The sequence below is a fragment of the Pseudomonas sp. AIG genome (genome assembly GCF_977020205.1).
Genome location: NZ_CDROCK010000038.1, coordinates 1 through 57418, shown reverse-complemented (window position 1 = coordinate 57418; position 57418 = coordinate 1). Strand labels below are relative to the sequence as shown.

Annotated in this window: 52 protein-coding genes; 25 read left to right on the top strand and 27 right to left on the bottom strand. The window is 59.4% G+C overall.

The window, feature by feature from the left end; all coding sequences use genetic code 11:
- Positions 1-40: 40 nt before the first annotated feature.
- The 12 genes from ACWR1S_RS20780 to yaaA form a co-directional block, all read right to left on the bottom strand.
- Entirely contained in the window at positions 41-697 is a 657-nt protein-coding gene (locus ACWR1S_RS20780; protein WP_454564796.1) for an alginate O-acetyltransferase AlgF, read from the bottom strand.
- A gap of 14 nt (positions 698-711) precedes the next feature.
- Positions 712-1887, bottom strand: coding sequence for an alginate O-acetyltransferase (locus tag ACWR1S_RS20775; protein ID WP_454564795.1), 1176 nt, complete (start codon positions 1885-1887; stop codon positions 712-714).
- 10 nt (positions 1888-1897) lie between these two features.
- Entirely contained in the window at positions 1898-3463 is a 1566-nt protein-coding gene (locus tag ACWR1S_RS20770; protein WP_105705580.1) for an MBOAT family O-acyltransferase, read from the bottom strand.
- Positions 3464-3650: 187 nt separating this feature from the next.
- Positions 3651-4775: a mannuronate-specific alginate lyase gene (locus ACWR1S_RS20765; protein ID WP_454564794.1), complete on the bottom strand. Its 1125-nt coding sequence runs from the start codon at positions 4773-4775 to the stop codon at positions 3651-3653.
- An 8-nt stretch (positions 4776-4783) separates the two neighbouring features.
- A complete protein-coding gene (locus ACWR1S_RS20760; protein WP_454564793.1) occupies positions 4784-6244 on the bottom strand; it encodes an alginate O-acetyltransferase in 1461 nt (486 codons plus the stop codon).
- Between the two features lie 10 nt (positions 6245-6254).
- A complete protein-coding gene (gene algG / locus ACWR1S_RS20755; protein WP_454564792.1) occupies positions 6255-7841 on the bottom strand; it encodes a mannuronan 5-epimerase AlgG in 1587 nt (528 codons plus the stop codon).
- A gap of 26 nt (positions 7842-7867) precedes the next feature.
- Positions 7868-9349, bottom strand: a complete 1482-nt coding sequence (locus ACWR1S_RS20750) for an alginate export family protein (protein WP_141128925.1) — start codon at positions 9347-9349, stop codon at positions 7868-7870.
- A complete protein-coding gene (gene algK / locus ACWR1S_RS20745) occupies positions 9346-10857 on the bottom strand; it encodes an alginate biosynthesis TPR repeat lipoprotein AlgK (protein WP_454564791.1) in 1512 nt (503 codons plus the stop codon). Before algK ends, ACWR1S_RS20750 begins: the two co-directional genes overlap by 4 nt.
- A 9-nt stretch (positions 10858-10866) precedes the next feature.
- A complete protein-coding gene (locus ACWR1S_RS20740) occupies positions 10867-12036 on the bottom strand; it encodes a PilZ domain-containing protein (protein ID WP_454564790.1) in 1170 nt (389 codons plus the stop codon).
- Positions 12037-12071: 35 nt separating this feature from the next.
- A complete protein-coding gene (gene alg8 / locus ACWR1S_RS20735; RefSeq protein WP_454564789.1) occupies positions 12072-13553 on the bottom strand; it encodes a mannuronan synthase in 1482 nt (493 codons plus the stop codon).
- Positions 13554-13731: 178 nt separating this feature from the next.
- The gene (locus ACWR1S_RS20730; RefSeq protein ID WP_008087506.1) at positions 13732-15048 is read right to left on the bottom strand and encodes a nucleotide sugar dehydrogenase; all 1317 of its coding nucleotides are present in this window, start codon (positions 15046-15048) and stop codon (positions 13732-13734) included.
- Between the two features lie 810 nt (positions 15049-15858).
- Positions 15859-16638, bottom strand: coding sequence for a peroxide stress protein YaaA (gene yaaA / locus ACWR1S_RS20725; RefSeq protein ID WP_454564788.1), 780 nt, complete (start codon positions 16636-16638; stop codon positions 15859-15861).
- A gap of 321 nt (positions 16639-16959) precedes the next feature.
- Between yaaA and ACWR1S_RS20720 the strand changes: the two genes are divergently transcribed.
- From ACWR1S_RS20720 to ACWR1S_RS20695, 6 genes are all read left to right on the top strand, one after another.
- Positions 16960-18084, top strand: a complete 1125-nt coding sequence (locus ACWR1S_RS20720; RefSeq protein WP_454564787.1) for a polysaccharide deacetylase family protein — start codon at positions 16960-16962, stop codon at positions 18082-18084.
- Between the two features lie 337 nt (positions 18085-18421).
- Positions 18422-19816, top strand: coding sequence for a PhoH family protein (locus ACWR1S_RS20715; RefSeq protein WP_053117311.1), 1395 nt, complete (start codon positions 18422-18424; stop codon positions 19814-19816).
- 242 nt (positions 19817-20058) lie between these two features.
- Positions 20059-20532, top strand: coding sequence for a cyclic pyranopterin monophosphate synthase MoaC (gene moaC, locus ACWR1S_RS20710; RefSeq protein WP_454564786.1), 474 nt, complete (start codon positions 20059-20061; stop codon positions 20530-20532).
- Entirely contained in the window at positions 20529-20783 is a 255-nt protein-coding gene (locus ACWR1S_RS20705; RefSeq protein ID WP_454564785.1) for a MoaD/ThiS family protein, read from the top strand. The genes moaC and ACWR1S_RS20705 overlap by 4 nt, the downstream gene beginning before the upstream one ends.
- Before the next feature lie 3 nt (positions 20784-20786).
- Positions 20787-21239 carry a molybdopterin synthase catalytic subunit MoaE gene (gene moaE / locus ACWR1S_RS20700; protein WP_454564784.1) on the top strand — a complete coding sequence of 151 codons (453 nt, stop codon included), beginning with the start codon at positions 20787-20789 and terminating at the stop codon, positions 21237-21239.
- 284 nt (positions 21240-21523) lie between these two features.
- Entirely contained in the window at positions 21524-22300 is a 777-nt protein-coding gene (locus ACWR1S_RS20695) for an ABC transporter substrate-binding protein (protein ID WP_454564783.1), read from the top strand.
- 101 nt (positions 22301-22401) lie between these two features.
- On the opposite strand, the gene ACWR1S_RS20690 is transcribed toward ACWR1S_RS20695, so the two are convergent.
- The 5 genes from ACWR1S_RS20690 to ACWR1S_RS20670 all read right to left on the bottom strand — a co-directional run bounded on the left by ACWR1S_RS20690 (position 22402) and on the right by ACWR1S_RS20670 (position 27712).
- Positions 22402-23028: a helix-turn-helix transcriptional regulator gene (locus ACWR1S_RS20690; protein WP_454564782.1), complete on the bottom strand. Its 627-nt coding sequence runs from the start codon at positions 23026-23028 to the stop codon at positions 22402-22404.
- Positions 23029-23121: 93 nt separating this feature from the next.
- The gene (locus tag ACWR1S_RS20685) at positions 23122-24249 is read right to left on the bottom strand and encodes an NAD(P)/FAD-dependent oxidoreductase (protein ID WP_454564781.1); all 1128 of its coding nucleotides are present in this window, start codon (positions 24247-24249) and stop codon (positions 23122-23124) included.
- A gap of 150 nt (positions 24250-24399) precedes the next feature.
- Positions 24400-25344 carry an ornithine cyclodeaminase family protein gene (locus tag ACWR1S_RS20680; protein ID WP_454564780.1) on the bottom strand — a complete coding sequence of 315 codons (945 nt, stop codon included), beginning with the start codon at positions 25342-25344 and terminating at the stop codon, positions 24400-24402.
- A 135-nt stretch (positions 25345-25479) separates the two neighbouring features.
- On the bottom strand, positions 25480-26958 hold the full coding sequence (rhlB, locus tag ACWR1S_RS20675; protein ID WP_454564779.1) for an ATP-dependent RNA helicase RhlB: 1479 nt from the start codon (positions 26956-26958) through the stop codon (positions 25480-25482).
- A 97-nt stretch (positions 26959-27055) separates the two neighbouring features.
- Positions 27056-27712, bottom strand: coding sequence for an alpha/beta hydrolase (locus tag ACWR1S_RS20670; RefSeq protein WP_454564778.1), 657 nt, complete (start codon positions 27710-27712; stop codon positions 27056-27058).
- Between the two features lie 468 nt (positions 27713-28180).
- On the opposite strand from ACWR1S_RS20670, the gene ACWR1S_RS20665 reads away from it, so the two are divergent.
- The 4 genes from ACWR1S_RS20665 to ACWR1S_RS20650 all read left to right on the top strand — a co-directional run bounded on the left by ACWR1S_RS20665 (position 28181) and on the right by ACWR1S_RS20650 (position 32341).
- Positions 28181-29212, top strand: a complete 1032-nt coding sequence (locus ACWR1S_RS20665; RefSeq protein ID WP_007914328.1) for an amino acid ABC transporter substrate-binding protein — start codon at positions 28181-28183, stop codon at positions 29210-29212.
- A 66-nt stretch (positions 29213-29278) separates the two neighbouring features.
- The gene (locus ACWR1S_RS20660) at positions 29279-30460 is read left to right on the top strand and encodes an amino acid ABC transporter permease (RefSeq protein ID WP_454564777.1); all 1182 of its coding nucleotides are present in this window, start codon (positions 29279-29281) and stop codon (positions 30458-30460) included.
- Between the two features lie 10 nt (positions 30461-30470).
- A complete protein-coding gene (locus tag ACWR1S_RS20655; protein ID WP_454564776.1) occupies positions 30471-31565 on the top strand; it encodes an amino acid ABC transporter permease in 1095 nt (364 codons plus the stop codon).
- A gap of 11 nt (positions 31566-31576) precedes the next feature.
- Positions 31577-32341: an amino acid ABC transporter ATP-binding protein gene (locus tag ACWR1S_RS20650; RefSeq protein ID WP_008080191.1), complete on the top strand. Its 765-nt coding sequence runs from the start codon at positions 31577-31579 to the stop codon at positions 32339-32341.
- 51 nt (positions 32342-32392) lie between these two features.
- Here the strand turns inward: ACWR1S_RS20650 and ACWR1S_RS20645 are convergent, their stop codons facing one another.
- Complete coding sequence (locus tag ACWR1S_RS20645; RefSeq protein ID WP_454564775.1) at positions 32393-32881, bottom strand: type II toxin-antitoxin system MqsA family antitoxin; 489 nt, start codon at positions 32879-32881, stop codon at positions 32393-32395.
- Positions 32878-33189: a type II toxin-antitoxin system MqsR family toxin gene (locus ACWR1S_RS20640; RefSeq protein WP_454564774.1), complete on the bottom strand. Its 312-nt coding sequence runs from the start codon at positions 33187-33189 to the stop codon at positions 32878-32880. Before ACWR1S_RS20640 ends, ACWR1S_RS20645 begins: the two co-directional genes overlap by 4 nt.
- 166 nt (positions 33190-33355) lie before the next feature.
- Here ACWR1S_RS20640 and ACWR1S_RS20635 point away from each other — a divergent pair, with 166 nt between their 5' ends.
- The 5 genes from ACWR1S_RS20635 to ACWR1S_RS20615 all read left to right on the top strand — a co-directional run bounded on the left by ACWR1S_RS20635 (position 33356) and on the right by ACWR1S_RS20615 (position 37381).
- Complete coding sequence (locus ACWR1S_RS20635) at positions 33356-34015, top strand: FadR/GntR family transcriptional regulator (protein ID WP_454564773.1); 660 nt, start codon at positions 33356-33358, stop codon at positions 34013-34015.
- Positions 34005-35309, top strand: coding sequence for a CynX/NimT family MFS transporter (locus ACWR1S_RS20630; RefSeq protein WP_454564772.1), 1305 nt, complete (start codon positions 34005-34007; stop codon positions 35307-35309). The genes ACWR1S_RS20635 and ACWR1S_RS20630 overlap by 11 nt, the downstream gene beginning before the upstream one ends.
- Positions 35310-35548: 239 nt before the next feature.
- A complete protein-coding gene (locus ACWR1S_RS20625) occupies positions 35549-36019 on the top strand; it encodes a nuclear transport factor 2 family protein (protein ID WP_454564771.1) in 471 nt (156 codons plus the stop codon).
- Positions 36020-36058: 39 nt separating this feature from the next.
- The gene (locus ACWR1S_RS20620) at positions 36059-36361 is read left to right on the top strand and encodes a GIY-YIG nuclease family protein (protein ID WP_123595001.1); all 303 of its coding nucleotides are present in this window, start codon (positions 36059-36061) and stop codon (positions 36359-36361) included.
- A gap of 84 nt (positions 36362-36445) precedes the next feature.
- Positions 36446-37381, top strand: a complete 936-nt coding sequence (locus ACWR1S_RS20615; protein WP_454564770.1) for a glutathione S-transferase family protein — start codon at positions 36446-36448, stop codon at positions 37379-37381.
- A 116-nt stretch (positions 37382-37497) separates the two neighbouring features.
- Here the strand turns inward: ACWR1S_RS20615 and ACWR1S_RS20610 are convergent, their stop codons facing one another.
- Positions 37498-37848 (bottom strand): glutaredoxin family protein, encoded by a 351-nt coding sequence (locus ACWR1S_RS20610; RefSeq protein ID WP_034154584.1) that lies wholly within the window; start codon positions 37846-37848, stop codon positions 37498-37500.
- Positions 37848-38852, bottom strand: coding sequence for a nucleoid-associated protein YejK (gene yejK / locus ACWR1S_RS20605; RefSeq protein ID WP_007909053.1), 1005 nt, complete (start codon positions 38850-38852; stop codon positions 37848-37850). The genes ACWR1S_RS20610 and yejK overlap by 1 nt, the downstream gene beginning before the upstream one ends.
- Before the next feature lie 395 nt (positions 38853-39247).
- Between yejK and ACWR1S_RS20600 the strand changes: the two genes are divergently transcribed.
- Positions 39248-39529, top strand: coding sequence for an HU family DNA-binding protein (locus tag ACWR1S_RS20600; protein ID WP_003221909.1), 282 nt, complete (start codon positions 39248-39250; stop codon positions 39527-39529).
- 182 nt (positions 39530-39711) lie between these two features.
- Here ACWR1S_RS20600 and rlmF read toward each other — a convergent pair whose 3' ends face one another.
- From rlmF to ACWR1S_RS20575, 5 genes are all read right to left on the bottom strand, one after another.
- The gene (gene rlmF / locus ACWR1S_RS20595) at positions 39712-40731 is read right to left on the bottom strand and encodes a 23S rRNA (adenine(1618)-N(6))-methyltransferase RlmF (RefSeq protein WP_454564769.1); all 1020 of its coding nucleotides are present in this window, start codon (positions 40729-40731) and stop codon (positions 39712-39714) included.
- Positions 40732-40997: 266 nt separating this feature from the next.
- Complete coding sequence (locus tag ACWR1S_RS20590) at positions 40998-43844, bottom strand: valine--tRNA ligase (RefSeq protein WP_454564768.1); 2847 nt, start codon at positions 43842-43844, stop codon at positions 40998-41000.
- 194 nt (positions 43845-44038) lie between these two features.
- Positions 44039-44440 carry a DNA polymerase III subunit chi gene (locus ACWR1S_RS20585; protein ID WP_454564767.1) on the bottom strand — a complete coding sequence of 134 codons (402 nt, stop codon included), beginning with the start codon at positions 44438-44440 and terminating at the stop codon, positions 44039-44041.
- Between the two features lie 8 nt (positions 44441-44448).
- The gene (locus ACWR1S_RS20580) at positions 44449-44877 is read right to left on the bottom strand and encodes a DNA polymerase III subunit chi (protein ID WP_454564766.1); all 429 of its coding nucleotides are present in this window, start codon (positions 44875-44877) and stop codon (positions 44449-44451) included.
- A 57-nt stretch (positions 44878-44934) separates the two neighbouring features.
- Positions 44935-46425, bottom strand: a complete 1491-nt coding sequence (locus ACWR1S_RS20575; protein ID WP_454564765.1) for a leucyl aminopeptidase — start codon at positions 46423-46425, stop codon at positions 44935-44937.
- Between the two features lie 576 nt (positions 46426-47001).
- On the opposite strand from ACWR1S_RS20575, the gene lptF reads away from it, so the two are divergent.
- The 8 genes from lptF to pdxJ all read left to right on the top strand — a co-directional run bounded on the left by lptF (position 47002) and on the right by pdxJ (position 55414).
- Positions 47002-48123: an LPS export ABC transporter permease LptF gene (gene lptF, locus ACWR1S_RS20570; protein ID WP_454564764.1), complete on the top strand. Its 1122-nt coding sequence runs from the start codon at positions 47002-47004 to the stop codon at positions 48121-48123.
- Positions 48116-49177: an LPS export ABC transporter permease LptG gene (gene lptG, locus ACWR1S_RS20565; RefSeq protein WP_454564763.1), complete on the top strand. Its 1062-nt coding sequence runs from the start codon at positions 48116-48118 to the stop codon at positions 49175-49177. Before lptF ends, lptG begins: the two co-directional genes overlap by 8 nt.
- Before the next feature lie 173 nt (positions 49178-49350).
- A complete protein-coding gene (gene lepA, locus ACWR1S_RS20560; protein WP_454564762.1) occupies positions 49351-51150 on the top strand; it encodes a translation elongation factor 4 in 1800 nt (599 codons plus the stop codon).
- A gap of 5 nt (positions 51151-51155) precedes the next feature.
- Positions 51156-52010, top strand: a complete 855-nt coding sequence (gene lepB, locus ACWR1S_RS20555; protein WP_007909027.1) for a signal peptidase I — start codon at positions 51156-51158, stop codon at positions 52008-52010.
- 169 nt (positions 52011-52179) lie between these two features.
- Positions 52180-52869 (top strand): ribonuclease III, encoded by a 690-nt coding sequence (gene rnc, locus ACWR1S_RS20550; protein ID WP_016986099.1) that lies wholly within the window; start codon positions 52180-52182, stop codon positions 52867-52869.
- On the top strand, positions 52862-53764 hold the full coding sequence (gene era, locus ACWR1S_RS20545) for a GTPase Era (protein WP_016771562.1): 903 nt from the start codon (positions 52862-52864) through the stop codon (positions 53762-53764). Before rnc ends, era begins: the two co-directional genes overlap by 8 nt.
- 166 nt (positions 53765-53930) lie before the next feature.
- Positions 53931-54620 (top strand): DNA repair protein RecO, encoded by a 690-nt coding sequence (recO, locus tag ACWR1S_RS20540; protein ID WP_454564761.1) that lies wholly within the window; start codon positions 53931-53933, stop codon positions 54618-54620.
- A 47-nt stretch (positions 54621-54667) separates the two neighbouring features.
- The gene (pdxJ, locus tag ACWR1S_RS20535) at positions 54668-55414 is read left to right on the top strand and encodes a pyridoxine 5'-phosphate synthase (RefSeq protein WP_454564760.1); all 747 of its coding nucleotides are present in this window, start codon (positions 54668-54670) and stop codon (positions 55412-55414) included.
- A gap of 83 nt (positions 55415-55497) precedes the next feature.
- Here pdxJ and mltF read toward each other — a convergent pair whose 3' ends face one another.
- The gene (gene mltF / locus ACWR1S_RS20530; RefSeq protein ID WP_127925939.1) at positions 55498-56958 is read right to left on the bottom strand and encodes a membrane-bound lytic murein transglycosylase MltF; all 1461 of its coding nucleotides are present in this window, start codon (positions 56956-56958) and stop codon (positions 55498-55500) included.
- Between the two features lie 285 nt (positions 56959-57243).
- Between mltF and ACWR1S_RS20525 the strand changes: the two genes are divergently transcribed.
- On the top strand, positions 57244-57418 hold a 175-nt coding region (locus tag ACWR1S_RS20525; protein ID WP_454564804.1), incomplete at its 3' end, for a hypothetical protein.

Below are 57418 nucleotides of genomic sequence, written 5' to 3'. Positions count from 1 at the left end.
TCACTCCTACATGGGGAAAAGCGTCAGTTCGGGAAATTTGTTAGCGAGTCGATACCGGACGTTTCACCCAGACTGGCGACAGGCTGCTGCCGCTGCCGGTGACGTACAGCACTGCTGCTTCACCGCGTTCCAGAGCGACCGGCTTCACGTCGCCGACTTTCTTGTCACCTTCGTACAGCGCCAGGCTGACTTTCACCGGGTTGATTTCACGTTCGCCACGGCCCTTGGCGGCCACGTTCGGCACCACGTCGGTCTTGCCGTCGGCGGTCTTCAGGGTCAGCGGTTTGTCGCTGAGGTTCTGCACGCGCACCAGGGATTTCTGCTTGTTCTTGAACGGCGGCTCTTCAATCAGTTGCGGCGCGCCGGAAGCGTTGTTGACTAGGGTGTAGTAGTGGTCACCGGCGAGTTTCACCGGCAGGGTCTGACTGCCGACCTTGGCGCTGTAATCACCGCCCGGCATGAAGCTGAAATCGCTGCTGGCCAGTGGCGCAACGTCGCTCAGGTTGGTGCTGCCGACCGTCGCGCTGATTTCAGCGTTGCTGGCGTTGTAGACACGCACAAAGGTCGAACCTTTCGGTGCGGTCGGGCCGTAGAGCGCGGCGTCGCCACCGGCGAAAGCTTGAACCGACAGCACGCTCAAACCTGCAACCAGTGCAATGCGTTTTGCGAGACGACGAGGAGTAGTTGTGAAAGTCATGGTGTACCTCTCTTTCAGTTTTGCGCCCGATCGGGCGTCTCGGATTTAGTGTTGATTGCTACGTTTTGTTGGCGCGCGCCGGCTTGTTTAAGCTCTGCGACCCACTGCGGGTCGGCGTCGCCGATTTCGTTGTTCACAGGCAGATAACGTTCAGGAAACTCCCAGATCAGCACCTGTGGCGGGCTGTTCTTGAAGTCTTCGCTTTTCAGGTAGCTGAGCATCGGCAGGATCGGGCCGTGGCCGTCTTCGGCGTAGCTCACCACGTCGCTGTGCAGCGCTTGTTTCAGCGCACCGACGAAGTTCCAGTTGGGGTTGGCGCTGTAGCTGGTGCCGACCAGTGCCACCGGCACTTCATTGCTGGCAAACAGTGCGTCGTCACTGGCAGGCTGATCGCCGGCCGCGACGGTGTTGCGCTTTTGCAATGGTTCTTGCGCCGGCATCAGGTTTTCAAACAGCGGATCGAGCGGCAGGAACAAGCGCAGATCGCCCTTGTGCGTGACCTTCTCCGCTGGCGTGGTGACGAAGCGCTGCGGCTCGCCGCTGAGCGGGAACTTGTCGGCGATGGTTTTCGCCAGGGTGTTCGCCGCGATCTCCGCGCCTTCCGGCGTCCAGTGCGTATCGGTGCGCAGGAACACTTGCTGACCGTTCTGCTTGGCCTGTTGGAAAGGCTTGAGCAGGTCAGGGGCGAGGATCTTGTCGGCGGCTACACGAGCATGGAAATCCTGATAGAGATTTTCGTGGATGCTCGCCGGTTTCACTTCACCCAGATGCTCCGGGTACAGACGAACCTTGGCCGGCACGATCGCCATCACCAGTTTCACGCCTTTCGCTTTCAGGGTCTGGCGCACGCCTTCGACCAGCGCGTAGTTGCCTTGCAGGTTCAGCTCTTCGTTGACGATCGGGTTGAATTCCTCATCGCTGTACAACCACTGATCGCGACCGAGCACCACGCCCGGACGACCTTCGTTGAACAGTTTGAAATCCAGCGCGGCCCAGAGGTTGGTGCCCAGACGCTTGATCGGGAATTCATCGTCGTAATGGGTTTCCACAGCCTTGGTCCAGCGGCCGTTGAGTACCGTCGCATCGGCATTGGTGCTGAAGCCGAAGAAGCTGCGAACCGACCACAGACCGAGGACCAACAGCGTCACCAGGAACAGGGCGATGTAGAAGATGCGTAATGAGCGGGTCATGTCAGATCCCTCAGAACTGGAAGTAAAGGAACGGCGAGAAGCTTTGCGCCGAGAGTTTGAGAATCGAAGCGATGAACAGCAGCAGGATCAGGCCGCGCATCACGTAGCGTGACCAGTCCGCGCTCCAGTAGGCCGGTTGCACCTGGGCTTCGACGCCGACGGTGTAGCCAGGCTCGTGGATGCTCGCCGGGTTTTCGCCTGGGGCTGCTTTGATCATCCCCGGGGTCGCGGTGGCAGGGCCGTTGGCCTCGACGTTGACTTCAGGTTTGGTTTTGGCCGGCGGCTGGTTGGTGTACAGATCGCGCAGACCGAAGAACGCCAATGTCACGTATGCCACCACGAGGGTTGCCACTTGCAGGCCGGTGAGGCTGGCCTGATTGAGTTCCGACAGCGACCATTCACCGAAGCTGAACATCGCGCCGTACATGCGCCCGGCAACGTGCAGGTTCTCCGCGCGGAAGATCACCCAGCCCATCACCACGAGCAGGAAGGTCAGCGCCCAGCGGATCGGGTTGAGGCTGCGCGGCGAAGTGTTCAGGCCCAGCGCTTTTTCAATTGCCAGCCACATGCCGTGCCAGGCGCCCCAGACGATGTAGGTGATGTTCGCGCCGTGCCACAGACCACCGAGGAGCATGGTCAGGAACAGGTTGCGATAGGTCATCAGCGTGCCTTTACGGTTACCGCCGAGGGTGATGTACAGATAATCGCGTAGCCAGGTCGACAGGCTGATGTGCCAGCGACGCCAGAACTCGGTGATCGACTGGCTGATGTACGGCTGTTTGAAGTTTTCCATGAAGCGGAAACCCATCATCAAGCCCAGACCAATCGCCATGTCGCTGTAACCGGAGAAGTCGAAATACAGCTGCGCGGTGTACGCCAGCGCGCCGAGCCAAGCATCGCCGGTGGTCGGGTTTTGCAGGGCGAAACAATGGTCAGCGACCACCGCGAGGGTGTCAGCGATGAAGACCTTTTTGATGAAACCCTGCATGAACCGCGTGCAGCCCTCGGAGAACTTGTCGAGGGTGTGCGTGCGGTTGTTGAACTGGTCGGCGAGGTCGCGGAAACGCAGAACCGGGCCGGCAATCAAGTGCGGGAAGATCGCCACGAACGCGGCGAAGTCGATCAGGTTGCGTGTGGCCGGGGTGTCGCCGCGATACACGTCGATGATGTAGCTGATCGATTCGAAAATGTAGAACGAGATCCCGATCGGCAGCAGCACGTGGGTGAGGATGAACGGCTCAAGACCGACTGACGTCATCATCGCGTTGATGCTGTCGACGCCGAAGTTGGCGTACTTGAAGTAGCCGAGAATGCACAGGTCCACCGCGACGCCGAGCAACAGCCAGCGCTGCGCCGGTTTGGTCCGCACGCCGGCGGCACCGACTTTGAGGCCGATCCAGTAGTTCCACAGCGTGACGGCGGCGAACAGCGCGAGGAAGTCCACACGCCACCAGGCATAGAACACGTAGCTGGCGATCAGCAGCAGCAGGTTGCGATAGCGTTGCCCGCTCAAGTAGTACAAGCCGAGAAAGATCGGCAAGAACAGAAACAGGAACACGTTGGATGAAAATACCATCCCGATCTCTCCATGTTTGAACCAACAGTCAAGGGCCAAAGCCCCCCCAAACCCCCCGTGGTAGTGGAGGGGTGTGATCGTTCCCACGCTCTGCGTGGGAATGCCTCTTGTGACGCTCTGCGTCACGCTTTGGGACGCAGAGCGTCCCGTGCTGCATTCCCACGCAGAGCGTGGGAACGATCAGCGACTAACTGCCTTTGTTGCCCTTTTCATGGGACGGGTCGTAGACCTTGGTCAGGTCGCCGCCGAGGCGGAAGGTCTTGAACGGCTGCATGCCGCGCTTCTTCTCGATGACATCCGGCGCACAGGTGTAGAGGGTGCAGAACGGTTCGAGCCAGGCGAATTTCATGTCCTCTTTCAAGTCGGTCATGTCCTGCTCTTTGCCGTTCTTCTTCTCGAATTCATCCGGGTCTTTCACCCCCGACAACACCCGATCACCCAGACGCTTCAGCGCACCGTTGTTTTCCTGACGCAAATCGACTCCGTTGACCTGAGCGAAACTGGCGATCATCGCCAGCGGCGGCAGGGCGTAGTTGTGATAGGCGAGGGCGCGTTGCTGGCGCTTGAGTTCGTTCGGCAGGTAACCGTCGGCATCGACTTGATTGGCGCCGACCTTGTATTCCTTCACCGCCCAGTCAAACAGGTCGCGGCGGTTGGTCGCGACCGACGTCGCCATCACCGACCATGCAGCCCAGTAGGAGTGGTTGTTGGTTTTTTCCAGCGGCAGGTTGTCCCAGTCGCTGACCACCTGATCGGCCATTTTGCTGAACCACGCCTCGATCAACTGCGCTTCCTGCTGATGCTGGGCCAGCGGGTGCGAGTCGGAGAACTTCAGGCGAATGTACGAAGAGGCCATGCTGCCCAGCGCCCATTTGCGCATCGACTTGCCGGTGTGGTTGAAGTCTTTCGACATCAGTGCATCCGCCCGAGCCCAAGTAGCCAGCCAGTTCAGCGTGCAATCGAGCTGCTCCGGGCGACCGTCGCGCATGAACTGCATCACCCGTTTGGCGGTGCCGCGTTCCAGCGTGGTGATGTCTTTGGTGGTGTCGCGAAAGGCTTTTTCCGACTGCACGTTCAGTGTTGCGCGGGCCTTGTCCGAACCTTCGTATTTGCTGCGAAATTGCAGCGGCCCGGTGTACGGCGTCGGCATCGCATCGCAGCCTTCGCTTTTGTCACCGGTCTTGAATTTATCCACAGGCGCAAAATAGCCCTGAGGTGGACGCAGTGGCGCGGCGGCCTGCGCGGTGCCGGCGAAGATTGCCAGCCCGAGCAGCGTCGGCGCTAAAAGAGTTTTCAGTTTCGAGTTTCGCATAGCAGACCTCATTGCCCGACCTGAGCGGTTTGTTGCCCAGCGCCCGGGAATACGTTGCGTTTGCAGATTTTCGCTTCGACTTTCTGTGGCGCGGTGCCCGCTTCCGGGCCCTGGACTTCGACCGCCAGCAGGTTTTGCGAGGCCCAGTCTTCGTCCGTGCGCAGCTCAAAGGCGAAACGACCGTCGGTGTCGGAGGTTTCCGGTTTCTCGATCTTGATGTCCTCGTGGCGACCGTTCATGTACCAGAGGGTGGCTTGCAGGGTTTTCACCGAAGGGTCGGCGAAGCGGATGTCGACCTGATGGTTGCTGTTTTGCAGGTTCAGGTTCTTGCTGTTGACCAGCAGTTCTTGTTTGCCGCCCGGCTTGAGCGTGGTGCTCGCGGACATCTGTGCGTCTTTGCCTTCGCAGCCGTTGTCGAGCAGGGACATCATCTGGCGATAGATGGTCTCCTGATCGAGGCGATACAGCGGCGAGAATTCCCAGATGAGAATTTTCGGCGGGGTCTTCTGGAATTCGTCGCTGCCGAGGTACTGCAGCATCGAACCTTCCAGACCACCGCCGGGGAAGGCGACGTTGAGAATGTCGGCGCCGATGGCCTCTTCGAGGAAACCGGCGAAGTTGTAGTTCTTGCCGCTGTGCGAAGTACCGACCAGAGTGATTTGCGGATTGCCGGAATCGCCGAACAGGTCGCCGTCACCGGCCTCGCCCTTAGGCTCGGTGGTGAACTGATCCATGTACTGGATCGCGTAACTGGTGCCGCAGAGTTGCCCGGCCATGTTGTGCAGGGTGCCGGTCTTGCCCATGCGCCCGGAGCGTTTGGTTTCGAATTCACGCTTGGGTACGTCGGCGAAGGCCGGGATCTGCTTGACCTTCTCGGCGACGATTTTCGCCGTGCGCTGTGCACCGTATGGCGTCCAGTGTTGGTCGCCGCGGAAGTAGAAATCGTGGGCGGGCAGGGTGTCGGGCAGCGATTCGTTGGTCAGCGGCGACAGATCCGGCACGACGTAACCCATCTTGGCGAAACGCCCGAGCATCGTCTTGTAGTTGCCCAGCGCTTTCTCGTAATCGAACGCGGCTTTTTCCTGCGGGTTGAGCTTGTTGCGGTTCACCAGGCCACGGGTTGGCTGGTAAACAATCACCAGCTCGACGCCTTTGGCCTTGAACGCATCGTGCAGTTGTTGCAGGCGTTTGTAGCCAGCCGGGGTGGTGTTGAACTCGGTGCGCAAATCTTCCTGAGTCCGGAACAGCCAGTCGCCTTGTGCCTGCACCAGCGTGGTGAAGTTCTGCTGATAACGCGTGGTGTAGTTCTTCGCGTCATGCGCTGCCGGGCACAGGTTGCAGCACGGTTCGGCGCTGAACTTTGGCGGCGTCGCGGCGGCGCCTTCATCGGCGCGGGCGCCGTTGCTGGCCGCGAGAATGCCCACGGTCAGGGCCGACAGGCTGAGTAATTTGATCAGGTGTGGGTGCATAAAATTATCCTCAGTCCCGCATTTCGGTCTGGCGTTCGACAGGGTCGATCAGCACGGCTTTCTGCTGGCGCACCAGCAGGTCGAGAATTTCATCCTGGCGCTCGCCGAGGATGCCGTTGAAGCTGATGCCGCTGGATTTGGTCGGCGCCAGCATCGACACGCGATACAGCTCGACACTCAACGGTGAATCGATCGACAGCGGGCCGCTGCCATTGGCCGCCAGCTCACCGCCGACGACGATCAGCGACACCTGCGCATCGAACGGGTCGAGCTTGATGTCACGGTCGGTGTCGGTGAGGTCTTTGATGTGGCCGTAGACACCGGTCAGGCCGTTGGCCATGGCGACGTTTTCGTAGAGGCGGATGTTCACGCTGTTACGAATGCGGATGCCGTGACGCTTGTTACTGATGACCTTGTTGCCCCACAGCAGGTTGTCGGCGGACTCGTAGAGGGTGATGCCGTCGGTGTGGTTCTTGTAGATCTCGTTGTAGGCAATGATGTTGTTGACGCTGTTACGGTCGATCACCAGGCCCGAGAGGTGGTTGTCGAAGCTCTTGTTGTTGAAGATGAAGCTGTCGTTGACCTCACGGGAAATAATGATCCCGTGCTTCTTCTTCGTGCCGTACACAGTGTTCTCGGCAATGATCAGGCCGTGGGAACGGTCGTGCGGGTCGATGCCGTAAACGATGTTGTCTTTGTAGGTGTTGCCCTTGACCACGAAGTCGCGGGTCTCGTAGCAGTAGAAGCCGTACCACATGTCGGAGAACTCGGAGCCGACGATCCAGCCGGTCGGTTCAGGACGCTTGAGCACCTTGGCCATGTTCGGCGTGTACTGGGAAATACTCACGCCGTAGGACTTACTGTTGGCGTAACCGAAGCTGGCCATTTTGCTGTTGACGATGTAGGTCTCGGTGCCGCCCCAGGCGAGCAGGAACGGACGGAATTCCTTCGGCGAACGGAAAGTCGCCGGGCCGTTTTCCTTTTCGCGCCATCCGGTGATCTTGGTGTCACGCACGAACAACTGACCGTCGTTGACCAGGAACGAGCCGGCCTCTTGCGACAGGCGCAATTCCTGGGTCTGGCCGTCGATTTCGAGGATGCCTTTACGGCCCACCACGATCGGCAGCTTCGACAGGTACACGCCCGGCGAGGTCTCGCTGAAGTACTGCTTGGGCAGTTTCTGCGCCAGATCCTTGAGGTTCATGTAACCGTCGTCGACGAAGATTGCCTGCGGAATGCCGTGCTGACGCACCACCCATTCGGCCATCTTGTTGTCGCCGCCGATGAAGTCCTTCAGCGCGTCTTCCTGCATCATCCGGCGCACGCTGATCTTGCCCGGTTTGCTGCGGACGATCTTCGCGGCGGCGGCTTCGGCGGTGAAGCCGGAAAGGTCAGGCAGTTTTGGCTTGGCCAGTTGCAGCGCCTCGGTCGGTGCGCTGCTGACGGTGTAGGTCTTGGCTTGTTGCAGCTCTTTGGCGGTGGTCACCGGTTTGCCCTGTTGAGGCACAGCCGGTTCTACCGTGGCGAAGGCGCCAGCGGAGGCCAGCAGCATGGCGCCGGCCAACAGGCTGAGCGAGCCTTTCCTTGCATGGTGCATGTCGGGCACTCCCTTGGCGGTTTGCATCAGAAGCGCCAGATCACGTCGATGAACGCGCGGTGCATGTACGAATCAACCTGCTTGCCGTAGGCATCGCCCGGTTTGAACACACCGCCACGGAAGCGCACGAGGGCCGATGGCTCGTCGATCGACTGGCTCAACGCCGCCGGCAACAGGCCTTGCTTGAAGTACTTGGTGACGACCAGGTCCATCTCCTGACCCAGATCCTTGTTGCCGTCTTCAAGCGGCAGCGAAGTGCTGGAGAGGATCGCGCCGGTGGCGTCGTCGGTGTTGTTTTCCACGGCGTTGATGCCGTTGCTGCCCACCGGCTTGTTGCCGTCGACACGCCAGAACTTGTGGTAGATCAGGCTGGCGTCGTACTCGTCGTTGACCATCCACGAACCGAATAGCGTCGCGGTCTGCATGTTGTTCATTTCGCCACGGAACGCTTCGCCGAAACGGTGCACACGCGAGCGCGTACCGGTGTAGTTGGAGCGGTTACTTTCCAGACCGTTCTGCTCGTAATCGGCGCTGGCACGGGCATAGGCACCGCCGACCTGCCATTGCGGATCGAGGCGCAGGCGCACACCGATGTCGGTGGCCCAACCGTTAACGTCATCGCTGCGCTTGGCTTGCGCCGGGCGCGAACCATCGGCGTTCAGCGCGTTGACCGTGTCGCGGTCACCGCTCATGCCGGTGATGCTGCCCCAGTAGTTGACGGTGTTGGTGTTGCGCCAGTTATAGGCGTCGCTGTCGGCGGTCAGGCCGAGCCAGCTGATGTCGCCGTTCTCGGTCTTGTCCAGCGAGTCGCGCGGCACGCCAGGTTCGGCGTAATCGAGTTTGCCGTCATCGTGGGTGTGATGACCGCGAATGCCGACCCAGTTGCCCGGCGTCCACTGATAGGCCGCATCGGCGTAAGCATGCAGGCGATCCTTGTCTTTCGGCGCCAGCTCTTTCAAGTCGGTGCGGTATTCGCTGAAGCGTTCGGCAACACCGGCGTTGGCGCGCAACAGGGTGGTGTCGAAGGTCCAGTTCAGCGCTTCGATGTTGGTGTCACGCCATTGGCCGTCGTCATTGCGCAGGCGCTGGCGACCGAACTTGAGCATCTCGCCTGGGTACGGGGTGAGGCCGCTGTAGCCGACCCAGAACTCGCGCATCGCCAAGTAGTTTTTCTTGGTTTTGCGATCACCGTTGTCGGTGGCTTGTTCACCGTCGGATTGTTGCAGGGTGTCGGTTTCGATGATGTCGGTCGAGGTCACCGCCTGGCCCATGGCGTAGGCGCTCCACGCGCCGCTTTCGCCATAGATCCAAGGACGCAGGTCGAGGCCGACACCGTTGACGTCGCCGCCCTTGGCGGTGCCGAGGTCACGGTCGTCTTCGGACTGGCCGGTGACTTTCACTTCGAGGCCGAAGTTCTTGGTTTCAGTCATCGCGGCCAGTGTCGGGCAAGACCAGATCAGCGCGAACGAAAGGCCAATACCGGCCTTCACGAATGGATTCAACTTCATAATTTTTCCTCGCCGTCTTCTTCTTGCAGGGCGTGCAGTTGCAGCGTGTTCGGGTTCAGAGCGCCACGGCTGGCTTGCTCTTGTTGCAGCAGACGTTGCGCTTCGGCCAGACGCTCGGGCGGCAGTTGCGCGGCGAGGGTGGTCGCCAGCTCATCGGCTTGCGGAGTGTTTTGTGCCTTGGCCAATTGGCTGAACACGTAGGCGTTGAGCGGGTCGGGTTTGGTGCCCTTGCCTTGGGAGAACAGCTGGGCGATGGCGAAATCGGCGCTGTTCTGGCCGTTGCGCGCAGCGGTCAGCAGGTGGTCGAGGGCTTTCTGCGGATAGACCTTGCCGAGGTAGCCACGGCGATAGATCTGGCCGAGGTAGTAGTCGGCGGCAACTTCGCGGCCAACGGCTTTCTGGAAATGTTCCTCGGCGACTTTCGCGTCGGCCGGAACCATTTTCCCTTCGTAGTAGAGCTTGCCCAGCAACAACTCTGCGCGCGGTTGGTCGGCGGCGCGGCCGTTGTCGAGGTACTTCATCATCTGGTCGACGTCGCCCAGTTCCGGGTAGTCGTAGAGCAGTTGTGCGAGGGTCACCCACGACGCCGGGTAGCCCGGAGCAATCGGTTCGAGCAGCGACTGCGCGGTTTTTTCGTCGGTCTTGCCCAGGGTCGAATCGGCCAATACACGGGCGACAGAATCGACGCGTTGTGCGGTGACGGTGCCACGGCTGTAGCCGGCCTGCATCTGCTTGATCAACTCGGCTTGCTGTTCTGGCTGGGCACGTTTCTGATAAACCGTGGCCAGTTCGACGTAGCAGATGTCGGTGGTGTTGAGCGCGGCTTTGCAGATTTTTTCCACGTCATCCAGGTGCTGGTCGTAGGTGCCCTGAGTGCGATACAGCAGCACCTGCGCCAGACCCGCTTCCGGGTAACCGGATTTGCGCCATTGATCAATCTGCTGCTGCGCGTTGATGTTCGGGAAGCTGTGCGGGTATTGCAGGTACAGCATCGCCAGCGGGATCAACGTGTTGCCTTCGCCATTGGCGGCGGCTTTTTTCAGCAGGGTTTCGGCTTCGTGATGCTCGGCTTCGGTGGAACCCGGTTTGGCCACCAGCAAGCGGCCAAGACGCGCCTGAGCACGCGGCGAAACACTGGCGGCGGCGCGGTAAGTCGCTTCGGCCTGTTTCATTTGCTCAGGGTCGCGGCTGTCGACCTGGATGTCGGCGAGGCCGACTTGCGCTTCGCTGTAACCCAGATCAGCCAGTTGCTGATAATTCTGCGCGGCGGTGGCGGTGTCGCCACGCTTGAGCGCTTCGTTGGCCAGGCGCTGATCGGGCAGGCCGGCGCAACCGGCGAGACTGACTGCCAAAGCCAATGCGCACACTGAACCCATGTGGGAGCGAGCTTGCTCGCGAAAGCGGTGTGTCAGTCGGCACTGAGGCTGAATGTCAGAATGCATTCGCGAGCAAGCTCGCTCCCACAGGGTTTGTGGTGTGCTTGAGATGGGTGGAGTAGTCACAGGCATGTCCTCGACTTAAAGACCGGCAGCCATGGCTTTGTCGATCAGCCAGTTCAGGTTCGGGCCACGGTCGCTGTTCACTTCCACCGGGCGACCGGCGAGGCTGCTGTCGAGCGGCTCGTCAGGCTTGATCTGCACGCGGATGTCGGAGGACAGGTCTTCGCTTTTCAGGCTGGTGCTGCTGACGATCTTGCCGGTGCGGGTCTTGTCTTCGCCGGCGATCTGGAAGCTCACCGGGGTGCCCGGACGCACGTCGCCGAACTGGCGATAGGAGAAGCGTGCATCAACGGTGGCCAGGGTGTTGCGCGGCACCAGTTGGAAGATCACGTCACCCTTGCTCGCGTACTGACCGTCCGCCACCAGTTGCTGGGCCACGGTGCAATCGCACGGCGAAGTCAGGGTGCCGGTCATTTGCTTGCCGAACAGTTCTTCAACCTTGGCCGGGGACAGTTGATCCTCTTCCAGATGGCCCTTGAGCACGTCGAGCATGCTGGTGCTGAAGGTCGCCAGTGGCGCGCCTTTGGCCGCGACGCCGTCGGACTTGACCAGGCTCTGCACGGTGCCGTCACGCGGCATGGTGATGTTCATCCCCGGCACGCTGACCAGACCGGCCTGCGCATGGCTGACGAAGTACATGCCGTACACCGATTTGAAAATGAAACCCGCCGCGACCAGACCGACCGCGAAGATACCGGCGCTGAAGGTCACCGCTTTCAGGCGCCCGAACGGGGTCATGCCGGAGCCGCCGTCCTTGACCTTGCGCGCTTTGGTGAAGTTGTCGCGCTGCAGGGTCGCCAGCACTTCGCCGATGCTGACGATGTCGCCGGCCAGGTGCGAAGTGATCAAGTGGCGCAGGGTGGAAATGTCCTGCTGCTCGAGGTTCTGGAACTGGCAGCCAACGCGGCCGGTCGGGCGGTCGTAGGAACGCACTTGCAGTTCAACGTCCATGGCCAGGCCGAGGTTGTCGATGACGAATTGCAGACGCGCCTTGTACACCTCGCCGATGGTCAGCGGCAGTTGCCCGGCATTGAACGCCAGACCGCCGGCAGACAGGTCGATGACCCGCGCTTCGACCGGCGTCCGGTCGGGACCGAAGAAGCGCAGTTTGGCCGGGATTTTCACGCGGGCGTGTTGGCGCTGGGCTTCGGATTCATGCACTACGTTGGCGTTGACGGCGGTATTCATAGGGGCGATTTCCTTGTTAATTCAATAGGGGCGGGTCAGACCATCATCAGCAGCACGGCGACGAAAATGCTGCCGGCGGAGAAGGTCATGGTCCGAGACGACCAAGTGTTGAACCAACGTTGAAAGCTGGCGAGATCACGGGTCAGGGATGTGGGTTGGCGCGTCCAGGATTGTTGGTCGAGGCGGAAGAACACGTAGATCTTCACCAGCGCGCCAACGATCTGGTTGTAATAAAGAATCGCTGGGTAAGCCGGGCCGATGCGGTGACCGGAGCACGACAGCAGCAGGGTCAGAATCAGGCGCGTGATGCCGATCCACAGCAGGTAAACGAGGATGAACGCGGTGCCGTATTTGAAGCTGGCGATCATCGCCACGGTCAGGCCGAGCAGCGAAGTCCACATCGATACGCGCTGGTCAAACAGCACCACCGAAGTGAAGGCGCCGAGGCGTTTCACACCCAGGCCCAGCGCACGCGAGTTCTGGCGCAGGTTGTTGCCGTACCAGCGGAACATCAGTTTGCGGCTGGCCTTGATGAAGCTCTTCTCCGGCGGGTGTTCAACGGTGTTGATCGCCGCGTCAGGCACGTAGAAGGTGTCGTAGCCCAGACGCATCAGGCTGAACCAGCTCGACTTGTCGTCGCCGGTCAAAAACTTGAATCGGCCCAGACGCCAGTGTTGCAGCGAGTCGCTTTCCACGTCGGCAATGAATTCCGGGTTGGTCACCACTGACGCTTTGAATACCGACATACGCCCGGTCATGGTCAGTACGCGTTTGGACAGGGCCATCGAGCACATGTTGATGTGGCGCTGGGCGAAACGCAGCTTGTGCCATTCGCTCATGATGTAGCCGCCGCGCACTTCGCAGAACTCGTTGGTGGTCAGGCCGCCGACGTTGCCGAACAGCTGGAACCACGGCACGGTCTTGCGCACGGTGCCTTCGCCGAGCACGGTGTCGCCGTCGATCACGGCGACCACGGCGCGGTCGTCCGGCAGGTGACGGGAGATCGCGCGGAAACCATAGGCCAGGCCATCACGTTTGCCGGTGCCGGGAATGCGCACGAAGTCGAGCTTGACGCGGTCGGGCGGATTCATCCGTGCCCACAGTGCCTTGACCAGCAGCTCATCGGACATTTCGACGATCGAGCAGACCACGGTGGTCGGCAGTTCGCAGTCGATGGCTTCGCGGATCACCGAGCTGTAGACCTGCGCGGTGGTGAGCGCGTCGATCCGGAAACTGGTGACCATCAGGAACACATGCGACGGGTCCGCCGCCTTACCCAGCTTGCGCACTTTGCGGCGCAGGTGCGGGTAAACGATGTAGAGAAAAATCATGCCGCGCACAAAGTGCGTTGCACCCATCGAGTAGCGCCAGATACCCACGGCGCCAATCAGGAAAATGAAGTCCTTCGACTCGGAGTCGAATGTGGACGTGGGCAGCATCAAGGCCAGGCCCATCAACAAACTTAGGTAAAACAGCCAACCGGCGGCCTGAAGTAGGCCGTGTTTTAGCCTGTGCATAATCTGCATCCGTCTCTATCTCGGGGCGGGCCCGATGGGGTTAAGGCAGGCTTACAAAAACTTGCAAGGACATGTAGGAGCTGCCGAAGGCTGCGATCTTTTGATCTTTCGCTTGGGATTTTGGTGTTCCCGAAAAGATCGCAGCCTCGTTTCACTCGACAGCTCCTACAGGGCTGCTTTACCAGCAGATGCCTTCGGTACGGGTGCCAGCGTCGGTGGCTTTGGCCATGAAGCCGACCAGGTCGATGACCTGTTTGCCGTGCGGCGCTTGCTGGGCCAGCGCGCGGAATTTCTCGTCGCGGTTGCCGAGGATGATCACGTCGGAGTTGTCGATCACCGAATCGAAGTCCGCGTTGAGCAGGGACGATACGTGGGGGATTTTCGACTCGATGTAGTCCTTGTTCGCGCCGTGAACACGGGCGTACTCGACGTTGCTGTCGTAGATGCTCAGGTCGTAACCCTTGCCGATCAGCATCTCGGCCAGTTCCACCAGCGGGCTCTCGCGCAGGTCGTCGGTACCGGCCTTGAAGCTCAAGCCAAGCAGGGCGACTTTGCGTTTGTCGTGGCTTTCAACGATGTCGAAAGCGTTCTGCACTTGCGATTCGTTGCTGCGCATCAGCGAGTTGAGCAGCGGTGCTTCGACGTCCAGCGAACCGGCGCGGTAGGTCAGGGCGCGCACGTCTTTCGGCAGGCAAGAACCGCCGAAGGCGAAGCCTGGGCGCATGTAGTACTGGGACAGGTTGAGGGTCTTGTCCTGGCAGACCACTTCCATCACTTCACGGCCATCGACGCCGACCGCTTTGGCGATGTTGCCGATCTCGTTGGCGAAGGTCACTTTGGTCGCGTGCCAGACGTTGCAGGTGTACTTGATCATCTCGGCGACGGCGATGTCCTTGCGGATGATCGGTGCGTCGAGTTCTTCGTACAGCGATTGCAGTACGTCGCCCGAGGCCTTGTCGAACTCGCCGATAACGGTCATCGGTGGCAGGTCGTAGTCGGCGATGGCGGTGGATTCACGCAGGAATTCCGGGTTGACCGCAACGCCGAAATCGACGCCAGCCTTTTTGCCGGAGCAGTCTTCGAGAATCGGGATTACCACGTTGGCGACAGTGCCCGGCAGAACGGTGCTGCGCACGACGATGGTGTGGCGGGTGGTTTTTTCACGCAGGACAAAACCGATCTCGCGGCACACGGCTTCGATGTAGTTCAGTTCGAGGTCGCCGTTCTTTTTGCTCGGTGTACCGACGCAGATCATCGACAGGTCAGTGTCACGAATCGCTTCGGCGAAGTTGGTCGTGCCACGCAGACGACCGGTCTGGATACCTTGTTGCAGAAGTTCGCCCAGGCCCGGTTCAACAATCGGCGACTTGCCGGCGTTGATCATGTCGATCTTGTCTTTGGCAACATCGACGCCAACTACGTCATGGCCCCGTGCAGACAGGCAACCGGCACACACTGCGCCAACGTAACCCAAACCAAATATGCTGATGCGCATCGCAATTACCTCTGTATATATCTGGCCTTAGAAGGCCGGAGTTAATGGTGTTCAGCGTTAACTAGTGCACTCGAAAGTGCGGCTTACAGGCGCCACAATGCCGTGTGCAGGCATACAAAGTTTCGAGTGTCTAAATAAGTGCACTCAAGATGTGCGCAACCAGGCCTTGTTGTTATGACGTGCCCTGTTATGCAGCCGATCTTCCTGGTGGAAGACTCTTGTGCAATCGTCTTGCGCGCTCGATGGCAGGATGAAGGTCCCGTAAATCAAGCGGTTGGGTGCTCAGGCGAGCACGTTTATAGGGGCGCGGCCATGGCCTTTGTAGGAAATATTAATGGTGCGTATCTCCTGTCCATCGTCTGTTTTGAGACTAGTTAGTCATCTAGGCAAGTTGCTGTGACAACTTGGTTACATGGCCATCTGCTCCGCGTAAGTTATCTCGTACAAACTCGGCGAGAATCGTTACCGGTGGTATGAGCTACGCATTTGGACATAGTTCCAGTCCACTCATCGCGCCATCTGAAATTTTTTGAAATATTGACAAAGATGGCACTGGTCTCAATTTGATAGCACTTTCCGTTTCGCCCTTTATTGATAGGGGCATCATTGCGCTAGATAGTTTTGTGCCACTACCGTGAAAAAAGTTACGTGCCACTACTGAAAAAAATGATCAGTGTCGAGTGAAACTAAAATTAGAAAAGACAGGGATTGTTTTCTGGCGCCATAAAAATGGCGAAATGAGGCGAGGGATTTTTGACGTCGTGCGAGCTGCACGACTCTTTATAAAAAGAGTCGTGCATTAGGCATGCTTTATTCGGGGGCGTGGTCGCGCAGAAATACCAGGTTGTCGGGTTTCGACTGTTCGGCGCTGTAGCGATAACCCTGCACATCAAACTGCTTGAGCTGGGCGGGATCGTTGATCTTTTCCTGGATCACGAAACGGCTCATCAGGCCTCGGGCTTTCTTCGCGTAGAAGCTGATGATCTTGTACTGGCCGTTTTTCTGGTCCTTGAACTCGGTGTTGATGATCCGCGCGTTCAACGCCGTGCGTTTGACTGCCGAGAAGTATTCGTTGGAAGCGAGGTTGAGCAGCACGTCGTCGCCCTGATCGGCCAGCGCTTCGTTCAGCCATTCGCTGATGCGCGTGCCCCAGAAGGCGTACAAGTCCTTGCCACGGGCGTTGGCCAGTTTGGTGCCCATTTCCAGGCGATACGGTTGCATCAGGTCGAGTGGGCGCAGCAGGCCATACAGGCCGGAAAGCATGCGCAGGTGTTTTTGCGCGTAGTCGAAGTTGGCTTCGCTGAAGGACTGTGCGTCGAGACCGGTGTAAACGTCACCCTTGAACGCGAGCAGCGCTTGCTTGGCGTTTTCTTGGGTGAACGCGGGAGTCCAGCTGCCGAAACGCGCGGCGTTGAGCCCTCCTATCTTGTCGGACACGTGCATCAGCTCGCTGATCTGCGCCGGCGTCAAGTCGCGCAGTTGCTGGATCAGCTCCTGGGAATGATCGAGGTATTGCGGCTGGGTGAAGCGCTGGGTCGCCGGCGGTGTTTCGTAATCGAGGGTCTTGGCGGGGGAAATCACCATCAGCATGAAGTCGTCTCCTTTAATCGTGGGGGCGATTCTAGGGGGTTGTCGGTGTTGACTCCAGCTATCAAGCCCATAGGTGATCGACGGCTTGGCGATGATCGTTCCCACACTCTGCGTGGGAATGCCGCCTGTGACGCTCCGCGTCACAGGCGAGCTGGACGCGGAGCGTCCGGGGAGGCGTTACCACGCAGAGCGTGGGAACGATCATCGCAATGATTCAATGGAGGCACAGGTAGGAGCTGCCGAAGGCTGCGATCTTTTGATCTTTCTTTTGATCCACCCGCGATATAGTGCCGCGCGGGTTTTGTTATGGAGACATCCCTTTTGCGCATTGTTCTTTTATTCACCGCGTGGCTGTTGAGCATCGGTGCCGTCGCGGCGCCGGGTGATGTGGCGACGCTGGATCGCAGCACCTGGCCAGAGCCGCTCAGCAATCCGACGCTGTTTGACGTCGCCTCACGGGCGGAAATCCTCATGTTTGCCCGTGGCCTGCTCGGCACCGAATCGATGGACGAAGCCGCTTTGGCTCAGCGTCTGGGCCTGCGCACGGTCAACATCGATGCGGTCAACAGCCTGCGCCAACGCCTCTGGCAGCGCCTGTTGGCCAACTACAACTACGCCCAGCAAAGCTGCGATCAGGACGCCTCGTTCTGCTTCCTCGTCGAAGACCTGCCGACCCTGCGCGAGCAGGCCGCGAAGTTCGTGGTCAGCGACGACAGCTATTACACCAAGTGGGCCGAGCCGAGCCGGATCTTTCATCTGCAGTATCTCGACGAGCTAATGCGCAAGGCTGCGCTATCGCCGCAGACCAGCAACGAATTCGATCGTTTCGGCGACTACGAGCGCAATGGCGACGAGATGCACGACCGGCTGTTTCTGCTGACCTTCGACAGTGCCGCCAACCTGCAGCCGGACAACACCGGCTGGCTCACCGAATACCTGCGCAAGGCAAACCTGAGCGGCACGTTCTTTGTGTTGGGCAAGGATATTCAGGCGCGGCTGGCTGATCGTTCCGTGAGCAGCCTGCAAGCCGCGTTCTCGAAACAGTGCGTCGGCGTGCAGGGCTGGGAGTTCCGCTCCCACAGCCACTGGCAGGACTGGCAGGATTCGGTGCGGCGCAGTGCTGATCTGGTGAAGAACAAATTGCCGGAAAACTATGTGCCGCTGTTCCGTCCGCCGGAAGGGCAGCGCCGCAGCGATGCGCAAGGTTTCTTCAACACCCAGGGCCTGCAAGTGGCACTGTGGGACATCGATGCCCAGGACGGCGCCGGCAAACTCAAGGGCGCGCCGAGCGCACAGCGGGTGCTGACCCTGATGCTGTTATGGCGCCACGGGGTGATCAATTTCAATACGAAGCAGGATGCGGTGAAGACCTCGTTACCGTGGCTGATCACGCAAACTGCGCAGAGCGGCATCGGTTGGGAGGACTGTCAGGACGCGTTTCGCTGAGAAAGTCTGAAAGCCCGGAAACATTGGGCTTGGGGCGAATTTTATGAAGAATTCGATGCAGGCGGACTTCCGACTTTAGCGGGGTCTGGGCAGTCCGCCAAGGGCTTTTCGTCACTCTGCAAAATAAACTTAAAAAAACCGTCAAAGTACTTTTTTATGTCATCGGTTTTGGAGTATTACGAAGACAGACCGCCGAAACCTGCAACACAGGTGGCGTCTTCCAAGACCCGTTTGTTTGCAGTCACTTGAATCTCCGCAGGTGAGATTTCGGCAGTCACTTCGAGGCGCAGCACCGCCCAGGTATTGCGTCTACTGGCTCTGACAAAGGTGACCGAGTATGGATGATCACGGACGTAGCCCTTCCTCCAACCAGCCAATCCTTTATGTACTCGATACCAACGTATTGATTCACGATCCAAATGCCCTGCTGAATTTCGAAGAACACCACGTCGCGATCCCGATGACCGTGCTTGAAGAGCTGGACAAGCTCAAGAGCGGGCATCACAGCGTTGCCGCCGAATGCCGTCAGGCCATCCGGCTGATCGACAAGACCTTGGGCGATGCTTCTCCGGAAGATGTCGAACTGGGCGTGCCGATCCAGCGCGGTAAAGGCGGGCCGAAGGGCTTGCTGTCAATTCTGATGAGCAAGCAGGCCGAATCGAACCTGATTCTGCCGGAGCATCTGAACGACAACAAAATCATCAACCAACTGATCGACCTGCACACCCGCGACCCGAAAAAGCCTGTGGTGTTGGTCACCAAAGACATCAACATGCGCCTCAAGGCGCGCGCCTGCGGTATCGCCTCCGAGGACTACAGCACCGACCAACTGGTCGATGACGTGTCCCTGTTGCCCAACGGCTACCACAACATGACCGGCTCCTTCTGGGACCGCGTGAGCAAGGTCGAAACCCGTCAGGATCACGGCCGCACCTGGCACCAGGTACAACTGATCGACAACCTGCCGGCCGTGCACATCAACGAGTTCATCATTGATGAACAGGGCTTCGTCGGCTGGATCAAGGAGATTGAAGAAGACCGCCTGTTGATTCTCGATCTGCATCAGGAACCGCTGCTGCACCAGGAAGCGTGGGGGCTGAAACCGCGCGACATCTATCAAAGTCTGGCGCTGTACGCGCTGCTCGATCCGGACATTCATCTGGTCAACCTGTCGGGCGCGGCAGGCTCCGGTAAAACCATTCTGGCGCTGGCCGCTGCGATCGAGCAGACCATGGTCAGCAAACGTTATCGCCGCATCATTGCCACCCGCAGCGTGCAGGGTCTCGACCAAGAGATCGGTTTCCTGCCCGGCACCGAAGCAGAAAAAATGGAGCCTTGGCTGGGCGCCATCACCGACAACCTCGAAGCCTTGCACATGGATGACGAAAACACCCATGGCAGCGTCGACTACATCCTCAGCAAAGTGCCGTTGCAGTTCAAATCGCTCAACTACATTCGTGGTCGCAGCTTCCAGCAGAGCCTGATCCTGATCGACGAATGCCAGAACCTCACGCCGCACCAGATGAAAACCATCATCACCCGTGCCGGCGCCGGTTCGAAAGTGGTGTGCCTGGGCAACCTCGCACAGATCGACACCCCTTACCTGTCCGCGACCAGCTCCGGGCTGACCTACCTGACCGAACGCTTCAAGGATTTCCCCAACGGTGTGCACATCACCCTGCAAGGGGTGCCTCGCTCGATTCTGGCTGAATACGCTGAAACGCATTTGTAACCTTCTCTCACCCAAAACCGGGCGGCCCAACAGCCGCCCGGTTTTTTATGCCTGGACACAAAACCCAATGTGGGAGCGAGCTTGCTCGCGAATGCGGTATGCCAGTCACCATAGATGTAGCCTGATGCACCGCCTTCGCGAGCAAGCTCGCTCCCACAGGGTGCAACGGTGATTTCATAATCAATGATGCGGAAATTTGACCCGCAGGTTTACAATCCCCGCTCCTGATCAGGAGTAATCCCGTGCTGACTCATCTCGATTCCCAAGGTCGCGCCAACATGGTCGACGTCACCGAAAAAGCCGTGACGTTCCGTGAAGCGACGGCCCAGGCGCTGGTGCGCATGCTCCCCGCAACGTTGCAGATGATCGTCAGCGGCGGCCATCCCAAGGGTGACGTGTTCGCCGTGGCGCGCATTGCCGGCATTCAAGCGGCGAAGAAAACCAGCGATCTGATTCCCCTGTGCCACCCGTTGATGCTCACCGGCGTCAAAGTCGAGCTGAGCGCGGATGGCGACGACACCGTGCGCATCGTCGCTCGCTGCAAACTCTCCGGGCAGACCGGTGTGGAAATGGAAGCATTGACCGCCGCCAGCGTTGCCGCCCTGACGATTTATGACATGTGCAAAGCCGTCGACCGCGGCATGATCATCGAAAGCGTGCGCCTGCTGGAGAAAGTCGGCGGCAAGAGCGGGCACTTTCAGGCGGAGCAGCCATGAACCTGACCGTGAAGTTCTTTGCCCGCTACCGTGAAGCGCTGGGCGTGGATTCGATAAAGGTCGAAGGTGATTTCGCCACCGTCGATGATGTGCGTGCACATGTTCTTCAAATGCAGATGCAACGTGACGGCGCCGAGGTGCTGAGCGAGCAGAACCTGATGTGCGCGCGCAATGAAGACCTCTGCCAGCTCGACGAGCCAGTGGTCGATGGCGACGAAGTGGCGTTTTTCCCCACCGTGACCGGGGGCTGAGCCATGGCGATTCGCGTGCAGGTCACGCCGTTTGATCCGGGCGCGGAAGTCAACGCGATGCACGCGGCCAATGTCGGCGTCGGCGCGGTGGTGAGTTTTGTCGGCTACGTGCGCGACTTCAACGACGGCCTCGATGTGGCGGGGATGTTCCTGGAACACTATCCGGGCATGACCGAGAAGGCGCTGGGCAAAATTGCCGTCGAAGCCGAGCAGCGCTGGCCGCTGTTGAAACTGGAAGTGCTGCATCGCATCGGTGCACTGGAACCGGGCGAGCCGATCGTGTTTGTCGGCGCCGCCAGCGCCCATCGCCAGGCCGCGTTCGATGCCTGTGCCTTCGTCATGGACTACCTGAAAACCCGTGCACCGTTCTGGAAGAAAGAAAACACCAGCGATGGGCCGCGTTGGGTTGAAGGGCGGGACAGTGATCATGCAGCGGCGGATCGCTGGAAGAAGTAAATTCTCTAGCGCCCTTCAGTAAGCCTTCGCGAGCAAGCTCGCTCCCACATGGGACCTGTGTCGTGCACAAATCCAATGTGGGAGCGAGCTTGCTCGCGAAGGGGCCATCTGCAACACCAAAAACCTCGCAGACACTCTCTTCTCCCTGATTGACGACTTGTACCTATGAGTCCAATATGGATTTCCAAGTACAAAAAAGCTTCAGTCTTGCCGCTCGTAGCTCCCCGCTAGCAGCTGCTCTTCTTCATCTTGCCAAACCAACAACAACCCGCGAGAGAATGAACATGAAGAAACTCCCCCTCATCACCGGTCTGGCCCTCAGCCTGTTGGCCGCCACCAGCGTGTTCGCCGCCGAGCAAACCCTGCGCATCGGTATCGAAGCCGCATACCCGCCATTCGCCTCGAAAACCGACAAGGGCGAGATCGTCGGTTTCGACTATGACATCGGCAATGCGCTGTGCGCGCAGATGAAGGTCAAGTGCGTGTGGGTCGAAGGTGAGTTCGACGGTCTGATTCCTTCGCTGAAAGTGAAGAAGATCGACATGGCGCTGTCGTCGATGACCATCAACGAAGACCGCAAGAAGTCGGTGGATTTCACCCACAAGTACTACTTCACCTCGTCGCGGCTGGTGATGAAAGAAGGCGCAACGGTTGATGATCAATACGCCAGCCTCAAGGGCAAGAACGTCGGCGTTCAGCGTGCAACGACTACTGATCGTTATGCCACCGAGGTATTCGAACCCAAGGGCATCAACGTCAAGCGCTACAGCAATAACGAAGAGATCTACATGGACCTGGCGGCAGGGCGGCTGGATGCGATTTTTGCCGACACCATTCCATTGAATGATTTTTTGTCGATGCCGCGTGGCAAGGGATATGCGTTTGTCGGGCCTGAATTGAAGGATCCGAAGTACGTCGGAGAGGGTGCGGGGATTGCAGTGCGCAAGGGTAATGCCGAACTGGTCAGCCAGTTGAATGGCGCCATTGATGGCATTCGCGCGAGTGGCGAGTACCAGAAGATTTCCGAGAAGTATTTCAAGTCCGATATCTACGGCGACTGATAGTCCGCTATCGCGAGCAGGCTCACTCCTACATTTGGAATGCGTTCCCCTTGTAGGAGTGAGCCTGCTCGCGATGACGTCAGAGAAATCACCGCAAATCTCTAGCCCTTCAATTCCTTCAAATGCTTGTACACCGTCGCCCGCCCCATGTTCAGCACATTGGCCACATAGTTCGAGGCGCTCTTGCCCTTGAACGCGCCTTCGGCGTGCAGCGCCAGCACCAGTTCACGTTTGTGATCGCGGGTCAGCACATTCAGGCTCAATTGGCGTTCACGCAGCCAGGCGTGGAGGAAGGTGTTGATGCGCTCCTGCCAGTCATCGCGAAACAGTGAGTCCGGCTGCGGGATCAGTTTGCTCGGCGACAGAAACAGGTCCAGCGCCGCCTTGGCGTTCTCGAACAGCGAAATATTCAGATTGATGCACAGCACCGCCAGCGGCAGGCCTTCACTGTCGCGCAGGACGCTGCTCAGGCTGCGGATCTTCTGGCCATCCCAATTGAGCTTTTCGTACGGGCCGATATTGCGGTCGCTGACATCCTCGCTGAGCATGTCTTCCAATGACGAGTCGTCACCGATCTCACGCTTGGACAGGTTGTTGGCGATGTAATCGACCTTCTGCGTGCGCAGGTCGTGCAGCACTACTTCGGCGTGGGGAAAGAACAGCGTGGCGATGGCGTCGGCGACGGCGCGGAAGTTATCCAGCGCCGGGTCGAATTCAGGGGCAGTCATGACAGTGGAGCTCCAGGCAGCGTCAACGCCCCCTTGATCAGGAGGCGTTGCGAGTGTGCCGCAATCTGTTGGGCGCGTCATCCGCAGGGACGATCAGGCGAGGCGGGCAGGGGAGAGCATGGCGGCGCTCAAGCCGTACTGATGCAACTGTTCGGGCAGCGGCTGACCGCGCACCAATGCCGCGCTGGCCTGGCCCATCGCCGGCGAAGTCTGGATACCGTAACCCCCTTGGGCTGCCACCCAGAACAGCCCCGATACCTGCGGATCGAAGCCGCTGAGCAAATCACCGTCGGCGACAAAACTGCGCAGCCCGGCCCAGGTGCGGGTCGGGCGGCGGATGGTCAGCGTGGTGGCCTCTTCGATCTGGTAAATGCCCATGGCGATGTCCAGTTCTTCCGGCTGCACGTCGTGGGGCTCGACCGGGTCGGCGTTGGCCGGCGAGCCGAGGAACATGCCGGCGTCAGGCTTCATATAGAAGGATTCGTCGAGGCTGACCAGCATCGGCCAGTGATGAATGTCGACGCCTTCGGGGCCGGCGAAGATGAAGGCGGCGCGGCGTTTTGGTTGCAAGCCCAGTGGCCTGGCGCCGGCCAGTGCGCCGATCTTGTCGGCCCAGGCGCCGGCGGCGTTGATGATCACCGGTGCGCTGAAGGATTGGCCGTTGGTCTGCACGTGCCAGAGGCCATTGACGTCACGGCTCAGACCAAGCACTTCGCAATCGGTGTGGACTTCGCCGTTGTTGCGCCGGATACCGCGCAGGTAGCCTTGATGCAGAGCATCGGTGTCGATGTCGCTGGCGCTCGGGTCGTAGATCGCGCCGTGGACTTTTTCCCGGCGCAGGATCGGCAGCCGCGCGCAGGCTTCGTCGGCAGTGAGCAACTGCATTTCTGGCACGGTTGCTTTGGCGCTGAGGTATTGGTTGTTGAGTTCGGCAGCGTCACCGGTGAAATCCACGGTCATTTCGCCGCGTGGGGTCAACAGCGGGTGTTCGCAGAAACCGCTGGGCGGGTTGTCGAAAAACGCCCGGCTGGCCTGGGTCAGTGCGCGCACTTGCGGTGTGCCGTAAGCGGCGGTGAACAGCGCGGCGGAGCGCCCGGTGGAGTGATAGGCCGGGTGGGATTCACGTTCGAGCACGATGACTTTGCCGTGCGGCGACAGCCAGAAACCGCTGGAAGCGCCGGCAATTCCGCCGCCGATGATGATGAAATCTGCCTGGCTCATGAAGGTCTCCAGTAGGTACGCATAATCCAAGAGTTCGCTATCCCCTGTAGGAGTGAGCCTGCTCGCGATAGCGGTTTACCAGCCAACAATAATGCTGAATGTAAGATCGCTATCGCGAGCAGGCTCACTCCTACAGGGGGATTTGTGGTGTTAGTGGGTTAAGTGAAAAACCGCATTGGCCAGGGCAATGTCTTCCAGGCCAAGGCCGATTGAACGGAAGAACACGTGACGGTCGTAACCCGGGCGCTGGACTTTTTCGCTGAGCAGGTCGGCGAGGTCGCCAACAATCGAATCCTGGCTCCAGCCATGCTGTTCACTGGCGATCAACATCTCACCTGCCGAACCCGGCGTGGTCAGACGATAGTCGCAGAACACCTGCATGTCGTTGAGGCTCTGCGGCGGCACTTCGTGGGCGCGTGGGGCGTTGGTGCTGATCGAGGTGATCAGGGCCGGTTTGCTTAGTGCGGCGGGATCGATCACTGGCCCGGCTGACGAGGTGCACAGCATGATCACGTCAGCCTCGGCGATGGCCGCTTCACGGCTGTCAGCGATCTTCAGATTGGGCGTCATGGCTTTCAACAGTGCCCGGGTTTGAGCGTCGGCGGACAGACTTGGCGAATACACGCTGATGCTCTGCCAGTCACGCAGCGACTTCACGTAATGCAGATGCGCCTGGGCAACTTTACCGCTGCCGATGATTGCCAGTCGCGTGGCATTCAACGGCGCGAGGGCGTCGACTGCCACGGCAGTGGTCGCGGCGGTGCGTGCGGTGGTCAGTTCACCGGCATCGCAGAGCAGCAGCGGCTGGCCGGTTTTCATCGACATCAGCAGCGTCCACGCCGTGACCAGCGCGCCTTGCTCGCGAACGATATACGGCGAGGTCTTCATACCGTACACGCCGTCCTCTGCCAGCACCCCCAGATAGTTGATGAAGTCGCCGGCACCCTGTGGGAATTCCACCCGTTGCTGCGCAGGTTGCACGGCGTGCTCGGCGGCGAGGTCGCGAAACAGCTTGCGCAGGATCTGCGGCACATCGATGCGCGCCAGCAGCTCGCGGGCCCGATGCTGGTCTATCACGTAGGGTGTATTGGACATGTCAGGCTCCGGAGTCTAGATATAAACTAATTTGTCCATTATGGACTTTTAGTTTTGTCTCGCAAGCACCTGATCAAATGCCGGGCAAAAAAAAGCGCAGTCCGTCGCCGGCTGCGCTTTTCTGCTAAACGTCGCTTACTGCGGACGCTTGCGCTCAACCGCTCGCAACAGATGCGTCGGCGGCGTTTCACAGCTGATCTTGCGACCGAGCTTCTCTTCGATGGACGGCAACTGGTAGGAGTCGTCCTCACCGGCGAAGCTGATCGACACGCCATCGGCGCCAGCACGACCGGTCCGGCCGATGCGGTGTACGTAGTCGTCCGGGACTTCCGGCAGGGTGAAGTTGATCACGTGGCTGATGCCGTCGATGTGGATGCCGCGGCCGGCGACATCGGTGGCGACCAGCACGCGAATCTTGCCTTCGCGGAAACCTTCCAGGGTCTTGATGCGCTTGTGTTGCGGCACATCACCAGACAATTGCGCAGCGTTGATGCCGTCACGCACCAAACGCTCTTCGATACGACGCACTTCGTCTTTGCGGTTGGCAAACACGATCACGCGTTCCCAGCCGTTATCGTTGACCAGGTTGTAGAGCAGTTTGTATTTGTCGGCACCGGCGACCGCATAGATGTGCTGCTCGACGTTTTCGTTGGCCACGTTCTGCGACTCGATCTCGACGATCGACGGGTCGGTGGTCCACTGCTTGGCGAGGTTCATCACGTCTTCGGTGAAGGTCGCGGAGAACAGCAGGGTCTGGCGCTCGGACTTCGGCGGGGTCTGGCGAATGATCTGGCGTACTTGCGGGATGAAACCCATGTCGAGCATGCGGTCGGCTTCGTCCAGCACCATGACTTCGACCATGTCCAGGTGCACGTCGCCACGCTGGTTGAAGTCGAGCAGGCGGCCCGGGGTCGCGACGAGGATGTCGCAGTGGCGCGCTTCGAGGTGCTTGAGCTGCTTGTCGAAGTCCATGCCGCCGACGAACGTCATGACGTTGAGGCCGGTGTACTTGGTCAGGTCAGCGGCGTCTTTAGCGATCTGCACCACCAGCTCACGGGTCGGCGCGATGATCAGCGCACGGGGTTCGCCCATGTAGCGTTCTTTCGGCGGCGGCGTTTGCAGCAGCTGGGTGATGATCGAGATCAGGAACGCGGCAGTCTTGCCAGTACCGGTCTGCGCGCGGCCAATGGCGTCTTTGCCGGCGAGGGTAAAGCCCAGCACCTGCGCCTGGATCGGCGTGCAATACGGGAAGCCCAGATCCTGAATGGCATGCATCAGTTCTGGTGAAAGCTTGAAATCATGGAAGCGGGTTTTGCCTTCCTGTGGCTCGACGACGAAGTCTTCGAGTTTCCACGGAATCACCGGTGCCTTGGGCTTCGGCTCGCGGCGCGGTCTGGCCGGTTTCGGCTCTTCATTGCGCGCAGGCTCGGCGGCGATTGGCGCGGCCGGAGCGGGTTTCGTGTCTTGCTTCGGTGCTGCTACGGCAGCGGGGCGGTCGGCCTGGGGCGCATCGTTGCGATGACCGGGGGCGTGCGACGGCGCACTGGGAACTGGCGCGAGCTGCTCAGCCTCGCTTTTACCGAACATCTTCTTGAGTGCTTTGAGCACGGTCATCTCATCAATTGGTTAAGGAATGTACGCCGGCCAGTGTAATGCAAGAAACGGGCGCGGCGTAGGGGGAGGGATCAAAGGGTGGTTTTAATCTCGACGCCTAGCGCAAGCGCTCGCTCAACCAGACGCCAATGTCGCGAATCTCCGCGGGTAACACTTCGTGCTCCATTGGGTATTCCTGCCATGTCACGGTGACACCATGCTTCACCAAATGCTCATAGGCACTGCGCCCCATCGAGTTCTGCACCACGTTGTCGAACTGGCCGTGCAGGCTTATCGCGGGAATGCGCTGTTGACTGGCTGAAAGCTGCATCTCATCACTGAAGGTCGGCGCATACGTCGACAACGCCAGCACGCCGCCCAACGGCCCCTGCCATTTCACAAAAGCGGTGTGCAACACCACGGCGCCACCCTGGGAAAAACCGGCGAGGAAAATCCGCGAGGCGTCTATTCCGCTGGCGCGCTCGTTTTCGATCAATTGAATGATGCGATCCGCCGACGCTTCCAACTGCTCACGGTCAATCGCCCGCGCCGGGCTCATGGCTTTAATGTCGTACCAGCTCGGCATGGCATATCCGCCATTTATCGTCACTGGAAGAGTCGGCGCCTGCGGCAGGACGAAGCGCGTGCTCAGCAGGGTTTCCTGCAACGCCTCGGCGACCGGCAGGAAGTCGTAGCGATCGGCGCCGAGGCCGTGCAGCCAGATCACGCAGGCGTCTGCGGGCTTAACAGGCTGAAGAATCAAGGGCTCGGTCATGTTTGCTCCAAATATGTGCGTGCGCTCTCATTAAGTGCGTGATTCGAGTGCGCGTCCGGTTGATCCGTTAAGAAGATGTCGCAAGGTTACAAGTTTTGCTATTGACCTGTCGCCGAATCGATTCCGCGACAGGTGTGGTACGGGCTTTGCTATGGAAGGTTCTGTACGAAGCGTCCCACGCGTGGCGGTAACACTATCAGTGTACGACCCGCGACGGGATGGCAAAGAATCCGGTGATGGATGTTCGCCAATGGCCGCTACGGGCTCAGCGAACGTGAAAGGGCTACAGCCCGTTCGGCCGATTGGTGAGAAGTGAGTTGTCCATGATGTGGATTTTCTCCTACTAGACTCATAGCGAAGGTCTTACGTCGGTTGACCCCAAAAAAAGCCAACACGGGTCAACAACGCCTCAAAAGGGTGCGACTGGACTCAAGCTCCGACACAACAAGAGCAAAACTGGAGGTTTGAATGAAGATGTTGAAATCCACTCTGGCGATCGTGACTGCAGCAACAGTACTCGGTGTCAGCGGGTTCGCTCAGGCGGGTGCAACCCTGGATGCAGTGCAGAAGAAAGGTTTCGTGCAGTGTGGCGTGAGCGACGGTCTGCCGGGCTTCTCGGTACCGGACGCAACCGGCAAGATCCTCGGGATCGACGCTGACGTCTGCCGCGCTGTGGCCGCTGCCGTTTTCGGCGACGCGACCAAGGTCAAATTCAGTCAGTTGAACGCCAAGGAGCGCTTCACCGCGCTGCAATCCGGCGAGATCGACATCCTGTCGCGCAACACCACCATGACCAGTTCGCGTGACGCGGGCATGGGCCTGAAATTCCCGGGCTTCATTACCTACTACGACGGCATCGGCTTCCTGGTGAACAACAAGCTGGGCGTGAAAAGTGCCAAAGAGCTGGACGGTGCAACCATCTGCATCCAGGCCGGTACGACCACCGAGCTGAACGTTTCCGACTACTTCCGTGGCAACGGTCTGAAATACACCCCGATCACTTTCGATACCTCCGATGAAAGCGCCAAGTCGCTGGAGTCCGGTCGTTGCGACGTGCTGACCTCCGACAAGTCCCAACTGTTTGCCCAGCGCTCCAAGCTGGCGTCGCCGAAGGACTACGTGGTGCTGCCGGAAACCATTTCCAAAGAACCCCTGGGCCCGGTCGTACGTAACGGCGACGACGAGTGGCTGGCGATCGTGCGTTGGGTTGGCTACGCGCTGCTCAACACCGAAGAAGCCGGCATCACGTCGAAGAACGTCGAAGCTGAAGCCAAGTCGACCAAGAACCCGGACGTCGCCCGTATGCTCGGTGCTGACGGCGAGTACGGCAAAGACCTGAAACTGCCGAAAGACTGGGTTGTGCAGATCGTCAAACAAGTCGGCAACTACGGCGAAATCTTCGAGAAAAACCTCGGCAAGAGCACTCCGCTGGAAATCGACCGCGGCTTGAACGCCCTGTGGAACAACGGCGGCATTCAGTACGCACCACCAGTGCGCTAATGGTTCTATCGCCCGGCGGGCCAACCGCCGGGTGATGTTCTTGTTCCATTTCTTCCGGGGCACTTCATGCAAAATTCAATCGGCGCACCAAAGCAGAGGTTCAGCCTCAGCGATCCACGAGTGCGTGCGTGGCTATTCCAGATCATCACTGTTGTGGCGGTGGTCTCGCTGGGCTGGTACCTGTTCGACAACACGCAAACCAACCTTCAGCACCGGGGCATTACCTCCGGTTTCGGCTTTCTGGAGCGCAGTGCCGGGTTCGGCATCGCTCAACACCTGATCGACTACACCGAAGCGGACAGCTATGCCCGCGTCTTCGTTATCGGTCTGCTCAATACCCTGTTGGTGACCGTGATCGGCGTGGTTCTGGCGACGATCCTCGGGTTCATCATCGGTGTGGCGCGGCTGTCGCAGAACTGGATCATCAGCAAACTGGCGACTGTTTATGTGGAGGTGTTCCGCAACATTCCGCCGCTGCTGCAAATCCTGTTCTGGTACTTCGCGGTGTTCCTGACCATGCCGGGGCCGCGCAACAGCCATAACTTCGGCGACACCTTCTTCGTCAGCAGTCGAGGCCTGAACATGCCGGCCGCACTGGCTGCCGATGGTTTCTGGGCGTTCGTGATCAGCATTGTGCTGGCCATCGTCGGCATCGTGCTGATGTGCCGCTGGGCCAACAAGCGCTTCGAAGCAACCGGCGTTCCGTTCCACAAGTTCTGGGTAGGCCTGGCGATTCTGCTGGTGATCCCGACCTTGTGTGCACTGATCTTTGGCGCCCCGCTGCACTGGGAAATGCCCAAGCTTTCAGGCTTCAACTTCGTCGGTGGCTGGGTGCTGATCCCGGAACTGCTCGCCTTGACCCTGGCCCTGACCGTGTACACCGCGGCGTTCATCGCCGAGATCGTGCGTTCGGGGATCAAGTCGGTCAGCCATGGCCAGACCGAAGCGGCGCGTTCGCTCGGCCTGCGCAACGGCCCGACCCTGCGCAAGGTGATCATTCCGCAAGCCCTGCGCGTGATCATTCCGCCATTGACCAGCCAATACCTGAACCTGGCGAAAAACTCTTCGCTGGCGGCCGGTATCGGTTACCCGGAAATGGTTTCGCTGTTCGCCGGCACCGTGCTCAACCAGACCGGTCAGGCGATCGAAGTGATTGCCATCACCATGAGCGTGTACCTGGCGATCAGTATCAGCATTTCCCTGCTGATGAACTGGTACAACAAGCGCATTGCGCTGATCGAGCGGTAAGGAAAAGCGCATGAGTACTCATACTTTCAAACCCGACATGCCCCCACCGAACAGCAGCATCGGCGTGGTGGCGTGGATGCGCGCGAACATGTTCTCCAGCTGGCTCAACACCCTGCTGACCCTGTTTGCGTTCTACCTGATCTACCTCGTGGTGCCACCGATTCTCAGCTGGGCAATCATTGATGCCAACTGGGTCGGCACCACCCGCGCCGACTGCACCAAGGAAGGCGCCTGCTGGGTGTTTATTCAGCAGCGATTCGGCCAGTTCATGTACGGCTACTACCCGCCGGAACTGCGCTGGCGCGTGGACCTGACCGTGTGGCTGGCGGTCATCGGCGTGGCGCCCCTGTTCATCTCGCGCTTTGCGCATAAAGCGGTGTACGGGCTGAGTTTCCTGGTGCTGTACCCGATCATTGCCTACATCCTGCTGCACGGCGGTTTCGGCCTGAGCAATGTGGCGACCAGCCAGTGGGGCGGCTTGATGCTGACCCTGGTCATTGCGACGGTCGGCATCGCCGGTGCGTTGCCGCTGGGGATTGTGCTGGCGCTGGGCCGTCGTTCGAACATGCCGGCGATTCGTGTGGTCTGCGTGACCTTCATCGAGTTCTGGCGCGGCGTGCCGTTGATCACGGTGCTGTTCATGTCCTCGGTGATGCTGCCGTTGTTCCTGCCTGAAGGCATGAACTTCGACAAGTTGCTGCGGGCGCTGATCGGCGTGATCCTGTTCCAGTCGGCCTATGTGGCTGAGGTGGTGCGCGGTGGTCTGCAAGCGATTCCCAAAGGTCAGTACGAAGCGGCTGCAGCGATGGGCCTCGGTTACTGGCGTTCGATGGGCCTGGTGATTTTGCCGCAAGCTCTGAAGCTGGTGATCCCCGGCATCGTCAATACGTTCATTGCGCTGTTCAAGGACACTAGCCTTGTGATCATCATCGGTCTGTTTGACCTGCTCAACAGCGTCAAACAAGCCGCTGCCGATCCGAAATGGCTGGGCATGGCCACCGAAGGCTACGTGTTCGCCGCCCTGGTGTTCTGGATTTTCTGTTTTGGTATGTCGCGCTATTCCATGCATCTGGAACGCAAGCTCGACACTGGCCACAAGCGTTAGGAGTTCTGTAAATGAGTGAAGCAATCAAAAAGCCTGTAGGTCCTGAAGGCATTATTCAGATGCAGGGCGTCAACAAGTGGTACGGCCAGTTCCACGTGCTGAAAGACATCAACCTCAACGTCAAACAGGGCGAGCGTATCGTCCTGTGCGGCCCGTCGGGGTCCGGCAAATCGACGACGATCCGTTGCCTCAATCGTCTGGAAGAGCACCAGCAGGGCCGCATCGTCGTCGACGGCGTGGAACTGACCAACGACCTCAAACAGATCGAAGCGATCCGCCGTGAAGTCGGCATGGTGTTCCAGCACTTCAACCTGTTCCCGCACCTGACCATTTTGCAGAACTGCACCCTGGCCCCGATGTGGGTGCGCAAGATGCCCAAGCGCAAGGCCGAGGAAATCGCCATGCATTACCTGGAACGCGTACGCATTCCGGAGCAGGCGCATAAATTCCCGGGGCAACTGTCCGGTGGTCAGCAACAGCGTGTGGCGATCGCCCGCGCCCTGTGCATGAAGCCGAAAATCATGCTGTTCGATGAACCGACTTCAGCGCTCGATCCGGAGATGGTGAAGGAAGTACTCGACACCATGATCGGTCTGGCTGAAGACGGCATGACCATGCTCTGCGTGACCCACGAGATGGGCTTTGCCCGTACCGTGGCCAACCGTGTGATCTTCATGGACAAGGGTGAGATCGTTGAACAGGCGGCGCCGAATGACTTCTTCGATAATCCGCAGAATGAGCGGACGAAGTTGTTCTTGAGTCAGATTTTGCATTGATGGTTTGTGGGTAAAACGAACCCGGCCTTGTGCCGGGTTTGTTTTTTGGAGTCAGGAAACGGTGAGGGTTTCGTGTTCCTTGTGCACGGTGTGGGTGAAACCTCGCAGGTCTGCGCCTTCAGCCAAGCTCTGGATATCGACGAGCATGTAGGGATGACGATCCAATAGACGCATCAGCAGCACCAATGCTTTGGGTGGAAGTAACTCGCCGCGTTCGTAGCGAGAGAATGCGTTATGCCCGCCACCAGAGAGCAGTTGCACCGTCTCTTTCTGCGTCAGGTGCAGTTTGCGTCGAATACGTTTCATCTCGGCGCCGATCATTTGTCTGCCAGCGAGAACCAACTCGTCACCGGCATTACAATAACGCTCAGCACTATCGGTGTCGAAATCCCATTCCACTTCACCGCACTTCTGGCACTCCCAACCAGATAGATCGTCTACACGGCGCTCCATGCCTTTGACACTCAGGGTTTCTCCGCGACCCTGGAAATGCCTCATTCCCTCACGTGCACCGCAGCTGACACATTGCTGGGTTTTCATGGGTTTTTCTCCTTGAAGGAGATTACCGGTGGGCTGCCGCCGGGGCGGTAGGTCACCTTGACGTAAATCTCCTGATCTCGTGAATTGATGTGATACACGTCTTGCCAGATTCGATGATCGTCATAAGTAGTCATCGATTTGTACAACATCCTGGTTTGTAGCTCGAAAACGATCTCTAGCATTTCGCTGAGGTTGAAGCCGAGCTTCTCCGCTGATTTGACCGAAGCTTTGGTGAACGCTTTTTGACCTAACCGCCTCACCTCAGCCTTGATTACCGCCAGCTCATAATGGGGTGTGTTCTTTTCCATAAGAAACCAAAACCCTGTCCCTGAAATTACCCTTAAAGGGTAATTTTGACCAATCGAAAATGCCGCTCCATGTGTCTCCGATTGACCCTAGGTGGTTGCCGTCCTACACGGGTCTGACTAACATGTCAGAAAATTCATCCGATGATTGGATGAAAGGGCGAATCCTATGTCAGACATTTCTCCACTCATCAAACGATCCCTGGTCGATCAGGCCCTGGATCAACTTCGTCAGCGCATCAACAGCGGTGCCTGGCAGGTCGGCGAGCGATTGCCGACCGAACCCGAGCTCTGCGCCGAGCTGGGCATCAGCCGCAACACCGTGCGTGAAGCCATGCGCGTGTTGGCGTTTTCCGGGCTGATCGAGATTCGTCAGGGCGACGGCAGTTACCTGCGCGCAGTGGTTGATCCGATGGATACCCTGAAAGCGCTGTCGCAATGCTCGCTGGAACAGGCACGGGAAACCCGGCACATCCTCGAAGTCGAGGCCATCGGCCTGGCAGCATTGCGCCGCACCGACGAAGACCTCGTCGCATTGCGCGACGCGCTCGGCACCAGCGGCAGCCACTATCACGGCGACCTCGACACCTACATCGCCTGCGATCTGGTGTTCCACCGCCGTCTGGTCGACGCCGCGCACAACCCGACCCTCAGCGAGTTGTATCGCTATTTTTCCAGCATCGTCGGCGCGCAATTGCGCCAGACCCTGAACATCGTCCCGCGCCGTCAGGAAGTGTTCGACCTGCACATCGAGTTGCTTGATGCGGTCGAGCAACGCGACCCGGAACGGGCCAAAGCCTTGTCGAGACAGTTGATCAATGAACCTTGAAACCGAGAAATCCATGTCCCGCAGTGAGATATCCACAACCCCCAAACGTACGGCAGAACTTGAAGAGCTGCTGATCGACGCCGAGGCTGACGACGAGCAAGTGCAACAAAGCCATCCGCTGGTGCGCCGGCCGTGGTTGTTGCTGCTCGGCTTGATTCTGGTCGCGCTGAATTTGCGCCCGGCGCTGTCGAGCATGGCGCCGCTGCTCAGCGATGTGTCGAAAAGCCTTGGCTTGTCGGCGGCTCAGGCCGGTTTGCTGACCACACTGCCGGTGCTCTGCCTCGGTTTGTTCGCACCGCTGGCGCCGATTCTGGCACGGCGTTTTGGCGCTGAACGGGTGGTGCTGGGGATCCTGCTGACACTGGCTGGCGGGATCATTTTGCGCAGCAACTTTGGCGAGATCGGATTGTTCGCTGGCAGCGTATTGGGCGGCGCGAGCATCGGCATCGTCGGCGTGCTTTTGCCGGGCATCGTCAAACGCGATTTCGCCAAACATGCCGGCACCATGACTGGCGTCTACACCATGGCCCTGTGTCTGGGCGCGGCGATGGCGGCCGGTTCCAGCGTGCCGTTAAGCGAGCATTTTGGTGGCAGTTGGGCGATGGGCCTGGGCTTTTGGGTGATTCCAGCTTTGGTGGCGGCGGTGTTCTGGCTGCCGCAAGTCGGGCAAAAGCATGGCGCGCACAACGTCGCCTATCGCGTGCGCGGTCTGCTGCGTGATCCGCTGGCCTGGCAGGTGACCTTGTACATGGGCCTGCAGTCTTCGCTGGCCTATATCGTCTTCGGCTGGTTGCCGTCGATCCTGATCGGTCGTGGCCTGACGCCAACCCAGGCCGGTCTGGTGTTGTCCGGTTCGGTGATTATTCAACTTGCCAGTTCTCTGGCCGCGCCGTGGCTGGCGACCCGTGGCAAGGATCAGCGTCTGGCAATCGTGGTGGTCATGGCGCTGACCCTTAGCGGTCTGTTCGGCTGCCTGTACGCGCCGATCGAGGGCCTGTGGGGCTGGGCGATTCTGCTGGGGCTGGGGCAGGGCGGTACGTTCAGTCTGGCGCTGACGTTGATCGTGCTGCGTTCGCGCGATTCCCATGTCGCGGCGAACCTGTCGAGCATGTCTCAGGGCTTCGGCTATACGCTGGCGTCGATGGGACCGTTCGCCGTGGGTGTGGTGCATGACTGGACGGGTGGCTGGAATGCTGTGGGCTGGATCTTTGGCATCATTGGCACCGGCGCGATCATCGCCGGCCTTGGCGCCGGGCGTGCGCTGTACGTGCAAGTGCAAAGCGAAAGAATCTGACGCGTAACCCTTTTTTGGGGGCAGTGATATCCAATGTGGGAGCGAGCTTGCTCGCGAAGACGGTGGTTCAGGCACAGATCATGCTGAATGTGCCGGCCTCTTCGCGAGCAAGCTCGCTCCCACAGTTTTTTGGGGCGCCTTGAAGATCTTGCGTGGTATTCGCTGGGCGAATGCCGATAGTGTTTCTGCGCATTGCGGATTATCGTGCTGGCACTCTGTACCTAATTTGGAGTTTGCCCATGAGTGAAGCCCACGCAGCGTTGATTACCCGCTTCTACCAGGCCTTCCAGCGCCTCGATGCCGAAGCCATGGCCGCCTGCTACACCGACGACGTGGTGTTCAGCGATCCGGCCTTCGGCGAACTGCGCGGGCGCGATGCCGGCGACATGTGGCGCATGCTCACCACCCGCGCCAAAGACTTCTCGCTGACCTTCGACAACGTCCGCGCCGACGAGCGCAGCGGCGGCGCACATTGGATCGCGACCTACCTGTTCAGCCAGACCGGCAACATCGTCATCAACGATATCCAGGCCCGTTTCGTCTTCCGTGACGGCAAGATCTGCGAGCACCACGATCACTTCGATCTGTGGCGCTGGTCGCGTCAGGCCCTTGGTTTCAAAGGCCTTCTGCTCGGCTGGACGCCGCTGGTGCGCAACGCCGTACGCGCTCAGGCGCTGAAGGGACTGAAGGCATTTCAGGCCGGTCGCTGATAAGATCGCCGCCTGTTTCCTACACGTCTTGATCCCGAAGTGACCAGCCTTAGCGAAAAATCCGTCGACGCTGCCGAACCAGTGAGCAAGTCCTGGTTCGTCTATCTCGTTCGCGCAGCCAATGGCTCTTTGTATTGCGGGATCAGCGACGATCCGGTGCGCCGTTTCGCCAAACATCAAAGCGGCAAAGGCGCGCGGTTCTTCCTCTCCAGCCCGGCGATGGCGCTGGTTTATACCGAGCTGTGCCGCGATAAGAGCGATGCACTGCGTCAAGAACGCCTGATCAAAAAACTCAGAAAGAGCGCCAAGGAATGCCTGGTCGCGTCTTATCAATCTGACTGATCAGTTCCCATCAGCCAGATCTGTAGGCTGCTAAGCAAATGCACGCTAAGCTGCTGGCTCACTATCTGAGCGGCGGAGCCGAGCATGTCCGAGTTGATTCTGCATCATTACCCGACCTCTCCATTTGCCGAGAAGGCCCGCCTGCTGCTGGGTTTCAAAGGCTTGTCGTGGCGCTCGGTGCACATCTCGCCGGTGATGCCGAAACCGGATCTGACCGCCCTGACCGGTGGCTACCGCAAGACACCTGTATTGCAGATCGGTGCCGACATCTATTGCGACACTTCGCTGATCGCCCGTCGTCTGGAGCAGGAAAAGGCGTTGCCGGCGTTCTTCCCCGAAGGTCAGGAATTTACCGCTGCCAGTTTTGCCGCGTGGGCTGATTCAGTGGTGTTCCAGCATGCGGTGAGCCTGGTGTTTCAGCCGGAATCGGTGGCGGTGCGTTTCGCCAAGTTGCCGCCGGAAGCGATCAAAGCTTTTATTGCCGACCGCGCCGGTCTGTTCAGTGGTGGCAGCGCCACGCGTTTGTCTGCCGAACAAGCCAAGCATCAGTGGCCGACGATCATGGCGCGGCTGGAGCAGCAGTTGCAGCGCGAGCAGGGCGACTTCCTGTTCGGCGAGCCGTCGATTGCCGACTTTGCACTGGCGCATCCCATGTGGTTCCTGAAAGCCACGCATGTCACGGCTCCACTGGTGGATGAGTATCCGGCAGTTTCGGCTTGGTTGGGCCGAGTATTGGGCTTTGGCCATGGCGCAGCCAGTGCGATGACGTCGGAAGAGGCGCTTGAGGTGGCACGCAGCGCGACACCGGCGGCATTGCGGGATGAGCAGTTTGTTGATCCGAACGGCTTCAAGACTGGCCAGCAGGTGGCAATCTCGGCGACCGATTACGGCGTTGATCCGGTGGTGGGTGAGCTGCTGTTTGCCGGCAGCGAAGAGCTGATCATTCGTCGTGAAGACGAGCGTGGCGGTGTGGTGCATGTGCACTTCCCGCGATTCGGCTTCCGTATCGAAGCACGCTGATCTCTCAAGTCTGATGCAAAACTTTGTAGGAGTGAGCCTGCTCGCGATAGCGGTGTGTCAATCGGCGGATTTATCGACTGACACACCGCTATCGCGAGCAGGCTCACTCCTACAGGTTATTTCAGGGCGGCGAGGATTTCGTCCGGGTCGAATCCGCGAATCAGCGTGCCGTTGACGTCGATCAACGGAATCCCGCGCCCACCCAATGCCTCGTACGCCTTGCGTGCCTCGGCATCCTTCTCGATATCGAACTCCTTGAAGGGAATCCCCTTGCTGTCGAGAAAGCGCTTGGTCTGCTTGCAGTAGCCGCACCAGTCGGTGGCGTAAAGCACGACATTGGCCTGCGCCCGGGTCTGCTCTGCAACCATCTGCGACGGATTGAACACCCGCTCGATCTTGCCCCAGTTCTGATAAACCACGACCACCAGCAGAACCAGCGCGACCTTCTTCAGCACATTGCCGAGCATCAGTTACGGCGCTTCAGCTGATCGGTGAGCGAGGTTGGCAGGCCTTTGATCACCAGGGTGCCAGCTTCTTCGTCGTATTCGATCTTCGAGCCCAACAGGTGCGCTTCAAAGCTGATCGAAAGGCCCTCGGCGCGGCCGGTGAAGCGGCGAAATTGATTCAAGGTGCGTTTGTCCGCCGGAATCTCTGGCGACAGACCGTAGTCCTTGTTGCGAATGTGATCGTAAAAGGCTTTCGGACGCTCTTCATCGATCAGCTCGGAGAGTTCTTCCAGGCCCATTGGCTCGCCGAGTTTGGCCTGGCTGCTGGCGTAGTCGACCAACGTCTTGGTCTTCTCGCGGGCGGATTCTTCCGGCAGGTCTTCGCTTTCCACGAAGTCGCTGAACGCCTTGAGCAGCGTGCGCGTCTCGCCCGGCCCGTCGACACCTTCCTGGCAGCCGATGAAGTCGCGGAAGTATTCCGAGACCTTTTTGCCGTTCTTGCCCTTGATGAACGAGATGTACTGCTTGGACTGCTTGTTGTTCTGCCACTCGGAGACGTTGATGCGCGCCGCCAGGTGCAACTGGCCGAGGTCGAGGTGGCGCGACGGGGTCACGTCCAGCTCGTCAGTCACCGCCACGCCTTCGCTGTGGTGCAGCAGGGCGATCGCCAGGTAATCGGTCATGCCTTGCTGATAGTGAGCGAACAGCACATGGCCGCCGACGGACAGGTTCGATTCCTCCATCAACTTTTGCAGGTGCTCGACCGCGACTTTGCTGAACGCGGTGAAATCCTTGCCGCCTTCCATGTATTCCTTCAGCCAGCCGCTGAACGGGAATGCGCCGGACTCTGGATGAAACAGGCCCCAGGCTTTGCCCTGTTTGGCGTTATAGCTCTCGTTGAGGTCGGCGAGCATGTTTTCGATGGCTGCAGACTCGGCCAGTTCCGTGTCACGGGCGTGCAGAACTGCGGGCGTGCCGTCGGGTTTTTTGTCGATCAGGTGGACGATGCAATGACGGATCGGCATGGGCTTCTCGGCTGTTGGAAGGGAGGAGGGCAGGCTCCCCCGAAAAAGCGCCCAGTGTACCGCAACCATTGGTTTTGGCGCGGGTTGTAGGGCAAAACCGGGGCGCGCACTGACGCATATGCAGTTTTTTACCGATTTAGAGCAATAAAGCTGACCAAATGGGTAGCTAGAGGCGGATATTTCCCCGTCTCTGTGCTAGTTTTGCCCGGTCTTACGCGAAGTCACTGCGTTAAGCGTGCAATCAGCATTTGTCAGGTCGAACCAAACCCTGATTTCGGTATCTATAACCCGACTCGTCGTGGTTATCGCCGAGGGTGCCAGATCCAGAAGATCGGGCTCGATGGCTGACACTGCACTCTGCAATCCATATGAATTTGATAGGGAAGGAACACTACATGGCTCTTACTAAAGACCAACTGATCGCCGACATCGCTGAAGCTATCGACGCGCCGAAAACCACCGCGCGTAACGCTCTGGACCAACTGGGCCAAATCGTTGCCGATCAGCTGGAAAACGGCGGCGAAATCACCTTGCCAGGTATCGGCAAGCTGAAAGTGACCGAGCGTCCTGCCCGCACTGGCCGTAACCCTTCGACTGGCGCTGCCATCGAAATCCCTGCAAAGAAAGTGATCAAGCTGGTTGTGGCCAAAGGCCTGACCGACGCTGTGAACAAGTAAGACGCAGCGATAAAAAAACCGTGCTCCGGAGCGATCCGGGCACGGTTTTTTTGTGTCTGCGATTTGACGCGTTACCACTGTAGGAGCTGCGGCACGCTGCGATCTTTTGATTTTGTGTTTGAAAATCAATCAAGATCAAAAGATCGCAGCGTGCCGCAGCTCCTACAGGGGGCCGAGCGGGGTTAGCGAACCCAGCGCTCGCGGCGCCAGATCTGCTGCTCGGACTTGGTCTGGAACGTCCAGGCCACAAAGCGGCTCTGCTTCTGCCCTTGCGACATCTCCACCACCTGGCTTTCCAGCACGCCGGCCTTTTTCAGTGCGGTTTCGATCGCGGGCAGGTTCGAGGCTTTCGACACCAGTGTGCTGAACCACAGCACTTTGTGCTGGAAGTTCGCGCTCTCGGCGATCAGTTGCGTCACGAAACGCGCTTCGCCGCCTTCACACCACAGCTCCGCCGACTGGCCACCGAAGTTCAGCACCGGCAGTTTGCGTTTCGGGTCGGCACGGCCCAGTGCGCGCCACTTGCGCTCGCTGCCCTTGGTCGCTTCGTCCATCGAGGCGTGGAACGGCGGGTTGCACATGGTCAGGTCGAAACGCTCACCTGGCTCCAGCAAGCCAATCAGGATGTGCTTGCGGTTTTCCTGTTGGCGCAGCTGGATGACCTTGCTCAGGTCGTTGGACTGAACGATGGCCTTGGCAGCAGCCACGGCCGTCGGGTCGATCTCCGAACCGAGGAAGTGCCAACGGTATTCGCTGTTACCGATCAGCGGATACACGCAGTTGGCGCCCATGCCGATGTCCAGCACGTTGACGATCGCGCCGCGTGGCACCTTGCCGTCGTTCATGCTCGCCAGCAAATCCGCAAGGAAGTGCACGTAATCGGCACGACCCGGCACAGGTGGGCAGAGGTAGTCTGCCGGGATGTCCCAATGCTGGATGCCATAAAACGACTTGAGCAGCGCCCGGTTGAACACGCGCACCGCATCGGGGCTGGCGAAGTCGATGCTTTCCTTGCCGTACGGGTTGGTGATCACGAACTTCGCCAGTTCCGGCGTGGTTTTGATCAGCGCCGGGAAGTCGTAACGACCCTGATGGCGATTGCGCGGGTGCAGGCTGGCCTTTTCACGCGGCTCGACGCTCTTGGCCGGGGTCGCGGAGTCAGGCTTCTTGCGCGCAGGTTTTGGGGTGCGGGGGGCGTTCATGGGCGTGGTCGATTCGGGTATGGCTGAAAGTGGCGGGTATTGTCCCACATCCAGCCGCTGCGAACTCAATATCAGCAACACCACCGATCTCTGTGGGAGCGAGCTTGCTCGCGAAAGCGTCCTCTCAGTCAACATCACTTTCGCCTGACACGGCCTCTTCGCGAGCAAGCTCGCTCCCACAGGGATTGGCAGTGGATGAAGGAAGGTAGGCAATAAAAAGGCGCGTCACCCAATCGGGTGGCGCGCCTTTTCAATGCGATTTGCCGTTACAGGCTGGCAATCCGCGCATGCTGCTCGGCCAGTTTGCCCAGGGCTTGTTCAGCCTCGGCCAGTTTGGCGCGTTCCTTTTCGATGACTTCGGCCGGGGCCTTGTCGACGAAACCGGCGTTGGACAGTTTGCCGCCAACGCGCTGGACTTCGCCCTGCAGACGCAGGATTTCCTTGTCCAGACGCGCGAGCTCAGCGCCCTTGTCGATCAGGCCGGCCATCGGCACCAGCACTTCCATCTCGCCAACCAGAGCGGTAGCGGACAACGGTGCTTCTTCGCCAGCCGCCAGAACGGTGATCGATTCCAGACGCGCCAGCTTCTTCAGCAGCGCTTCGTTCTCGGTCAGACGGCGCTGGTCTTCAGCGCTGACGTTCTTCAGGTAGATCGGCAGTGGCTTGCCCGGGCCGATGTTCATTTCGCCACGGATGTTACGCGTGCCGAGCATCAGTTCCTTGAGCCATTCGATATCGTCTTCGGCGGCCGGATCAATGCGCTCTTCGTTGGCCACTGGCCACGCTTGCAGCATGATCGTCTTGCCCTGAATGCCGGCCAGCGGCGCAATGCGCTGCCAGATTTCTTCAGTGATGAACGGCATGAACGGATGCGCCAGGCGTAGTGCCACTTCCAGTACGCGAACCAGCGTACGGCGAGTGCCGCGCTGACGCTCAACCGGCGCGTTCTCGTCCCACAGCACAGGCTTGGACAGTTCCAGGTACCAGTCGCAGTACTGGTTCCAGATGAACTCGTACAGCGCTTGCGCGGCGAGGTCGAAACGGAACTGGTCGAGTTGACGGGTCACTTCGGCTTCAGTGCGTTGCAGTTGCGAGATGATCCAGCGATCCGCCAGCGACAGCTCGTAGGCTTCGCCGTTCTGGCCGCAGTCTTCGCCCTTGTCCAGAACATAACGCGCGGCGTTCCAGATCTTGTTGCAGAAGTTGCGATAGCCTTCGACGCGGCCCATGTCGAACTTGATGTCGCGACCGGTCGAAGCCAGCGAGCAGAAGGTGAAGCGCAGGGCGTCGGTGCCGTAGCTTGCGATGCCGTCGGCGAACTCGTCGCGGGTCTGCTTCTCGATCTTCTTCGCCAGTTTCGGCTGCATCAGGCCAGAGGTGCGTTTCTGCACCAGTTCTTCCAGCTCGATACCGTCGATGATGTCCAGCGGGTCAAGGACGTTGCCCTTGGACTTGGACATCTTCTGGCCCTGGCCATCGCGCACCAGACCGTGCACATAAACGGTCTTGAACGGCACCTGCGGGGTGCCGTCCTCGTTCTTGATCAGGTGCATGGTCAGCATGATCATCCGGGCAACCCAGAAGAAAATGATGTCGAAGCCCGTCACCAGTACGTCGGTGGAGTGGAATTTCTTCAGGAACTCGGTCTGCTCAGGCCAGCCCAGCGTGGAGAACGTCCACAGGCCGGAACTGAACCAGGTGTCGAGTACGTCGTTGTCTTGTTGCAGCGCCACGTCCGGGCCGAGGTTGTGCTTGGCCCGCACTTCGGCTTCGTCGCGACCGACGTAGACCTTGCCCGACTCGTCATACCAGGCCGGAATCCGGTGGCCCCACCACAGCTGACGGCTGATGCACCAGTCCTGGATGTCGCGCATCCACGAGAAGTACATGTTTTCGTACTGCTTCGGCACGAACTGGATACGGCCGTCTTCAACGGCAGCAATCGCAGGCTCGGCCAAAGGTTTGGTCGACACGTACCACTGGTCGGTCAGCCACGGCTCGATGATGGTGCCGGAGCGGTCGCCTTTCGGCACTTTAAGACCGTGGTCGTTGACGCTGACCAGCAGGCCGGCGGCATCGAATGCGGCAACGATCTGCTTGCGCGCTTCGAAACGCTCAAGGCCGGCGTATTCAGCCGGAATCGCGCCATCGATGCTGTCGTTCAGTGTGCCGTCGAGGTTGAACACCTGAGCTGCCGGCAGCACATTGGCGTTCTTGTCGAAGATGTTCAGCAGCGGCAGGTTGTGGCGCTTGCCGACTTCGTAGTCGTTGAAATCGTGGGCCGGGGTGATTTTCACGCAACCGGTGCCGAATTCAGGATCGCAGTAATCGTCGGCGATGATCGGGATGCGGCGGCCAACCAGCGGCAGCTCGACAAACTTGCCGATCAGGGATTTGTAGCGCTCATCGTTCGGGTTCACCGCGACGGCGGAGTCGCCGAGCATGGTTTCCGGACGGGTGGTCGCGACGATCAGGAAGTCGTTGCCTTCAGCGGTTTTCGCGCCGTCGGCCAGCGGGTACTTCAGGTTCCACAGGAAACCCTTCTCGTCGTGGTTTTCCACTTCGAGGTCGGAAATCGCCGTGTGCAGTTTGGTGTCCCAGTTGACCAGACGCTTGCCGCGGTAAATCAGACCGTCTTCGTGCAGGCGCACAAACGCTTCTTTAACCGCTTCCGAGAGGCCGTCGTCCATGGTGAAGCGCTCGCGGCTCCAGTCAACGGATGAGCCGAGGCGGCGGATCTGACGGCTGATGTTGCCGCCGGACTGATCCTTCCACTCCCAGACTTTCTCGAGGAATTTTTCGCGGCCCAGATCGTGGCGATTCTGGCCCTGGGCTTCGAGTTGACGCTCCACCAGCATTTGCGTGGCGATACCGGCGTGGTCGGTGCCCGGCTGCCACAGGGTGTTGCGACCCTGCATGCGGCGGAAACGGATCAGGGCGTCCATGATCGCGTTGTTGAAACCGTGACCCATGTGCAGGCTGCCGGTGACGTTCGGCGGCGGGATCATGATGGTGTAGGAGTCGCCCGCGCCTTGCGGGGCGAAGTAGTTCTCGGACTCCCAGGTGTTGTACCAGGAAGTTTCAATGGCGTGCGGCTGGTAGGTCTTATCCATGCGCGGCGGGACCCTATTGGCATTAATTCAGGAAAAGCCGACGAGTATAGCGGGGCATGGGGCCGAGGGCGAGCGGGGCGGGCCGGATGGAGATCTAAATGTAGGAGCTGCCGAAGGCTGCGATCTTTTGATCTTGTCTTTAAAAAACAAAGGTCAAAAGATCGCAGCCTGCGGCAGCTCCTACACGGTGCGCGTTATTCGTACTGGCTGAGGAGCCGTTCCATGCGCGCATCGAGGCGGCGTTTGATTTCGGTTTCGATGTGCGGGGCGAAGTCGTCAATCACGTCTTGCATGATCAATTGCGCGGCGGCGCGCAGTTCGCTGTCGAGGTGGAGCAGGGCGTCCGGGCCTTTATTCACAGGTGCCGCCGCTGGCGCTGCGGGTGTCGGGGCTGGCGCGGGAGGCGGTTCGACGGCTGCCGGCTCGTTGCCGACCGAATCGAACAGCATCGGAATCTGTTCCTGTTCCTGTTCACCGTCATCGACCGTATCGGTCAGCAGTGGCGGTTGCAGGTTGTCATCGCCGAGCAACTGGCGGATCGATTCAAGATCATCCAACAGGTGTGCGGACTTTTGTTGCGGTTTCGGAGTGTCCATTGGAATGCTCAGAGTCGCTGTAAACGGTGATCTTGCAGAGGATAGCCCTGTTCGCGGTAGAAACGGAAACTCTCCCGCGCGGCCGCCCGAATCGTCGGATCTTCGACCACCACTTCCGCCACGCGGGCGAATTTGCTGGCGAAGGCCGGGACTTTCAGGTCGAGGTTGACCAGCAAATCCTGATGCTGACCGCAGTCATCACCCAATCCCAACACAATCAGACCGTCCGGTTCGCTGTCGGCCGGGCCATGCGGCACGAACGTTTCGCCCTTGAACGTCCACAGTCGTGCATCGAGGTCATCGCGCTGAGCCGCGTCGCTGCAATGCAGGTAGATGCGGCGGCCCATGCGCCAGGCTTTCTCGGTGAGCTTGCAGGCAAAGTCCAGGCGAGCCGAAGGATCGGCGCTGGGCAGGATATAGAAGTCGACTTTGGTCATTGCGGTTCCAGAGCAGCAAGCGGCGTCACCCGAAAGTGGCGCCGCTCGTCAGCGGGTTCAGGCTTTGGCGCGATCCAGCAGGTACTGGGTCAGCAGAGGCACCGGACGACCGGTTGCGCCTTTGTCCTTGCCGCCGCTGGTCCACGCGGTGCCGGCGATGTCCAGGTGCGCCCAGTTGAGGTTTTTGGTGAAACGCGACAGGAAGCAGGCGGCGGTGATGGTGCCGGCTTTCGGCCCGCCAATGTTGGCGATGTCGGCGAATGGGCTGTCCAGTTGCTCCTGGTACTCGTCGAACAATGGCAATTGCCAGGCGCGGTCGTCAGCGGCTTTACCAGCGCTGAGCAGTTGGTCGATCAGTTCGTCGTTGTTGCCCAGCAGACCCGAGGTGTGCGCGCCCAGAGCAACGACGCAAGCGCCGGTCAGGGTGGCGATGTCGATCACCGCTTGTGGCTTGAAGCGCTCGGAGTAGGTCAGCGCATCGCACAGCACCAGACGGCCTTCGGCGTCGGTGTTGAGGATTTCCACAGTCTGGCCGCTCATGGTGGTAACGATGTCGCCCGGACGGGTCGCGTTGCCGCTCGGCATGTTCTCGGCGCAGGCGAGGATGCACACCAGGTTGATCGGCAGTTTCAGCTCAAGCACGGCGCGCAGGGTGCCGAACACGGAGGCGGCGCCGCCCATGTCATATTTCATTTCGTCCATGCCGGCGCCCGGTTTCAGGCTGATGCCGCCAGTGTCGAAGGTGATGCCTTTACCGACCAGGGCGTACGGCTTCTCGGATTTCTTGCCACCGTTGTATTGCATGACGATCAGGCGCGGCGGTTGCTCGCTGCCCTGGCCAACGGCGTAGAACGAACCCATGCCAAGGGATTTGATTTTTTTCTCGTCGAGGACTTCGACTTTCAGATCCTTGAACTCTTTACCCAGGTTCTTGGCTTGTTCACCGAGGAACGTCGGGTGGCAGATGTTCGGCGGCAGGTTGCCCAGATCGCGGGTGAAGGCCATGCCATTGGCAATCGCGGTCGCGTGGTTCACGGCGCGTTGCACTTCGGCTTGGGCAGCCTTGATGGTCAGCAGGGTGATTTTCTTCAGGGCGCGTGGTTCGGCTTTCTGGCTTTTGAACTGGTCAAAGGTATATTCGCCATCGACCAGGGTTTCTGCCAGCAGACGGGTTTTGCCGTAGCTGTCACGGTTTTTAACAATAACTTCATCCAGCGCCAGCACGGCGTCGCTGCCGCCCAGCCCCTTCAGGGTGTTGAGGATGCCGGCCACGATTTTGCGGAACGGACGGTCGCCCAGTTCCTCATCCTTGCCCACGCCGACCAGCAGCACGCGCTCGGCTTTCAGGTTCGGCAGGCTGTGCAGCAACAGGCTCTGGCCAACCTTGCCGGCCAGATCGCCACGCTTGAGCAGGGCGCTGATTGCACCACCGCTCAGTTCGTCGACCTGTCTGGCGGCGGCGCCGAGTTTGCGGCCTTCGCCGACGGCAACCACCAGGGTGGCGGTTTTCAACGTTTCTGGGCTAACGCTTTTTACAACCAGTTCCATGTCCGGATCCCTGAATGAATGGTCAACACGCAGGCGTTCGACGGAGGCCGCAGACGCCTGCTTATAGATAGAAGAGGCGCAGGCCAAAGCCTGCGACAAGGGCCGCAGTTTGAACCTCGCTCCCCGCGCCTGACAACCCTAGGGGGCGTTCTCAATTAGTTTTCACACCGCGTTGTCGCCTTAAAGCCAGCCAGGCAAGGCGCAGGCCGCTGGGAATGGTTGTTCCCTTTCCAAGGCCTGCAACGCAGACTGGCCGGCTTTAAGGCACAACCCGAAGGGCCGTGCCTGCTGTTGTGCAGGGCTGCGTTGCTCGAAGCTTATTTGAAATGACCAAACCACGCTTCTCGCGCCTTGCCCTGCACAACAGCAGACCCGGCGCGGTGTGAAAACTAATTGAGAACGCCCCCTAGGTTGTACGATCTGCAAAGGATTACAGACATGGATGAGTGTGCGCAGTGACAGGCGCCCCCAATCACAGGATAATGCCGCATCTTTTTTCGACGGCTCTGCGTTGCGGGCCGGTCGATGTGTTTGCTTGTTTGGCCGCCTTAGCCTGACAACCCTGGAGTGTCTGGTTTGATCGTCTTCCGTTATCTGTCCCGCGAAGTCCTGTTGACCCTCAGCGCCGTGAGTGCCGTGCTGCTGGTCATCATCATGAGCGGTCGCTTCATCAAATACCTCGCTCAGGCCGCAGCCGGTCAGCTCGATCCGGGCTCGCTGTTCCTGATCATGGGCTATCGCCTGCCGGGTTTCCTGCAACTGATTCTGCCGCTGGGCCTGTTCCTTGGCATCCTGCTGGCCTACGGTCGCCTGTATCTCGAAAGCGAGATGACCGTGCTGTCGGCCACCGGCATGAGCCAGCAGAAGCTGTTTCGCATGACCTTGTTTCCGGCGACGCTGGTCGCGCTGGTCGTGGCGTGGCTGAGCCTGGGGCTGGCCCCGCAAGGCGCCAACCAGTTCCAGTTGCTGCTGAACAAGCAGGACGCCCTGACCGAATTCGACACCCTCGAACCGGGTCGCTTCCAGGCCTTGCGTGACGGCACTCGAGTGACTTACACCGAGACGTTGAGCGACGATCGCGTCAATCTGGGCAGCGTATTCATTTCACAGAAAAACCTCGGTGCCGATCAAAAGGATCGCGGGATTTCCGTGCTGGTGGCCGAAAAGGGCCGTCAGGAAGCGCGTCCCGACGGTAACCGCTATCTGATCCTCGATAACGGCTATCGCTATGACGGCAGCCCGGGTCAGGCCGACTACCGTGCCATTCATTACGAAACCTACGGCGTGCTGCTACCCAAGCCGGACGTCAGCGAAGAAGTCACCGACCGTGACGCCATGCCAACCTCGGCTCTTCTGGGCAGCGATGACATCCGCTCCAAAACCGAGCTGCAATGGCGTTTGTCCCTGCCGCTGCTGGTATTTATCGTGACCCTGATGGCGGTGCCGCTGTCGCGAGTCAATCCGCGCCAAGGGCGTTTCCTCAAGCTGCTGCCGGCGATTCTTCTTTATATGGCTTACCTGACCATCCTGATTGCCGCCCGCGGCGCCCTTGAAAAAGGCAAAATCCCGCCGGCCCTGGGCCTGTGGTGGGTGCACGCGATCTTCCTGTTGATCGGTCTCGGCCTGCTCTATTGGGAGCCGCTGCGTCTGAAGATGGCCAGCCGTCGCTCCGCAGCGCTGGAGGTGGCCCGTGGTTAAACTCGACCGCTACATCGGCAGCAGTGTGTTCATGGCGATCATCGCCGTGCTGGCAATCATTCTCGGTCTGGCAACGCTGTTCGCGTTCATTGATGAAATGGGTGACGTCAGCGACACCTACACCCTTGTGGATGTGCTGAGCTTCGTGTTGCTGACCGCGCCGCGCCGTCTCTATGAAATGCTGCCGATGGCCGCGTTGATCGGTTGCCTGATCGGTCTCGGCAGTCTGGCCAGCAGCAGTGAGCTGACGGTCATGCGCGCCGCTGGCGTGTCCATCGGCCGGATCGTCTGGGCCGTCATGAAGCCAATGCTGGTGCTGATGCTGGCCGGTGTGCTGATCGGCGAGTACGTTGCTCCGGCAACTGAAAGCATGGCGCAGGCCAATCGCTCGCTGGCGCAGGGCAGCGGCGACGCGCAAAGCGCCAAGCACGGTATGTGGCACCGCCAGGGTGAAGAGTTTATCCACATCAACGCCGTGCAACCCAACGGCCTGCTGTATGGCGTGACTCGCTATCACTTCGACAAGGAGCGCCATCTGCTGAGCTCAAGCTTCGCCAAGAAGGCCGAGTTCGACGGCAATAAGTGGCAGCTCACTGACGTTGCCACCACGCTGTTTCATGAGCGCAGCACTGAAGTCGTCAATGTCCCGAGCGAGCAATGGGACGTGGCGTTGAGCCCGCAACTGCTTAGCACTGTGGTCATGGCCCCCGAATCGTTGTCGATCAGCGGTCTGTGGGGTTACATCCACTATCTGTCCGAGCAGGGCCTGAGCAACGGCCGCTACTGGCTGGCATTTTGGGTCAAGGTGTTGCAACCGCTGGTGACTGCCGCACTGGTGCTGATGGCGATCTCCTTCATCTTCGGACCGCTGCGCTCGGTGACCCTCGGTCAGCGCGTGTTCACCGGCGTGCTGGTGGGCTTTACCTTCCGTATCGTCCAGGATTTGCTCGGCCCTTCGAGCCTTGTGTTCGGTTTCTCGCCGCTGTTCGCGGTGCTGGTGCCGGCCGGTGTTTGTGCGCTGGCGGGGGTCTGGCTGCTGCGCAGAGCCGGTTGATGACAGGCGATTGACCTGTGCTTTAAACCTCGAAAACGCCTCGATCGACAGATCGGGGCGTTTTTGCATGCAATCCGGGTGACAGGCGAACGTGACGCTTGCGCCGTGTATCAGGTACAATTCCCGGCTATTTTTCGGCGGGCCATGCCTGCAGCCTTTTTGAGTGTTGATCCGTGAGTGATTTGAGTCATATCCGCAATTTCTCCATCATCGCCCACATTGACCATGGCAAGTCGACGCTGGCCGATCGCTTCATCCAGATGTGCGGCGGCCTGGCCGAGCGTGAAATGGAAGCCCAGGTACTGGACTCCATGGATCTGGAACGTGAACGCGGGATCACCATCAAGGCCCACAGCGTTACTCTCTATTACACCGCCAAAGACGGCATCAAGTACCAGCTGAACTTCATTGACACCCCGGGCCACGTTGACTTCACCTACGAAGTCAGCCGTTCCCTGGCCGCGTGTGAAGGTGCCTTGCTGGTGGTCGATGCCGGTCAGGGCGTTGAAGCTCAGTCCGTAGCCAACTGCTACACCGCGATCGAGCAGGGCCTCGAGGTCATGCCGGTGCTGAACAAGATCGACCTGCCACAGGCCGATCCTGATCGCGTCAAGGACGAGATCGAGAAGATCATCGGCATCGACGCCACTGACGCCGTCACTTGCAGTGCCAAGACCGGCCTGGGTGTCGACGAAGTGCTCGAGCGTCTGGTGCAGACCATTCCTGCGCCGACCGGCAACATCGAAGATCCGCTGCAAGCGTTGATCATCGATTCCTGGTTCGACAACTATTTGGGCGTTGTCTCCCTGGTGCGCGTGCGTCATGGCCGCGTGAAGAAGGGCGACAAGATTCTCGTCAAGTCCACCGGCAAGATCCATCTGGTCGACAGCGTGGGCGTGTTCAACCCCAAGCACACCGCTACTGCTGACCTGAAGGCCGGCGAAGTGGGCTTCATCATCGCCAGCATCAAGGACATTCACGGTGCACCGGTCGGTGACACCCTGACCCTGAGCTCCACCCCGGACGTTGAAGTGCTGCCCGGCTTCAAGCGCATCCAGCCACAGGTTTACGCCGGTCTGTTCCCGGTCAGCTCCGACGACTTCGAAGATTTCCGCGAAGCGCTGCAGAAGCTGACCCTCAACGACTCGTCGCTGCAGTACACCCCGGAAAGCTCCGACGCACTGGGCTTCGGCTTCCGTTGCGGCTTCCTCGGCATGCTGCACATGGAGATCATCCAGGAGCGCCTCGAGCGCGAATACGACCTGGACCTGATCACCACCGCGCCAACGGTAATTTTCGAGCTGGTGCTGAAAACCGGTGAAACGATTTACGTCGACAACCCCTCCAAGCTTCCGGATGTGTCGTCGATCGAAGACATGCGCGAGCCAATCGTGCGGGCCAACATCCTGGTGCCGCAAGAGCACCTGGGTAACGTCATCACCCTGTGCATCGAGAAGCGCGGCGTTCAAGTCGACATGCTGTTCCTCGGCAATCAGGTGCAAGTCACTTACGACCTGCCGATGAACGAAGTGGTCCTGGACTTCTTCGACCGTCTCAAATCCACCAGTCGCGGCTATGCTTCGCTGGATTACCATTTCGACCGTTACCAATCGGCTAATCTGGTGAAACTGGATGTGCTGATCAACGGCGACAAGGTCGATGCTTTGGCGTTGATCGTGCACCGTGACAACTCGCACTACAAAGGTCGCCAGTTGACCGAGAAGATGAAAGAACTGATTCCTCGTCAGATGTTCGACGTAGCGATTCAGGCCGCCATTGGTGGTCAGATCGTCGCCCGGACCACCGTCAAGGCACTCAGAAAGAACGTATTGGCCAAATGCTACGGTGGTGACGTCAGCCGTAAGAAGAAACTGCTCGAGAAGCAAAAGGCCGGTAAGAAACGCATGAAGCAGGTCGGCAACGTGGAAATTCCACAAGAAGCCTTCCTTGCCGTGCTCAGGTTGGATAGTTAGGTCCTATGTCACTAAATTTCCCGCTGTTGCTGGTCATCGCCGTGTTCGTCTGCGGCCTGTTGGCGTTGCTCGATCTGTTGATCCTCGCACCGCGTCGGCGTGCTGCCATTGCCTCTTATCAAGGCAGCGTCAGCCAGCCTGATGGGGTGGTCGTTGAAAAGCTGAACAAAGAGCCGCTGCTGGTCGAATACGGCAAGTCGTTCTTCCCGGTGTTGTTCATCGTGCTGGTGCTGCGTTCGTTCCTCGTGGAACCGTTCCAGATTCCTTCGGGCTCGATGAAGCCGACCCTGGACGTCGGCGACTTCATTCTGGTGAACAAGTTTTCTTACGGGATCCGTCTGCCGGTGATCGACAAGAAAATCATCGAAGTCGGTGATCCGCAGCGTGGCGATGTGATGGTGTTCCGCTACCCGAGCGATCCGAACGTCAACTACATCAAACGTGTGGTTGGCCTGCCGGGCGACACGGTGCGTTACACCGCCGACAAGCGTCTGTTTGTGAATGGCGAGTCGATTGCCGAGCAGATGGTCGGCGCCGAGCCGGGCACGCTGGGCAGTGCCGAACTGTATAAAGAGAAACTGGGCGCCGCCGAGCATCTGATCCGCAAGGAAATGAGCCGCTACCGCGCCACGCCGGACCGCTCGTGGACAGTACCTGCCGGGCACTACTTCATGATGGGCGACAACCGCGACAACTCGAACGACAGTCGCTATTGGGATGACCCGAACATTCCCAAGGACCTGCTGGGCATGGTTCCCGACCAGAATATCGTCGGCAAGGCCTTCGCGGTCTGGATGAGCTGGCCGGAACCAAAACTCAGTCACCTGCCGAATTTCTCGCGGGTTGGCCTGATCAAGTAATCACACACGGCGCTGTTGACCACAGCGCCGAATGCATTTCTGGAGCCGGCACAATCGGCTTCGCAATCGCCAGGATTTAATTTTTGAACACAGCGTTAATTGTCCCAGGCCTGCGCCGCATCCCGGCGATGGCAGTGGAATCCAGCCACGAACTCAGCGTGGGTAAACCGTGAGCGTTTCTCTAAGCCGTCTCGAGCGCCAGCTCGGTTATACCTTCAAGGATCAGGAGCTGATGCTGCTGGCCCTCACGCACCGCAGTTTTGCCGGGCGCAACAACGAACGCCTGGAATTCCTCGGTGATGCCATCCTCAACTTCGTTGCTGGCGAGGCGCTGTTCGATCGCTTCCCGTTGGCCCGCGAAGGCCAATTGTCGCGTTTGCGCGCACGTTTGGTAAAAGGTGAGACGCTGGCCGTACTGGCGCGCGGTTTCGACCTTGGTGATTACCTGCGATTGGGTTCCGGCGAGTTGAAAAGCGGCGGTTTCCGTCGCGAATCGATTCTGGCGGATGCCCTCGAAGCCTTGATCGGTGCGATCTACCTCGATGCCGGCATGGACATGGCGCGTGAGCGCGTGCTGGCCTGGCTGGCTGGCGAGTTCGAAGGTCTGACACTGGTCGATACCAACAAGGATCCGAAGACCCGCCTGCAGGAACACCTGCAATCGCGCGGTTGCGATCTGCCACGCTATGAAGTGGTGGATATCCAGGGCGAGCCGCACTGCCGAACCTTCTTCGTCGAATGCGAAGTTGTCTTACTGAATGAAAAAAGCCGAGGTCAGGGTGTGAGCCGTCGTATTGCCGAACAGGTAGCGGCCGCTGCAGCACTGATTGCCCTGGGCGTGGAGAATGGCAATGACTGATACAAACGCAACGCGCTGTGGCTATGTTGCCATCGTCGGCCGTCCCAACGTCGGTAAGTCGACGCTGCTCAACCACATCCTCGGCCAGAAGCTCGCGATCACCTCGCGCAAGCCGCAGACCACCCGCCACAACATGCTCGGGATCAAAACCGAAGGTGACGTGCAGGCGATCTACGTCGACACCCCCGGCATGCACAAGGGTGGCGAAAAGGCTCTGAACCGTTACATGAACAAAACCGCTTCGGCGGCGTTGAAAGACGTCGATGTGGTGATTTTCGTCGTTGACCGCACCAAGTGGACCGACGAAGACCAGATGGTTCTCGAGCGCGTGCAGTACGTGACCGGCCCGCTGATCGTCGCGCTGAACAAGACCGACCGCATCGAAGACAAAGCCGAGCTCATGCCGCACCTGAGCTGGTTGCAGGAACAACTGCCGAACGCGCAGATCATTCCGATTTCCGCGCAACACGGGCACAACCTCGAAGCGCTGGAAAAGGTCATCGCTGACCATCTGCCGGAGAACGATCACTTCTTCCCGGAAGACCAGATCACTGACCGCAGCAGCCGTTTCCTCGCCGCGGAACTGGTGCGCGAGAAAATCATGCGCCAGATGGGCGCCGAGCTGCCGTACCAGATCACCGTCGAAATCGAAGAGTTCAAGCAGCAGGGCAAGACCCTGCACATTCATGCCTTGATCCTCGTTGAGCGTGACGGCCAGAAGAAGATCATCATTGGCGACAAGGGCGAGCGCATCAAGCGCATCGGCACTGAGGCGCGCAAGGACATGGAGCTGCTGTTCGACTCCAAGATCATGCTCAACCTGTGGGTCAAGGTGAAGGGCGGCTGGTCTGATGACGAGCGTGCGCTGCGTTCGCTGGGTTACGGCGACCTGTAATCACCGTTCCAGAGGACACCGATACCCACTGTGGGAGCGAGCCTGCTCGCGAAGAGGATGTAACATTCAGCCTTGATGTTGACTGTTACTCCGCTTTCGCGAGCAGGCTCGCTCCCACAGTGGTTTTGGGTTGTGTGTAAAACTGCGTTTCTTCATCGAGAACTCAATGTCGCAAAACCCACCTCCCGCCCAGCCTGCCTACGTCCTGCACAGTCGCGCCTATCGCGAAACCAGCGCGTTGGTGGATTTCCTCACGCCTCAAGGTCGGCTGCGGGCGGTATTGCGCAGTGCGCGGGGCAAGGCCGGGACATTGGCGCGGCCATTCGTGTCGCTGGAGGTCGAATTCCGTGGCAAGGGCGAGCTGAAGAATGTCGGGCGCATGGAGAGCTCAGGCACCTCCGCCTGGCTCAACGGTGAAGCGCTGTTCAGTGGTCTCTATCTCAATGAATTGCTGATCCGCTTGCTGCCCGCCGAAGATCCGCACCCGGGCGTCTTTGATCACTATGCCGCGACCTTGCTGGCATTGGCCGAAGGCCGGCCGCTGGAGCCGCTCTTGCGTTCCTTCGAATGGCGCCTGCTGGACGATCTCGGTTATGGCTTCTCGCTGAACACCGATATCCATGGCGAGCCGATAGCGGCAGATGGTCTCTATCGTCTGCAAGTGGATGCGGGGCTGGAACGGGTCTTTCTGCTGCAACCCGGTCTGTTCAACGGCGTTGAATTACTGGCCATGGCCGAAGCCGATTGGTCCGCCCCAGGCGCGCTGTCCGCCGCCAAGCGCTTGATGCGTCAGGCGTTGGCCGTTCATCTTGGCGGTCGCCCCCTCGTCAGTCGCGAACTGTTTCGCAAGCCCTGATCACCCCGTATGCTGTGCGCCGAAACTCTCAATTCAGGAGCGCACCCGTGACCACCAGCAATCGCATTCTTCTTGGCGTGAACATCGACCACGTCGCCACCCTGCGTCAGGCCCGTGGCACGCGTTACCCGGATCCGGTCAAGGCGGCGCTGGACGCGGAAGAGGCGGGTGCCGATGGCATCACCGTGCACCTGCGTGAAGACCGTCGGCACATTCAGGAACGTGACGTGCTCTTGCTTAAAGACGTGCTGCAGACCCGCATGAACTTCGAAATGGGCGTCACCGAAGAAATGATGGCGTTTGCCGAACGCATCCGCCCGGCGCACATCTGCCTGGTGCCGGAAACCCGTCAGGAGCTGACCACTGAAGGTGGCCTGGATGTGGCGGGGCAGGAAGAGCGGATCAAGGCAGCGGTTGAGCGCCTGTCGAAGATCGGTAGCGAAGTGTCGCTGTTTATCGATGCCGATGAACGTCAGATCGCAGCGTCGAAGCGCATCGGTGCGCCGGCCATCGAATTGCACACCGGGCGTTACGCCGATGCCGAAACCCCGACTGAAGTGGCTGAAGAACTCAAACGTGTGGCGGATGGCGTGGCGTTTGGTCTGGCGCAGGGCTTAATCGTTAACGCGGGTCACGGCTTGCATTACCACAACGTTGAAGCCGTAGCGGCCATCAAAGGCATCAACGAACTGAACATCGGCCACGCGCTGGTGGCGCATGCGTTGTTCGTGGGCTTCAAGTCCGCCGTATCCGAGATGAAAGCGCTGATCCTGGCTGCTGCGCTCAAGGGCTAAGATCAAAAGATCGCAGCCTTCGGCAGCTCCTACAGGTTATGTGTACACCTGTAGGAGCTGCCGAAGGCTGCGATCTTTTGCTTTTAAAGTGGGGCGGGTTCTTGAGTGGGCTTTGACTTGTCGATACCCGGCACATGCAGATTGCCCTCGGCCACCTGATCGCCCTCAAGCTGCGGCTGGGTCACCCAGGTCAGAATGTCGTAGTAACGACGGATGTTCGCCACAAAATGCACCGGTTCGCCGCCCCGGGCGTAGCCATAGCGTGTCTTGCTGTACCACTGCTTCTGCGACAGGCGCGGCAGGATCTTCTTCACGTCCAGCCATTTGTCCGGGTTCAACCCTTCCTTGGCCGTCAGTTTGCGCGCGTCATCGAGGTGACCGCTGCCAACGTTGTACGCCGCCAGAGCAAACCAGGTGCGGTCCGGTTCCTTGATCGAATCGTCGAGCTGATCCTTCATATAAGCCAGGTATTTCGCCCCGCCCATAATGCTCTGTTTCGGATCGAGGCGGTTGGACACGCCCATTGCCTGCGCAGTGTTCTGCGTCAGCATCATCAAACCGCGAACGCCGGTTTTCGAGGTGACGGTCGGCTGCCACAGCGATTCCTGATAACCAATGGCCGCCAGCAGACGCCAGTCGACTTTCTCTTTTTTCGCGTAATTCTTGAAGTGCTGCTCGTATTTCGGCAGGCGCTGCTGCAAGTGCTGGGCGAAGGTCGTGGCGCCCATATAGCCGAGGACATCGACGTGGCCGTAGTAGCGATCCTTCAGGCGTTGCAGGGTGCCGTTCTTCTGCACCTTGTCCAGATACGCGTTGATCTCGTTGAGCAGACTGTTGTCTTCGCCCGGACCCACCGCCCAGCTCTGGCTGCGCGCATCGCCGAGGTCGAAGGCCACGCGAATATTGGTGAAGTACACCTGATTCATCGCCACTTCGTTGGAGTCGACCAGCGTCAGGTCAATCTGACCTTCATCGACCATGCGCAGCAGGTCGACCACTTCAACTGCGTCGGACTCTTCGTATTCGATACCGGGGAATTTCTTTTTCAGCTCCGCCAGTTGTTCGGCGTGGGTACTGCCCTTGAGCACCATGATCTTCTTGCCGACCAGATCACCGGGATCGGTCGGCCGCGACTGACCGTTGCGATAGATGATCTGCGGGGTGACTTCAAGGTAGGAGTGCGAGAACCGCACCTGCTTCTTGCGCTGTTCGCTGCTGACCAGACCCGCGGCGGCCAGCACCGGGCCGTTCGGCTTGCCGATCTGATCGAAGAGGTCATCGAGGTTGTCGGCCGTCTCGATCTTCAACTCGACACCCAAATCGTCGGCGAAACGCTTCACCAGCTCGTATTCGAAGCCGGTTTCACCGCTGCGATCCTGAAAGTAGGTGGCGGGGCTGTTACGGGTAATCACCCGCAGCACACCATCCTCCTTTACGCGCTCGAGTGTGTTGGGTTTATCAACACAGCCACCGAGCATCAGGAAGAGTCCGGTTGCGATCAGCCATTTGGCGTACCGCGGACGCAAAGCCGTTGGGAAAAACATCTGCGCAGTATACGCAAACGGCCACGGGCGCCATATCTCGACAGTGCAGGACGAGTCTGCTAGCGATCACAAATCCGAACGAAACCCTGCAGAAACGGGCCTTTACGGCTTTTTGTTACAGTAAAAATAAGGCGTCATTGCAGAGGTGATTTATCTGACTCTGGAGGCAGAAACACAGATTGATATTGCAGTGCAACCGTGCGTAGCGTTTCGGGTGATGTTGAGGGCGGTTTAGGCTAGAATGCACGGCCTCAAAGCACACCCCTTCCCGAGGCTGTCCCGAAGATGTTGATCCTGCGCGGCGCTCCTGCCCTTTCTGCCTTTCGCCACAGCAAACTCCTTGAGCAACTGAGCCAGAAGGTTCCAGCTGTCAGTGGCCTGTATGCTGAATTCGCTCACTTCGCCGAAGTCACCGGCGTCCTGACCGGCGACGAACAGCAGGTGCTAGCGCGCCTTCTGA

Coding starts and splice junctions, on each gene's coding strand:
- ACWR1S_RS20730 (WP_008087506.1), bottom strand. CDS start 15,048: ATGCGCATCAGCATATTTGGTTTGGGTTACGTTGGCGCAGTGTGTGCC.
- ACWR1S_RS20665 (WP_007914328.1), top strand. CDS start 28,181: ATGAAGATGTTGAAATCCACTCTGGCGATCGTGACTGCAGCAACAGTA.
- yejK (WP_007909053.1), bottom strand. CDS start 38,852: ATGCCGATCCGTCATTGCATCGTCCACCTGATCGACAAAAAACCCGAC.
- ACWR1S_RS20650 (WP_008080191.1), top strand. CDS start 31,577: ATGAGTGAAGCAATCAAAAAGCCTGTAGGTCCTGAAGGCATTATTCAG.
- recO (WP_454564761.1), top strand. CDS start 53,931: ATGTCGCAAAACCCACCTCCCGCCCAGCCTGCCTACGTCCTGCACAGT.
- mltF (WP_127925939.1), bottom strand. CDS start 56,958: ATGTTTTTCCCAACGGCTTTGCGTCCGCGGTACGCCAAATGGCTGATC.
- lepB (WP_007909027.1), top strand. CDS start 51,156: ATGTCACTAAATTTCCCGCTGTTGCTGGTCATCGCCGTGTTCGTCTGC.
- ACWR1S_RS20760 (WP_454564793.1), bottom strand. CDS start 6,244: ATGCACCCACACCTGATCAAATTACTCAGCCTGTCGGCCCTGACCGTG.
- ACWR1S_RS20585 (WP_454564767.1), bottom strand. CDS start 44,440: ATGGACACTCCGAAACCGCAACAAAAGTCCGCACACCTGTTGGATGAT.
- ACWR1S_RS20685 (WP_454564781.1), bottom strand. CDS start 24,249: ATGAGCCAGGCAGATTTCATCATCATCGGCGGCGGAATTGCCGGCGCT.
- alg8 (WP_454564789.1), bottom strand. CDS start 13,553: ATGCACAGGCTAAAACACGGCCTACTTCAGGCCGCCGGTTGGCTGTTT.
- ACWR1S_RS20750 (WP_141128925.1), bottom strand. CDS start 9,349: ATGAAGTTGAATCCATTCGTGAAGGCCGGTATTGGCCTTTCGTTCGCG.
- moaE (WP_454564784.1), top strand. CDS start 20,787: ATGGCGATTCGCGTGCAGGTCACGCCGTTTGATCCGGGCGCGGAAGTC.
- ACWR1S_RS20690 (WP_454564782.1), bottom strand. CDS start 23,028: ATGACTGCCCCTGAATTCGACCCGGCGCTGGATAACTTCCGCGCCGTC.
- ACWR1S_RS20705 (WP_454564785.1), top strand. CDS start 20,529: ATGAACCTGACCGTGAAGTTCTTTGCCCGCTACCGTGAAGCGCTGGGC.
- ACWR1S_RS20615 (WP_454564770.1), top strand. CDS start 36,446: ATGTCCGAGTTGATTCTGCATCATTACCCGACCTCTCCATTTGCCGAG.
- ACWR1S_RS20640 (WP_454564774.1), bottom strand. CDS start 33,189: ATGGAAAAGAACACACCCCATTATGAGCTGGCGGTAATCAAGGCTGAG.
- ACWR1S_RS20635 (WP_454564773.1), top strand. CDS start 33,356: ATGTCAGACATTTCTCCACTCATCAAACGATCCCTGGTCGATCAGGCC.
- ACWR1S_RS20645 (WP_454564775.1), bottom strand. CDS start 32,881: ATGAAAACCCAGCAATGTGTCAGCTGCGGTGCACGTGAGGGAATGAGG.
- ACWR1S_RS20780 (WP_454564796.1), bottom strand. CDS start 697: ATGACTTTCACAACTACTCCTCGTCGTCTCGCAAAACGCATTGCACTG.
- era (WP_016771562.1), top strand. CDS start 52,862: ATGACTGATACAAACGCAACGCGCTGTGGCTATGTTGCCATCGTCGGC.
- ACWR1S_RS20670 (WP_454564778.1), bottom strand. CDS start 27,712: ATGACCGAGCCCTTGATTCTTCAGCCTGTTAAGCCCGCAGACGCCTGC.
- ACWR1S_RS20610 (WP_034154584.1), bottom strand. CDS start 37,848: ATGCTCGGCAATGTGCTGAAGAAGGTCGCGCTGGTTCTGCTGGTGGTC.
- yaaA (WP_454564788.1), bottom strand. CDS start 16,638: ATGCTGATGGTGATTTCCCCCGCCAAGACCCTCGATTACGAAACACCG.
- ACWR1S_RS20625 (WP_454564771.1), top strand. CDS start 35,549: ATGAGTGAAGCCCACGCAGCGTTGATTACCCGCTTCTACCAGGCCTTC.
- ACWR1S_RS20740 (WP_454564790.1), bottom strand. CDS start 12,036: ATGAATACCGCCGTCAACGCCAACGTAGTGCATGAATCCGAAGCCCAG.
- ACWR1S_RS20695 (WP_454564783.1), top strand. CDS start 21,524: ATGAAGAAACTCCCCCTCATCACCGGTCTGGCCCTCAGCCTGTTGGCC.
- ACWR1S_RS20600 (WP_003221909.1), top strand. CDS start 39,248: ATGGCTCTTACTAAAGACCAACTGATCGCCGACATCGCTGAAGCTATC.
- algG (WP_454564792.1), bottom strand. CDS start 7,841: ATGCACCATGCAAGGAAAGGCTCGCTCAGCCTGTTGGCCGGCGCCATG.
- rlmF (WP_454564769.1), bottom strand. CDS start 40,731: ATGAACGCCCCCCGCACCCCAAAACCTGCGCGCAAGAAGCCTGACTCC.
- ACWR1S_RS20590 (WP_454564768.1), bottom strand. CDS start 43,844: ATGGATAAGACCTACCAGCCGCACGCCATTGAAACTTCCTGGTACAAC.
- ACWR1S_RS20660 (WP_454564777.1), top strand. CDS start 29,279: ATGCAAAATTCAATCGGCGCACCAAAGCAGAGGTTCAGCCTCAGCGAT.
- ACWR1S_RS20630 (WP_454564772.1), top strand. CDS start 34,005: ATGAACCTTGAAACCGAGAAATCCATGTCCCGCAGTGAGATATCCACA.
- ACWR1S_RS20770 (WP_105705580.1), bottom strand. CDS start 3,463: ATGGTATTTTCATCCAACGTGTTCCTGTTTCTGTTCTTGCCGATCTTT.
- ACWR1S_RS20575 (WP_454564765.1), bottom strand. CDS start 46,425: ATGGAACTGGTTGTAAAAAGCGTTAGCCCAGAAACGTTGAAAACCGCC.
- rhlB (WP_454564779.1), bottom strand. CDS start 26,958: ATGACCGTGCTCAAAGCACTCAAGAAGATGTTCGGTAAAAGCGAGGCT.
- ACWR1S_RS20715 (WP_053117311.1), top strand. CDS start 18,422: ATGGATGATCACGGACGTAGCCCTTCCTCCAACCAGCCAATCCTTTAT.
- ACWR1S_RS20775 (WP_454564795.1), bottom strand. CDS start 1,887: ATGACCCGCTCATTACGCATCTTCTACATCGCCCTGTTCCTGGTGACG.
- algK (WP_454564791.1), bottom strand. CDS start 10,857: ATGCCTGTGACTACTCCACCCATCTCAAGCACACCACAAACCCTGTGG.
- ACWR1S_RS20680 (WP_454564780.1), bottom strand. CDS start 25,344: ATGTCCAATACACCCTACGTGATAGACCAGCATCGGGCCCGCGAGCTG.
- ACWR1S_RS20765 (WP_454564794.1), bottom strand. CDS start 4,775: ATGCGAAACTCGAAACTGAAAACTCTTTTAGCGCCGACGCTGCTCGGG.
- ACWR1S_RS20580 (WP_454564766.1), bottom strand. CDS start 44,877: ATGACCAAAGTCGACTTCTATATCCTGCCCAGCGCCGATCCTTCGGCT.
- ACWR1S_RS20655 (WP_454564776.1), top strand. CDS start 30,471: ATGAGTACTCATACTTTCAAACCCGACATGCCCCCACCGAACAGCAGC.